This is a genomic window from Streptomyces sp. NPDC012794, from assembly GCF_042901085.1.
Lineage (GTDB): Bacteria > Actinomycetota > Actinomycetes > Streptomycetales > Streptomycetaceae > Streptomyces.
Genome location: NZ_JBIBCI010000022.1, coordinates 1 through 55,177 on the forward strand (window position 1 = coordinate 1; position 55,177 = coordinate 55,177).

The following is a 55,177-nucleotide window of genomic DNA, read 5'->3' on the forward strand; positions in this document are numbered from 1 at the left end:
CCCCGTTAGGACGATTTTCGGGCGACCTCGTCAGCCATCCAACGACGAGCAACAGTCACGCTGCGTACGCGGCCACAAGAAGTGGACCAGAGCCGAAACGGTTCTGGTCCACTTTCCGTGGAGGCTCACCGATCGTGATGTCAGCGGTGTGTGATGGGATGGCCGGACTCTGCCGTTGATCTACAGGGAGACCGTCGTGACGTCTTCGTACCCGTCCCTGACTCGTGCCTTGGCCGAGGCTTTGGTCGATGTCCTGTGGTTCATCGAGGGCAGCGAGGACGAGCAGATGGATCAGGACGATGCGGTCAAGGTCATGGAGGGCGTCGCCCACGTGGTCAGTACGCTGTCGGGTGATCAGCAGCAGGAGCTGATCGCCCTGCTCGGGGCGATGGCAGCTGCCGAGACCAACCCCGCTCGCCGCGAGTTCCTGGAGGAGTTCCCGGTGGGCTTCGGGCTTATCGACGATCTGTCCTGAAGGGTCTCGGCTTGCCGCGCAAGGCCGGCACAAACTCGTGCTGCGGCGGCTGATCCTCCACCCAGACTCGTCACCATGAACTCGACGATGTTGGATGGGCGGCATGGTGAGACGCAAGAAGGAGAAGAAGAAGCGGTCCGGCTGGGGCATTCCGAAGGGGATCTTCCTGTTTGCGACGCCGGAGGGGTGGCGCACCAGCGTCCTCACCGAAAGCGGAAATCTCTGCGGACGGCTGGACGTCCCGATCAACACCGGCCCGCAAGACGCGCGGGCTGCGGCGGCGGTGATGGTGACGGAACTCGCGCGCGACTTCCACGACACCGAGGTGGAGGTGAGCTGGGAGCCGCCCCAGGAGCCTTGGTCATGGACCGCCCAGGTCACCCTCGCCGCCGAAAATGACTCACCTTCGCCGAACGCCGAAGACTGAACAGCAAGCTCAGGAGTAGAGCAGAACGCGCTTGCGGAGGAGTTCGAAGCTTGCTCGGCCGAACACCTGGCGTTTCAGCATCTTGATCCGGTTGACGTGGCCTTCGACGACTCCGGAATTCCACGGCTGCGTGAGACCGGCAGTGACGGCGTCGAGGTCGCGCTCCCGATGCCGGGCGAATCGCTGGAGGCTGGGCAGGTCGGCGGTCGTCACGGCTTCGATCCAGGCCGGCAGGTGGTGGCCTTGCAGCTGGGTGAGCATGTGTGCGAAGGAGCGCACGTGCTCGGCGAGTGCGTCGAGTTCGGGACAGTTGGCCAGCACGGCCTTGAGCCGGAGCCGGCCGCTCTCGGCCAGGGGGTCGGGGCGGGTGAGGATCCAGCGGGTGACGGCGCGGGCGGATGGCGGCCGAGGGCCGACCGGTTGGGGCTTGCCGCGTAGGTTCCGGCTGACGTAGGCGCGGACGTTGCCGTAGCCGTCCGGATAGCCCTGTGCCTTGATCTCCTCCCACAGTTTCCAGGCGTTGGTGCAGCCCTCCTGCCATCGCTGGTCGAGGTAGGGCTTGAAGGCATCGAGCTTGGTGGGGCGGCTTTGCCACTGGCCGGTGAACAATTGCTCTGGCTCGGTGGCGCGGGAGAATCGGAGAACGGTGTTGAGGCCCATGCCGAGCTGCCGGGCGATGGACCGTTTGCTGTGACCGGCGGCCAGCAGGGCGTGGACGGTTGCGTGCTTGGCGCGGGTGCGTTCGGCGAACCGGTGGCCCGTCGGCCATGGCGAGGCCGTGGGCGACTCCGGCGCCTGGTCTGGCTCCTGCGGCGACTCAGGCGCGGGCCGGAGGCAGGCGCGGTGCCGGTAGACGCACTTCTCGGCGGCTTCGCCGAGGTTGTGCCAGAGGTGCCATCGGTCGGCGACCTGGAGGGCTTGAGGGGCGCCGCGGGTGGCGCCCTCGGCGTAGAAGAGGGCGCGGTCCCGGCAAATGATCTCGATCCCGGGTCGCTCGGACAGCCAGGCCGCGAGGGTGTCCGCCTCCCGGTCCGGCAGGAGGTCCACCGGTCGGCGTGTCTCGACGTCAACGAGGACGGTTCCGTAGATCCGGCCCTTGCGCTGAGCGTATTCGTCGACGCCGAGCACGCGGGGCGTGGCGGCAGGCGGATCCGGCAGCGAGGCGATCAGCCTCAGCAGCGTGTTTCGGCTGACTCGAACTCCGAAGGCGTCCGACATTCGGGCGCCGGCCCGTCCCGCGAGCGCGAGACCGACCGAGACGAGCGTCGATCGCAGCCGTTCCGTCCGGCGAGCGAATCGACGGGTGAGGCCGGGCACCTGCTCGGCAAACGTCTTACGCAGGCAGGAGCCCTCCGCGCAGACGAACCGGCGCACCCGCAACGACATGACGACGAGCTTGCCCGACGTGGGTAGATCTCGGGGAAAGCGCAGGTAAGAGCCGTGTAATCGGCTCGACCAGCACCCACAGCCTGGACAGGCCGCCCGCCTGGTCGTGGACCTGGCCTCCACTCTTACGACAGCGTCAGTCACGTCGACCGACTCCACCGACATGTTCTCCACCGCCCCGAACAGCAGCTCTTCCAGCTGCGGTCGCACGTTGTTCACGGCGCAGAACTGTCGACGCCATCACCCTCGGGCAGGTCGGTTTTCGGGCGATGTCACCCGCCGTCGAACGACGACCAATCGTCACGCTGCGTACGACCACAAGAAATGGGCCAGAACCCGTTCTCGTGGACAAAGCCATGCACCACCTCCTGAGGGGGCCAGCCGGTCACGTCGAGCAGCATGCCGTCCAAGGCGCCGCCCACCAGCACCACGTAGTCATGACCCAGCCTGGGGCCCGGCTCCGGATCATCCGGCTCCGACCCATACACACGCCGGTCCCACCACACACGAGCGTGACGCTCCCCGAGCGGGCGCCAGGAGTGTTGCGGGCCGGCTCGGTGCTGGGCAGCGGCAGGGCGGGCATCTGCGGTGTCGCAGGTGCTGCCCGCCGTCGTAGATGTGCAGGGTGAACGTCTCGGGCCCGGGGCGGCCCGCCTCGTCGTACGCGGACAGCACGGCCTCGACCCGTTCCCACAGCCGCACGGGGCCGCTCTCGCGCGCCTCCCACCGGTCCTCGACGGGGTGAGGGTGGCGGCGGAGCCGGTGACGACGTCGACCAGGTGCACCACTTCGCCGACGGTCGTCATCTGGGCGTCCGGGACGGCGCTCTGTGCGAGGAATCGCAGGTGGAACGCTTCCTCGGGCGCGGCCGTGATCCGCTGCGGGCGGTGCCGGGCCGCCCGGCCCTTCTCCGGGAGGTCTGCGGCCCAGTGGACGGGGTTGCCGAAGATCGGGGCCGCGTGCGTGCGGGCGGACATGAACGACACCGTGCCGGGAAGGAGCCGGCCCTCGGCCGTGCCGTCGCCGTTCACGGTCAGCAGGACGCGCGCGTACCCGTATAGCCAGCCCGACAGGGTGAGCAGGATCTTCCCGACCGGGCCTCCCAGGGCCGGGACAGCAGGCACCAAGGCTCGGGCAGCGCCGGGGCGGCGGCGGCCGCCTGTGGCGGCGGCCGCACCGCCGGGCTTATGGTCAGGCCGTGCGATACGAGTCGAGCGGCCCAGAGACTCACAGCGGGGCGGTCAGCTGGGATAACGGTACCGGGCTCATCGGGATAGACCGGCCAGAGGAAGTCGACGCCGCCTTCGGTCGCGGCGAACCCCACGTCGGTGCTGCCGTCATCGGCCTGGCCCTGAACCACCCCGACCCCGAAGTGATCCTGCCGCGCGTTGCCCGCGCGCTCGGCGCGGAATCCCAAGAACTGCGCCGACAGGGCACGGTGGCCCTCGCCCATGTGGCCCGGCTGCACCACACGGTCGATCAAGAGTGCCTGGCGTTGCTGCGCAGCCGGCCACGCGGCAACGAGGCCGACGACGACCTGTGGACGTTCGTCCCCCACCGGCACCTGCCCTGGTGGCTCTGGCGCCACCATCTCAAGGAGCAAACCAAGTGGCGTCTCTGGCGGCGCTGGCGGAACTGAGCAGACTGGAAATGTCGGGCCAGAGACGGATCCGCCGGAACCGGAGCGGATGGCGGAATACCGCATGGTCACGGCCCTGTCAGCACCGACCTCCGCCGCCACCTCCGCAGGGACCAGCACCACGTCCAGGACGTCCCTGCTCCCCCACGCCGAGATGAAGGACCCCGGCGGGGGCCGCCCTGGCCGACGGCGAACCGGGACGGCCCGTCAGCGCTGCCCGGCCCGTGCGTTCAGCGCGCTTTGTCAGCACCTGTCGTCATGACGCTGTTGCCGTGCGGGGGTTCGTAGGAGTGCCGGGCGGCGTCCAGTACGCCCTGCCCTGCCACCTGCTGGCCCGGGGCGTTGGTTGTCCGGACCACGGCCAGGGCGGGTACGCCGTCGGGGCCGGGGAGTTCGACGACCTGGTGGTCGAGGCTGCCTGTGATCATCACCGCGAGCAGGGCGAGGTACTCGCGCTGCAGGTCCGGGCTGAAACCTTCATCCCCCGGCATCACTACCAGAGCCTGATGGCCCTGGGCGAGAAGCCCGCAGGTCTCCTGCACGGCCCGGACAACAGCCTCAAACCGCGGAGGGGACAGCCGGGCGCGCGCCATCTCCAGGTATAAGTCCAGTACATCGGCTCCGCCGGCCTCTTCCCGGCCGCCCGCATCACGTTCGATCACTAGCACCAGCTCTCCCTACCCCTGACCATTCACAGCCCGCTCTCCCGCACAGCACAGAGGCCAGGGGTGCTGGCTGGACAGCGCACACCAAGCCGCCCGCCCGCCCCTCCCGGACCGCGCCGCCCACGAGCGGCGCGCGAGCGCGGGCCGGCAGGTGTAGGCGGCCCGGTGGTACTGCTCCCAGCATGCCGGGCACCGGGCCTCACCCGTACACGCCCTATCGGCACGGGCTACCCGCACCCTACGGGCGCGGGCCCGGGCCCGTAGGGCCAGCTGCGTCCTAGCGCAACCGTGCAGACAACCCTCCAGCTCCCTCCCGGTGCAACCCTCTCGGCCGCCGTGGCGGCGGCCCAGTCGGCGGCTGTGCCGTGACACGTTAGGTGTCACCTGGACACGACTTCTGTCACCGCGAGCGGCGGCGTACGGACCGCCGAAGTCGCGGGGCTGGTCGGTGCCGAAGATCCGGTGACAGAAGCCAGGCGGCGGCGACAACCACGCTGTCCCGTCAGTGACAACAAGCGTGACTCGCACGCTGTCGAGAACCAGGCCGTCGGGGACGCCCGGTGACAACTACCGCGTCCCGGCACAGCGGCTTCGGTGTCGGCCACGAGCAGGAACTGCGTCGGGTGGGCGGTGGCACCCCTGAACAATGTGGACGCGGCCGGGTTGGGTGCTGCTCTCGGGGCAGGGTGAGTCTGCGGGGCAAGGCCGCCCCCGCAGACCTCCCCGTGGCTACTGCGTGACGGTGCTGTCGTCGCAGTCGTCGACCCAGCCAGAAGACTCAGGGTGCCGAGCCGCTCAAAGGCGTCCTGGGCGGTCATCTCGTCGGTGCCGTGAGCGGAGGTGTTCCGGATGGTCATCTGCACTCCGGGCGCGAAGAACCTCAGGCCCGAGTTCATCGTCTTCACACTCTGGTTCGTCGGGTCACCGGGCCAGCGCAGGCGGGGCTCTCCCGTATTCGGTGGCGCTTCGGAGAATATCTGCTGCCAGAAGCTGGTGGCTGCCAGGTCGTGGCGGCCGGTGCGTTGCTGGACGTGGGCTATGAGGGCCTCCGCGGCAGGCGACGGCTTCCCTGTAGTGCTCGTTGCGCCACAGACGCGCAGCGGCGCCCCAGACCAAGGGGTGCATGTGTTCCACTCCGGAGACAGTGGGGGCCTCCGCCTCGGCTTTGAGGGCCATGGCCTCCAGACGTCCCAGGATCTGGTCGCACATCTCCAGGACGTTGTCTGCTTCGAGGAGGGGCTCGGGAGAGGTCATGGACGACCAGGCGGCGATCGGGTCGATCTTGCCGTGCCCTTCGACGTAAATATAGGCGCCCGTGAGGCTGGGGGCGTAGGCGGTCCGGCCGGCTGCAAGGGCCACCTTGGAGCGCAGGTCCTTGATCTCTATGGGGTCGGCGCCATCCCGGGGGATCTCAGCCGGTTGCCAGGCCGCGGGCGAAGTGGTGGTTGGTCACGTGGTGCTGGAAGCCCGGCTGGGGAACTGGCGGGCCGTACGGGCGTGGCTGAGCTGGCAGCAGAAGCTGGCGGAGCGGGCGATCAGCGAGCTGGAGGCGGAACTGGCTGCCGAGGCGGCCCGCCGGCCCCCGCCTCCGCCGCCGGACTGGAAACTCGAATCCATCCGGACCGGGAGCGGGCCGAAGGCACTGCGTGTCCACGTCGGGGATTGTGCGGTGAGCGGCGGCAAACCCCTCGGCCGTGAGGAGGCCCGCCGGCTCCGGCTCACCGGGCGCCGCAGGGCGCGGTCGAGGAGCGGGTCCCGGCCGTTCGCCTGCGGCGCGGCCGGCTTGCTCGAGGGCCTCCGCCACCGCGATCCGGTCGCGCACCGCAGCAGGGGCGTGCGCTGCCGCAGCCACCAGGAGGTCGCCGAGCGCGGCCACATCACCCGCACTCTCGGCACGGGCCGGAGCGGGACAAGGCGGCGGCGTCGCGCAGCCGGTTGAGGAAGTCGGTGTCGTCTCCGGCAAGCGCGGCCGCGGTGCGGACGGTGCGCTGGAGAGGCTGGCGGGCGGTCTCCAGCAGGCCGCGCTGGTCCGCTTTCGCCAACTCCTCCGTCGAGGGGCGGCGCACCGCGGTGCGGTCCTGCGGCGACATCGGCGTCAGGCCCCAGCGGGCCTCGAAAACGGGCGGTGGTGTGCATCGCGAGGATGTCCCCGCGCAGCCGGGGCCGGCGGCCGTCGACCCGGGCGAGGGTCGCAACGAGGTGGCCCGTCCTGAGTGTTCCTTCTTGTGGGGGTTCGCTTCGCTGGACGTGGTGCAGAACTTGAGGACAGGTCCGTCGGAGTTGAGGACGGTTGGGTGGTGAGCGTCTAGCCTGCGGACAGGGGCCGGGGAAGGGCTGCCGCGTAAACGGCGGCAGGAGGATTCAGGGGCTGGCGATGGCAGGACTTTCGGTGGGGGCTCGGTGGGCTGTGCGGGGGGCGGTGGTGGTCGCCGCTGCCGTCGTGGTGGGTCTGCTGGTGGTTCTGGTCGTAATCGATCTTGATGCGAGCGACAAGGTAGCCAGCCTCGTAGGTGCCGTTCTGGCGGGCGCGGGGCTGGTGGTCGCGGTGCTCTCTCTTCTGCGGGACAGCGCTCCACCGGTCGGGCGGGAGGTGCGTGCTGGGCAGGGTGGTGTGGCAGCCGGCGGAAACATCACCGGCAGCGCCCTGGGCACGAACTCCCGCGTGAGCATGCGGACTCCCGTGGCGGGGGCACCGGGCGGAGCCAGTCCGGTCACTCCTACGCCAGGGAATGGGAGTGCGGTCGCGGATCCTGGTGGGATCGCGGCAGGGGGCGATATCAGCGGCAGCGCTCTCGGCGACAGCAGTCAAGTCCAATGACGCCGATTTGGCCGTGGAAAGGGCGCAAGAGAGTGCCCGCTGCGGAGGGTCATACGGATCCTTTCGCAAGTTCCGCCAGAAAGGCTGGTGACCTGCCACCGCCAGAGCGGGTACCTCCGCTCGGGTCGGTTGTCGCAGGCCAGTACGGGGTTGCGGCCGGGGGCGGCATCAACGGCAGCGCCCTGGGAGCCGGCAGCTCCGTCGTCCATGTTCATCTTCCTCCTGTGGCAGCGGTGGTGTCGTGGCCGCTGCTGGTGGGGGCGCTACCCCTGCTCGCTTCCTCTTTTCAGCCACGTCCTGAGTTGCGAGCGGCCATCGATGAGGCGCGGCGTGCAGGGGAGGACGGTTTGCCAGCGCAGGTCTTGTCCGGGGGCGGGGGCGTCGGCAAGTCCCAGCTCGCCGCCTCCTATGCCCGCGAGGCGACCTGCGCTGGCACAGATCTTGTCCTGTGGGTGAGCGCCTCGGATGTCCAGCAGGTCATCGCTCTGTACGCCCACACAGCACAGCTCGTCCAGGCCCCCGGCGCCCTGGGCACAGACGTTGAGGCCGATGCGCAGGCATTCCTCGGGTGGCTTGCCACGACCTCGCGCACGTGGTTGGTCGTCCTGGACGATGACGGACCCGGGGAGACTCGCCCCGTGGTGGCCCGCGGTACATTCCGGGGCGGGGTGGGTCCTGGCCACCAGCCGACTGAAGGATGGCCGGCTGACGGGCCAGGGCCGCCGGAAGGTCGACATCGACGTCTACTCTCCTGCCGAGGCGATCGCCTACATAGAAGACCGGCTCGCCGCCGACGCTCTCACGCACCTCCTCGACGGCTCTCAAGAGCTGCTCGCAGAAGAGCTGGGCTTCCTTCCGCTCGCGCTCGGGCACGCAGTCGCCTACCTGATCAGCCAACAGATGACCTGCGCTGACTACCTTGCACTGCTCCAGGACCGGGAGCGGAACCTGGCCGAGATACTGCCCGACTGGGCGGATACCGAAAATTATGGCCGCCAGGTCACTGCTGCTCTGCTGCTCTCCCTTGCCGCGGCCGAAGCCGACTCCCCTCGCGGGCTTGCCCTACCCGTACTGCGCCTCACCGCACTCCTTGACCCCGCCGGACAGCCGGCCACCCTCTGGGAGAGCTACCCCGTACTGAGCCGTCTCGCCGAGCGCGACGAGAACGAGCATGGGCCATCGGAGCCGGTCTCCGCAGTTCACTTGCGTCAGAGCCTTCAGATTCTGAACCGCTACGCGCTCATCACCTACGACTCGAAGAGCACCGGCCAAGAGATCCGGATTCATGCTCTGACTGCCCGCGCAGTACAGGAGAACACCCCCCATACCTTGCAGTACCACCTCGCGCGGACCGCTGCTGACGCTCTCCTCGCCATCTGGTCCGACGGGCCTGGGCCCGGACACGAGAGCTCCGCAGTTTTGCGCGCCAACACCGTTACTCTCGTCCGTCACGCCGGCCAGCACCTTTGGGAGGGCGAGCCCCACAGGTTGCTGTTCCATGCCGGCAGAAGCATGGTCTCCAGCGGTCTGTTCCAGTCCGCCCTCGCTCACTGGAAGGAACTGCTCGCGGTCACCGAGGAGACGCGCGGGCCGGAGCACCCCGACACGCTCAATGCGCGCACCGCCCTTGCTTACACGTACGACCTTCTCGGCCACTACGACAAGGCCCAGCTGCTGGGAGAACAGAATCTCGCTGACTTCATCCGCCTGCACGGTGCCGATGACGCCGGCACCGATACGGCGCGCGCCTTCCTCGCTCTCACTTACTGCCACCTCGGCGAATACGGCACAGCTCTCCGGCTGGAGGAGCAGGTCCTGGCAGCGCGCATCCGCGTCTACGGCGACGACCACCTCGAGACCCACTGGGCGCGTGCCAACCTCGCCGTCACCTATAACCAACTCGGTCGGCACCACGATGCCCTTCCACAGTGCGAACACGTTCTCGCCGCACGCATCCGCACCCTTGGTGAGGACCACCCTGATACCCACTTGGCCCGCAGCAACCTTGCTGCCACCTACAGAAACCTCGGGTGCCACAACGAAGCGCTCCCGCTGTGCGAACAGGTCTTGACCGACTACATCCGAATTCATGGCGCAGACCATCTCGACACGCATCTGGCACGAGCCAACCTCGCTGGCACTTACCGCCAGCTTGGCCGCCACCATGAGGCTCTGCTGCTGGAAGAACGAGTCCTTGCAGCGCGCATCCGCCTGCTCGGCGACGACCACCCCGACACGCACCGGGCCCGCGCCAACCTCGCTGCCACTTACAACGACCTCGGCCGCCACCAGGACGCCCTGCCACTGGCCGATCGAGCCCTCGCCGGGCGATTGTGCCTCCTCGGAGAGGATCACCCGCACACCGTCCGCGCCCGGGCCCTCCTCGCGGCCACCCATCGCTTCCTCGGCCTTTCCGACCCGGAGGCGTAGGGTCACCCGTACCAGCAAGATGCTCCTGACCGGCAGGCCGATGACGGACTGGACGCCACCGAAGAGTGGTGCCCCGCGCGGGCCTCTTTCCGCCCCACGGTCAGCCGTGGTCGGTGAGAGCGCGGCGGCCGCCGTCCGGACGCCGCTGCGATCGCCGCGGTCCTGCGCACCCGGGTCTTCCGGCCGGCCCAAGTCCTTGGTGTGGTCGCAGAGCTGCCCTGCCCTGCTGCGGTGACGGGGGCGGGCCGCCGGCGCGGCCGCCACCAGATCCGCGAATCGGACCCCGACGAGCCTTGCCGACAACGACCCGGGACGGTGGCCGTCAGCGCGGTCCGGCCGGTGCGCAGCGCGCTTTGTCAGCACCTGTCACGACGGTGTTGCCGTTCGGGGGTTCGCGGTCCTGGCCGGACATCGCACACCCAGCCGCCCGCCCTCTCCCCGCCCGGACGCGCGGCCCACGCGCTGCGCCGCGCGCGAGCGCGCGGGCCGGCAGCAACGCCCGGCTCCGCACCCCTGGCCGGGGCCGCCGCCTGCTGCCGGTACGCGGCCAGGGCCCCGGCGCCGCGCCGATGGGGGATGGGCAGTCAGGAGCAGGGCCTCGGCGCCTCGCGGGTGGGCGGCGGCGCGCTGCTCGATGGCGCCGGCATTGTCCTGGGTGGGGGTGCGGGCGGCGGTGGCCGGGTCCAGGGGGCAGCTCCTCGCTCGCCGGTCACGCTGCGGGCCCGCGGCCCGCCTCGCGGACCGCGGACCGCGTGCTGCTCTCCTACCTACCGGGGCAGGCTCTGACCGCGGGCGGGCACCGCCTGCTGCCGGTGCGCGGCTACGGTCGGCCCGGGCCGGCGCCGCCTGCCCGGGCGCGGTCCCGGCCGGGCTGGTGGCGGAGCGGGAGATGGCAGCTGTCGGGAAGAGGCGGACCCGGGACGCGAGCGCAGCCGGGGTGGAGGGCGGTGTCATCAGGGAGTGCAGGGTCGCGTCCACGCGCCGCCCTGCCGTGGTGAACGGGTCGTCCTGCCTGGTGGTGTCGGTCTGGAAGTGGGCCAGGTGCGCACCGAGGATTGCGGGGCCCGCCCTGGTCACGGATCTGGTCCATGCGGTGGGCTGGCAGGGGCGACTGGCGGGAGCCAACCAGGAGATGCGCCTGGTCCTTAACGGCGCTGACGAGCGTGGCCTGCGCGAACTGGCTGACACCAAGCTGCTCCAGCGCCTTCACGCGGTCACCGAGTTCCAGGTCCCGGGGCACGCTCAGCCCCTCGATCAGCGGGCCCCAGGAACGCTTCGCATCCGTACTCGCAGGCGGCGTCTACGCGTCGACGGCCTCCCGCACGGGTGCAACAGCAGGGACGGGGGCGGGAGCGGGAGCAAGGCCCGGAGCTGGGGGGGGCGGGAGCCGGAGCCGGGGCAGGAGCAGCAGCGGGTGCGGGTACGCGTCCCGCCGCAGGCCCCACGCCACAGGTCGCCACCGGAACTGCCCATGCGCGGGGCCAGAACCTCCCCGCCAGGGGGCGCGGCAGCAACAGCGGCCGGGGCGCCGGGCACCAAGGCCAGGGCAGCGCCGGGTGCCGGAGCCGAGGCAGCGCCGGGAGCCTTGGCGGCGGCCGCAGTGGTGACAGCAGCGACGGTCTGGTCGCCGCCCGCTCCGGCGGCGTGCGCGATCCGGCCGCCGGTGCGGCGCTCTGCTGGGCCAGGCGGTGATGAATCCGCCTGAGCCACGCGGCTCCTGTGAACAGCACCTGGTTCTCAGAAGGCGTTGACGCTGAACCACGCCGTCGGAGGGCTTCCACAGCAGCAGATCGGCCGAGCGAGCGGTGCGCGGGAGCAGCCAACTCCCGCGTCGGCACGAGCCCGCCTCTGGCACCGGACGACCCCACCGCAGCGCGCAGATCGGGCCAATCTGGTTCGCTGCCTTGACCGCCACGGTGCGCTCGACCAGCGTCGTCCGCAAGCACCCGCAACTGCCTGGACAGGGGAGATCGTCATGACGCTACGGTTCGTCGGGATAGACCCCAACACCGGCGGTGGTGGGTCGCCAACCGTCTGGGTCGACGAGGAGCAGCAGGAAATCGTGATCCAGGGGTGGGACCTCGACCCCGCCCGTATGGCCGAGGTCGCGTCGACGGAGTGGGTCATGGGACACACCGTCGGCATCCCCAAGGGCGAGACCCCGGTTCGTGTCCCGTTCCGGTTCATTCCGATCTTGAGGGAGGCATGTGATGTCGCAGAACGCTCCGGACTTCGCCGCGCTGATGAGGCAGGCTGAGCACAGTGCCGTTCACCTGGAGATGCGCGACAGTTACGGAGTCGGCGATGAAGCCGAGGAGTTCGCGGAGTTCAAGCGCACGGGCCACGTTGACCTCGACCCCACCGCCCGGTGGTGGCCGGAGTGGCTCGGGATCGTCCGCGACACGGTGGGCCGCGGGGTGGTGATGAGGCGGGCCCGGATCGTCTCGGAGCCCGTCACCGACTACATCCGGTGGGAGCACGCCGTCACGCCCATGAACATCGAAGCCGGTGAACAGGTCCGCTGGCTGCCTCGCCACAGGGCGTCGGACATCGCGCTGCCGGGGAACGACCTGTGGCTGATCGACCGCCGCCTGGTGATGTTTCACTGGTGGACCGGTGACGGCGACTGGGCCGGTCATGAGTTCAGCGAGGAGCCCGCCGTGGTGAAGATGGTCTGCGACGCGTTCGAGACGGTGTGGGAGCGTGCCACCCCTCACGACCAGTACGCCGTCTGACCGCCGGCCCACCGCCTTATGCCCGCATCACCTTCCTCCAGTGCCCAGGCCGCCCGCGAAGCCCTCGCCGTGCGGCTGACGCACCTGCGCCGGGACGCCGGCCTCAGCGGCAAGGAACTTTCCTCCCGCTGCGGCTGGCATCCGGCCAAGACCACCCGCATCCAGAAGGGCGAGGCCGCGCCCTCGGACACGGACATCAGGGCCTGGCGCTCCGCCTGTGACGCCGAGGAACAGGCGGCAGACCTCATCGCCACCGCCCGCGCGGTCGACTCGATGTACGTCGAATGGCGACGACGGCACCGCGACGGCATGCGCCGCACGCAGGAGGACTTCAACGCCCGGCACGCGCGAACCCGGATGTGCCGCGTCTACGTGTCCAACGTGGTGCCCGGCTTCCTCCAGACACCCGCGTACGCCACCGCCCTGATGCAGTCCATCACCGACTTCCAGGGCACCCCAAATGATGTGAGCGAGGCCGTCGCCGCCCGCGTCGCCCGCTCCCGCTACCTCTACGAAGGCGGGCACCGGTTCGTGCTCGTCATCGAGGAATGCGTGCTGCGGTACCTGCAGGGCGACCATCAGACCATGGCAGCACAGCTTCGGCACCTGCTCACCGTGATGCCGCTCGCCTCCCTCTCGCTGGGCGTCATACCCTTCACCTCGCGGCGCACCATGTGGCCGCTGGAGGCGTTCTACGCCTACGACGAGCGTCTCGTGGTCGTCGAGACGCTCACCGCCGAGATCGACGTCAGCCAGCCCCGCGAGATCGCCGATTACCTCAAGGCGTTCAACGAACTGCGGGACCTGGCCGTCTACGGGCGCCAGGCCCGGGCCCTGATCGACTCCGCGCTGAGCGCGCTCGGGTGAGTTTCCGCAATTCGCCGCAACTTTGTTGAGCCGACTCCTGCGGCTTCCTATGGTGCTCCTGCACCCCGGAGCAAGCTACCCGCTCCGGCCCCCAAGGAGCGGGCCGCCGGACCATCCTCGCGCCGTCTTGTGGTCCGCTGCGCCCCCGCTGGAGAGAGGAGCAAGGCCATGCCACCCTGCCTGCCGCGCCGGAAGCCCGGCGCCAGCGGACGCACCCTCGCCATACAGGAGCCCGCCCCCGGGACGCCGATCCGGGTCCTTCGGCTCCGCGCGGCCGGCGGCTGGGAGAAGTCCGTGCGCCGTGCCGAGTTCGAGGGCGGTGACGGTGTCCCGCCCCGGCCGTGAGCGCCAGCGCCAGGCCGTGCCCGGCTGGGTCAGCGAGGGGACCGCGATCTACGACCCACTCGAGCGGAAAATGGGCTACGTGCAGTTCATCGGCGAGTTCGAAGACCCCGCCACCCGCGTCGTGATGTCCAACGCGGTCTTCGCCCGGCCTCCCCGCGGCGGCAAGGAGTGGGTGGTGAAGGACCCCTCCAGCCTCGAGCGGGGCTGACCCCAGAACCCCCGCTCTGTGCCTACGGCCCGGGGCGGGCAGCACCACCCCTGCACCACTCGAATCACGATCGAGAGGAGCACCACATGACCATCACGCTCGACACTCCGGTCAAGCAGGACGCCGGCGAGTACCGCAACCCCCGGGACTACGTGAGCCCCGAGGTGTGGGACCGCGAGGTGGCCCTGCTGATGCGGGACTACCCGTTCGACGAGGTCATGGCCACCCGCCTGTTCGACGCCGCGGTGTCGTACCTGGTCACCGCGATGGAGAAGTGGGACGAGCCGACGCCGCTGGAGATGTGCTGCGGCCGGATCGTGGACATCGCCGTGCACGTGTTCATCCTCGACACCAAGAACTACCGGGAGTTCTGCGCCGAGCACTTCGGCGGCCGGTTCCTGGAGCACATCCCCGAGATCGCGTTCAAGTACGACGGCTCGGTGGAGCGCACCGCGCAGATCATCCACGACAACGGGTTCGAGGTGGACTGGAAGCTGTGGGAGGCCGACTACGCCAAGTGCGGACCTTGCCACCCCGGCTCCAAGTGCCACTGACCCCGTAGGGCCGTAGGCCCGCTCCCGCCCGGAGATGCCCCGCGCACCTCCGGGCGCCTTTTATTCCTTTTATGTCAGTTTATATCTTCTGCTCTCATCGGTACCCGGACGCGAGTAGGTTGGCGGCCACTTCACACCCCCCGCTCCTTCCGGAGGACCCTTCATGTCCAGCGCCGCCCCCAGTACCGCAGCCGAGTACTGGGACAAGTACCGCCCCCACCTCGAGCGCCCCACTGGGGACCGCTTCGACTGGACCGGCCTGCCCGGCACCGGCCCCGGCGCCGAGATCCTCGGCTCCCCGAGAACCGCGCTGGACCTCGGCCCGGCAGAGGGCGAGAACGCCGCCTTCCTCGCCCGCTCCGGCATCGAGGTGACCGCCGTCGACTTCTCCCCGGTCCAGGTCGACCGGGCCCGCCAGTTCTGGAGCGACACCACCGGCCTGGAGTTCGTCCACGCCGAAGCCTCCGCCTTCCTCGACCAGGACCTGCGGCTGTGGGACGTCATCTACTCCACGTGGGGCGCGGTCTGGTTCACCGACCCCGACGAGCTGTTTCCCCGCGTCGCCCGCCGCCTCGTCCCCGGCGGCATCTTCGCCTTCTCCCACCGCGAGCCCATCGCCGGCCAGTACGGCGCGCAGCAGATGGGCGGCAGGTGGCTGGAGGGCCGCGAGAGCGAACTGACCGTGCTGCGCTGGCAGCACACCCCCGAGCAGTGGAGCGACCTCCTCAAGCGCCACGGCTTCACCGACATCCAGACCGACCTCATCCCCTCCCCCGACGCAGCCCTGGGGACCCTGCTGGTGACCGCCCGGACGGGCGGCTGAGCGAGTCCTCCTACGGCAGCGCCGCGCCCCAGCAGCACCAGGTTGCGGGGGGCGCGGCGGCTTCCGCCGCAGACGGCAGTATGCGGTGAAGGGGTCACCTTCGGCCTGTGGCACCGCGGTCTGTTACGGGGCGCGGAGGCTGTCGACGGCGATGCGTGCGGTGGTTCCGATCACCCGCACCCGGGCCCCACCGCCACCTCGGGCTACGTCAGCCCTGCTGGCCGCGAGCAAGGAGCCCGGTGCCGACCAGCAAGGCCACCTCTTCCGCTCGGAGCCGATGCAGTCCCTGGTGATGGTCACCAGGCGGCGAACCTGCGTCGTGCCCGGGGCGCGGTGGTGGAGGGCCAGGGCCCGACTGCGGAAGGAATGACCCCTCTGCAGGGATTCTCCCGGATCCCGGCGTCCGAGGCTTGGCCGCCTCCCGGCCGCCCCTGGGACGGGCCGGCCGAGTCAGGAGCCGGGCTCGGGCCGCTTCATGCGCGGCGTGCCGCTGTACCTCCGGGAAGAAGCAGAGCGCCGCAGCCCGGCGGCGAGCTGGTGCCGCCGATCCAGGCGGACGCCAGCTTCAGGCCGGAACCACGCCTCGACGAGGGGCAGGCGGTCCTTGTCTGCGAGGGCGCGGCGGGCGATCCCGGCGAGCGCGCGGTCCCAGCCGATGAGGACGGCAAACATGTCTTCTCCGAACTGAGGCGATAGCAACACGCGCCTGCCGGTACGCCCCTACCGCCAGGCAACCCACAGATACTCGCCGAGTGAGCAATGGAGAGCATTGGCTACTCAAATTGGCGGCGATCTTCGGAATTATCGGAGGTGTTATTACACTACTAGCCTTCCTTGGACTTAAGGGATGCAGTGCGGGGACCGGCGAGTCAGGCGGGGTAACCTCGACCCCAACCAGGCCCACGTCATCGCCAAATTCACCTCAACCCCCGGGCCAACAACGCGAGGTGCGATACTTGGTCGATCTCGATCCGTTGTCATCGAGCTACAACGTGGACAAGGGTTCGGCCGATCTGCGTGGTCGAACCTATCCTCAAAGTGTGTTTCTCCGGGTAGACAAGAACTCCATTCCAGCCAACGACGCCGAATACAATATCGCTGGTCACTGGAAATTCTTTGACGCCACCATCGGAGTACGGGATGACTCCCCCACCGGGGGGATGCTCACCTTTGAGCTTTTCTTGGACGGGAATCCACTACCCGCGCATGAACTGAGTATCGGCGAGTCACGCGAGCTCCACATCAAAGTGGCGGGGGCGCTGCGCCTCAAGCTCAAGGTGACCTTCACTGCAGGTGAGTACTACGACAACTATTCTTACGGCGTTTGGGGGAATGCCCGCCTCACGAACTAGCGCGCAGGCCCGTCATACGAAACGTCGCGGCCGGCCCGGCTCGGGCCAGGAAGGGGCGCTCACCAACAGGCGCTTCACCCCCGACTCGTACGCCAGGGGGCCGGACGCGGCCTTGCGGACCACGCACATGACCACGATGACGATGCCGTTCGGTCCGACCGTCGGCGTTCAGCGAAGCGACGGCGAAACGGTTCCCCGCCCTGACCTGGAGCCGATCTTCACTGAACTCGCCCGCCAGTGGGCGTCCGAGGGGCGCCCCGTGCCGGGCCGGCACGACGAGGAATGGACGACCCTCGTACGCCGCAGCCCCTGGCCTGACAGCCCGCTGACGTGGCTGCCTCTGGAGGAGCACGGGGCCGGCGGCCGTCGGTGTCGCTGGCGGGGAGCACTCGTGATCCCGCGGCCGGTGGTGACCGGCCGGGTAGCTGTCGGGTGCACATCGGCCCAGCCTCGTTCTACGGTGGAAGAGGCGGCAGGATCTGTGAGCTGACGGGCGTAGGCGACCACGAGATCGCCTCGGGGGCCGGTGGGCGCGCACCTGACCATGCCGACACTCGGAGCAGCGGGGAGCGAAGCCGCGTAGTGATACCGGGCCAGTGAGCGACATCACGGCCGAGTACGAGGCCAGCACTGAAGAGTTGAAGCGAAGGGTCTACCCCGCTCCACACCGGCGGGCTGGAATGCCGCCGCACCCGGCCGATCTCCTCACCGACGCCCAGGTCGCCGAACTCTCCGGCCTGACCGCCTCCAACATCCGCGCCAACGCCTTCCGAGGCCCCCTCGGCCTCGGCACCGAACGCCACGGCCGCCGCTGGTGGACCCGTCCCTCCGCCGAAGCCCGTACCACCCGACCCGTCCAGCACAAGGGCCACACCCCCTGCGCGAAGGACCCCACGCCGCACCAGACCCGGCCCGGCACCCGCCTCCCCGAGATCACGGCCGTCGCCGCCGCGCGGGACGGGGCAAGCGCCGCCGGTCACCGCGGACTCGATCGCCGCCCGCGACGGCGTCAGCACCCGCACAGACGAACCCAGAGCCCGCACCGGGCAGGCCGACTGAAGCCGCGGTCGGCGCACCGCGGTGCGGGGTCCTGCAGCGACAGCGTTGTCAGGACGGCCGGGGCCGACATGAGATGGCCGGCTGCGACTCCGGCCGGCCCGGCCCGCTGGCCACAGGTGTGCGGCCTCGGCTTCCGTGCGGCGGTGTCCGGCCGGACGGAAGCCGAAGGACATACCGGCTATCCCGCGACGCGGTTGAAGACGTAGAGGAAGAACTTCATCTGACCGTCGTTGCCGCGCTGGTACTGGCAGTTGTAGTCCTTCCACCAGTGCTTGCTCTTGCCGGCCCTGCCTTCCGCCTGGCAGGAGCTCTTGGTCCAGTAGGCACGGTAGAACGTCCAGCCTGCCTGGGCCGCGCTCGCCGTGCTGGCTGAGGTCCCTGAGGCCGACGCGGGTTCGGCCGCCTGAGCCGTCACAGCCGTGCCGCCCACAGCGAGGACGCTCCCCAAGGCTGCGGATGTCAGTGCACGTCGCATACGCACAGGAATTCCCCTTCGTCACATTCACGTTCACGCACCCACCGTGCGCGACAGGCGCCCCATAACGGTCAGCGCTGAACAAGACGATAGAAACGGATGCGAGGTGGCGTCACCCCCCACCGGTTTGATCATCATCTGAAACCCTGGATGTACGGGCGCTGGACCCTACAACCTGCGCGGTACACCAGGGGCCGTAACCCGGCCTCTCCTCAAGGGACGGGACCGGGCCTCACGATGGCCGGCTCGGTGATTGCCCCGGCAATCATCCGCCGGGAGAACGGCGGCCAGGCGGCGGATGCCGGGCCGGATGCTGTGTCGCCCGGGCCGGGCCGGCACTGGGTCCTTGTGCTGAACCCCGCGACCGCGGAAGCGCCTGGCCAAGCGCGTTCCCATATATGGGACACGTCGATCACCAGGGGCAGCACCGTTCCCGGATCCGGGAACCCTCCCGAGCTCGGGGGCGCCGCGACCAGCCCGACGGCGTCTGGCCTGCGGCGGGCGTGGAACGGGAACAGGAAACGGCAGGTCAGAGCTCGGAAGCCGGTCGGCGATCCGTTGCAGGCCCCGTGAGGCCACTTCCGCACGTGGAAGCGCTCTTACGGTCCGCCTGCACCAGACGCGTGGTCGGGGGCGAGGCGGAGCCGGTGATCGTGAAGCTGGGCGTGGGGGTCTCGAACACCAAGTCTCGGCGCGACAAGTTCACGCCGACCAGCTGGCCGCTCGCGTAGCTGGGGATGGACTGGGCGTGGCAGGTTGCCCAGCTCGTCGTTGAGCGCAGAGGTCAGCGAAGTGGAGGCCCCGGGACGTCGTGACCCGGGGCCTTTCGTCTTGCCTGCTGGCACTGGACGGCGGTGCAACACGGAGCTGCAACGCGGGCCCCAGACCCCGGCCTTTGGCACCATCAGGAGTCGCTGACCTGCCAGGCCGTCCTGCTGCGCTTCGCCCCATCCGCGCAAGCCACCGCCTGGGATTACTGCTCGCCCGCCGCGCCCCATCGGCCGACGCAGTCCTCCAGGGCGCGGCACTGCTGTTCCTCGCGGGCGATCTGCCGGGCGAGGACGTCGCGGTCGTAGTAGGGGTTGTCTGCATAGTCACAAGCAGGAACGGTTGTTGGCGTATCCGGGGGAGCGCCCCAGCTCGTGTGGCCCTGGAAATGTTGGCGAGTAATAGGAACATTGGGCTGTCGATCCTCGCGATCCGTCTGCTGCATGCCCCGGGCTGCTGAGGTTTGTCCATGAGGGATGATCCCCCTCATGGACAGAGTTGTTGATCTCGACGAAGCGGCCGTGTTGATGCTCGAGCGAGTCGCGCGCTGGAGGGCGGCCGGCCTTGAAGTCGGAGAGATGACCTGGAGGGATTGGGAGGCGAAGTGGCCCCAGCCTCTGGAGACCGACAGGGCTCGGGTGAACGATCCCGACTCACTCGGGGTGGTGATCTCGGGTTCGGCGGAGGCCGAGCTGCAGGTGGTCCTGTTTCGTGGTGGCTGGGCTGACGTGGACTTCTTTGACGGGGGGCACGATTTCGGCGCTCTGCCGGCTTCGGACATAGCCTCATCATGGGACTTCGCAGCCCGGATGGATCAGTGGGTGGCGCGAGTCTTCGGGTCTCTCGGAAGCGTTCAGTGAGTGCTGATCCGTCAGGGGTTCAGCTGACGGTCGTCCGTCCTGGCAGTTGCGGACGCCGACGACGACGTCGACTGGACCGTGTCAGTGGACTCCACGTAGCCTCCGCCAACCTGAAGACGCAGGTCAAAGGGCTGGTGTGATCGGCTCGTGGGGTACTCGTGCTGGTCGCGGGCGTAGGTCCACGGAGAAGATCATCCGTCAGCGGTTGACTTCGAGGTTCGTCAGGACGAGCAAGGCTCGCAGGAGGCGGGTGGCGCGGGCGGGATCGGTGCGGAGCTTGGTGAGGACCCGCCAGTTCTTGAGGTGGGCGAAGCCGTGCTCGACCGGAGCCCGTCCGACGGCGAGGACACGGTTGGCTTCCTTCTGGCCCGGGGTGAGCTTGTGGGTACGAGTGGCGATGTAGCCGGTGACGACCACGGGGTCGAGGATGTCGTTGTCCAGGCCGCGGAAGCCGAGGTCGGCCAACGCTCCGAGGCCGGCGGCGCGCAGGTGAGCCAGGATGTGATCGTGGCGGGCGGCTGTGTTGTCGTGGGTGCGGCCAGGCCGCGCGGCGGATATCCAGATCAGGCGCCCGTTCTCGTCGGTCAGGGCGAGGAAGTGCAGGCCATGAGTTCGGTGCTTGCCGGAATAGTTCCGCCGATCGGCCTTGCCGGTGCGGCGCTGGGTGCGGATGAGGGTGCCGTCGATCAGGACCACCTCCCCGCCCTGCTTGGCGACCTTCCTCAGGGCACGGTCCAGGCGCGGCGCCTGGGCGGCGAGCAGTCCAATCAGCTCGTCGCGCCCGCGGCGGACGGTGGACTCGGAGACGTTGTTTCCGCCGGCCATGTCGGCCAGGCGCTGGTCGTGACGCAGCACGCCAGGACGATCACCGCGATCTTCCCCGGCGGCAGGATCCGCCACCTGGACCGAATCACCTTCAGATGGCGCCTGAGCAGATCGGCGAGGTAGTTGACGGTGCGCGTGGACAGCGGCAGGCGGCACTGGTAGACCGGCGGGCAGGTGTCCTCGGCGCGCTTTTTGGTATTCGTCACACAATTCCAACGGACCCTGGGGGCACCCCGGTTACGCCCGTGCCACACCGCTCCGAGTGGCGGTACTCCCGGTCACAGGCGGGTGGTGAAGCGGCCGTCGGGCAGTTTGCGCAGCCAGCCGCGATCGACGAGTTTGATCAGCTTGCTGCGTAGCGGTTCGAGCTTGGCCTTCACGCTGACGTCCACCCCCACCACCTCGCCGACTTCACGGGCCATGACCGGTCCGGCGGCCTGCCGCACGGCGGCGATGATGCGCTGGTAGTCCGACGGGAGCATGCTTTCGTCCGCGCCCGGCTCGCGGTGCGGGATCAGCATCACCGCTCGGCCGCCCACCTGCCCGGGAATCGGCCGGGCTGAAGAGCGTTCCTCGGCGAGCTGCTCGCTCACTCTCTCAAAGACACGTTCGGCGACGGCGAGCTCGTCCCGCTCAGCCCGCACCGCATCCAGCTGTTTGGACAGCTGTTCTTCGAGTTCGTCCAGTTCCGCACGGCGCGTAGTGATCCGTTCCAGCAGTTCGGGATCCAGCATGCACAGAATCGTAGGAGGCGGCAGAGCCACAGCGTGCAGGAACCGGAGTCAACTCCCAGCTTCTGCTGGCGGCCTCTTGCTCAGGAACTGCTTCGCCGCCTCGACCGCCTCCCGGTTTAGCTCCTCGACGGACACTCCCCAGCTCTCCTCCCATCCGTCCAGGTTGAGAGCGCACGAGACGAGAGATTGCAGCTCTTCCGGGTAGCCGAGGTCGTAGGCGACGTCTGCCCAGATGAGGTGGGTTCCGGTGGCGGGATCCAGGGTTCCGTCGGCTATCTGACCGGCGATCCAGTAGGCCATCGCCCACTTGGCGGCCCGAGGGTCGGCGGGCGGATAGAAGGAAAGTCCCAGCTCCTCCAGTACCTGGTCGAAGAGCGCTGGCGCTTCGGGTTCCTCGCTCCGGAGGAGGCCAGCCAGCATGGCGAGGGAGGGACTCTCAACCTCGCCAATGAGGGCGTCAAGCCCTGCCTGAATGAGCCGGTCGGACCCGACATGCCTACCGAATGCCCGCTCGTGCCCGATGTGGCTGAGCTGTTTGAGGGCCTCATCGCGGGTCATCAGAGTCTTCTCGGTCGGCGTCTGGGGACAGAAGGCTCGCACATCCGTCGGCGCTGCTGCATCGCCTTTCTCTTCGGCCCAACCACGCTGACAGACGATCTTCTCCGCGGACTCCCGCCCACGACCAGCACGAGTACCCCACGAACCGATCACACCAGCCCTTTGACCTGCGCCTTCAAGTTGGCGGAGGCTCAGTGGAGTCACGGGTGGCGAGGGTGAGCATCGGCTCGCTGGTGGGCTGGGCGGCGCCCTTGCGGTAGGGGATGACCAGTCCGTGGTGGCGGCCCCGGGCGGCGGGCGTGGCGAGCGGGCGCTCGACAGAGTCGATGCGGCCGTTGCGGAGCATGGTGACGACGTAGGGCATGGTCAGCAGGGCTTCGGAGTCGCGGGTGGTGCGCGTCCGCATCGGCTCGGAGAGGTCGGTGGTGGTGTCGTTCCAGCTGCCTCCGGCCGGGACGAGCATCCCGTGGCGGCGGGGCACGAGCAGGCCTTCGCCGACCTTGCCGGTGCGGGAGGGCAGGGGCGCGTGTTCGGGGAGCATGGCGTGGCCGTCGTGGCCGCCGTGGTTGTGCGAGACCGTCGTGTCCTGCGTGGAGCTGGCGACGACCGTCTGCCGCTGGGGTTACGGCACCGTGCAGGACGCTGGGCACTGGCGGCGCGGTGGAACGGGGAGCTGCCCGATTGGTGGCGCAACGACATCAGCAGTCCGCAGAACGTCGACGATGTCGCGGCGGGGTGGCTTTTGTCTAGGCACGCTGCTGCCCGTGCGTTAGCGTGCTGCAGGGGTGCTGATGACAGATATACCGGGTGCACGCGAAGAGCTGGAGCGGCTCGGTCTGTTCATGCACGTGCAGGTGCGTGAACTGGTGTCCCGCCTGACGCCGGAAGCAAGGGTCTTTCCGCAGGAGTTGGGAGTGCCCTCCGTCTCTGACTGGCATGAGCCGCTTCAGTTTCACCACACGATGACCTTCCGTGGTGCCAGGCCTGAAACCGTGTCTCCCGCGGAGATGGGGCAGCGGGCGGCGAAAGCTCTGGCCGCCGCGGGCTGGGCTGTGGAGGAAAAGGTCACCGAGGCGCACTTCATCACCGGCAGGCACGACGGCGTCGTCGTCCAGGTGCGGATCTCCAAGATTTCCAACGTGGTGCTCTACCAGGCGAAAACCCCGTCATTGGCCTTTCACACGGCCGAAGTTATGGTCAAGCCCGACCCCGTGCGGACACCCGACACGCTCAGGCCGGGGTATGTGCTGTGTTACGAGTGCGATGGCCTGGGCTGGTGTTCGTCGTGCTGGGGACGTAGCTGGATACCGGACGTCGAGCGGGGGCGGCGAAGGTGTCCGGAGTGCCATCAGGACCGGGTGTGCCCGATCTGCCGTGGTGCCGGTGAAAAGCACGCGGCGACCCTGCAGTACTACGAACGCGGCTACTATCCCGGGCTTTCCGGGGAGTGACCTGTCTGCCAGGCCCCATACGAGTCTGGGGGCGGCAGGCCTGGTGACTGTCCGTTGCACCGGGGCGACGTCGTACGCGCCGCCCTGGAACGGGTGGTGGGGGTGGTGTAGGCGGCCCGGTGGTACTGCTCCCAGCATGCCGGGCACCGGGCCTCACCCGTACACGCCCTATCGGTCCGGGCTACCCGCACCCCACGGGCGCGGGCCCAGGCCCGAAGGGCCGGCCGCGTCAGGGGACGTCGCCCCGCCACACGAACCGGCCCACGTCACCGGGCCGGCCGGGGTCGACCGGGACGTAGGCAACTCTATGGCCGAGCCGGATTCGAGCTTCTCCGTAAGATGATCCTGCTTCAATAGCCCGCAGTCCCGGACCAGTGGCTGGCCCAGCCAACTCGATCGACGCAGGCCACTGGGGCTCGTAGTCTCCTGCTGCGACGGATATGACTGAGGCGCGAGATGCCCTCAAGAACCGATGCACCAACGCCGCACGCACACTCGCATCATGCGTCGGCTACACCATCAGTCGCATCTCGTTCGACGCCTTCGCCGAGGAGGACTGCCTGGAGATCACTCTAAGGGAAGGGCCGTGGAAGCCGGACGTAGTGCTCTCCCTCTCCAATCTCCACCACGTCTCGGTCGACAAGCCCCCGCAGATCGGCGGCAGCTCTATCGACGAGGTCTCCTTGACCCACCTCCCGGTGCTCCCGCATCCGTGGCCTGCGGGCGCCGCTGACCGTGTCCGGCGGCTCGACGGACTCTGCGAACTCGCGTGGCTGCGGATCTTCGGCCCGGCCGAAGTTGACGCCGTCACATCGATCGTGACCCTCTACACCGCAATGAGCGACGACCGGGCCTCAACAGTTCAGAATCAACTGTGCTGACAGCCGCAGCGTCGCTCGACCACTGATCGAACATCGAGGTGACGCTCCACGACGGCTCCCCAAGATCTGTGCCAGAACCGACCTGGTCGACCAGTGGGTCGCGTTCTTCGGTGTCTCCTCAAGCGTCTTGACGATGACGCGCTCCGGTCGGCATCGGTGATCTTCCGTGGGACGCCGGGCCGCGGGTCGTCGCACAAACCGTCCAGGCCCGCTCGATGAAGCGGCGCCGCCAGGTGCGGACCGTGTCCGGAGCGATCCGCAGCCGGCGGGACACCTCCATGATCGAGTGGCCTCCGGTGCACTCCAGCACGATCCGCGACCGCTGAGCCAAGGTTTGAACAGTCGTACGGCGGCGTAACAGCCCTCCAACACCGCCCGCTGGGCATCACTGACCGACAACGGCGGAATCTTCGGACCCGGACGACTCACGTCCGACTAACGATGAATCTCTGACTCAGGTCACTAGGGCCTGTCTGGCAAATGATCACCGAACTTAGACGTGGAGCTCAGCGCAATGATCTGCGGGTCGGGATGCGGACGCCAGTCGTCCTGTGCCTCGCAGCGACAACTGTCCCTGCGCACGGACTTCTGGCACCATCCGATCGCAGTCATCCCGGTTGAGCGTGGCCGCGGGTGAAGGCGGCAGGGGACTGTCGGTAGCTGGTGGCAAGATCACCGGCATGAGTCTCGTACGAACTACTCCCCCGCGGCCTGTCGAGGTGACAACGGTCTTCCCCGAGCTGGCTCCGCTGGCACGCCCCGCGCTACGGCTGCATCCGCGTCCGGGGTTGCCGTCGGTCAGAGACAGCTCGGTCGGCGGGCCGCTGCTGTGGCCGGCTGAAGAACCGTGGCCGCACTGCGAAGACGCGCACCTGCATGTGGACACCGGATTCCGTCGGTCGCCGACCGAAGTGCGGCTCCGCAGACGTTTGTCCCGCTGGTGCCCTGAGGGCCAGACTCCCACGCTCACCTCCGAAGAGGAGGCGCTCGAGGAGCGCAATGCCGCGTGGCTCGCCGAACGGCTCGAGGCCGGCCCTCCCGGCCCGGCGGAATGCCCGGTCCCGATGCTGCCTGTGGCTCAGTTGTACCTACGCGACGTACCTCTGTTGCAGCCGCCCGGGCAGGCCGATCTGCTTCAGATTCTCTGGTGCCCGTACGAACACGATCCGCATTACAAGCCTGCGACCGCGCTGTTCTGGCGGTCGGCTGCGGAGGTCGGCGATGTCCTCGCCACACCACCGGAACCGTACGAGGCGGACTATCCGGGATACGTACCAGAGCAGTGCGTGCTGGCACCGGAAGCGATCACCGACTACCCCAACCTCCTGGATCTGAGCCCGGAACTGCGGCTGGTGTTGGGGGACTGGAGCAGGTGGCAGGCAGCCGGAGCCGACGTAGACAGCTCCTACGCGGAGGATCCGCATGAGTTCTACATGACTCATCTGGGCCAAGCACCCGGCTGGAAGGTCGGCGGATGGCCCCCATGGGGCCGCACCGACCCCAACCCCCGGTACTGCGCAGTGTGTGAGGCCCAGATGATCCCGCTGCTGACGATCGCCTCCTTCGAGTCGAACGGCGACGAAAGCCTCAGCTGGGTGCCTCAGGAAGACCAGGCCGCCGCCAGCTCTGACTGCGCGCATCAGGACGTCTCACAGCCGACCAGGGTGGAAGTGGGCAGTACCGACAACATGCAGATTTACGTCTGCCCGACCTCCCCCCAGCATCCACACACCGACCTGATCCAATGAGCCGTCCAGCAATGACAACACGACTGCCGACGCGAGCCTGGTGACAACCAGCCCCCAGCACGTGGTGACAACCATCGCTGCGAACTCAACCGAGAGGCCCAGATCAGATTTCTCGCCCGGTGACAGGTATCGCTGCCATTCACAGCGGTGCGGGGGCGGCCGCCGGCCACCCGTTCCGGGGCTTGCCCAGGTGCGCTGAACGGGTGGAGGCCGGGCCTGTGGCGAGCCTGGGCTGCTAGGCAGAATCTGACAAATGAGGCCTTGTCGCAGGATTCGGGCCGGTGTCGTGCGCGGGCGGCCGGTGTCGGCCCGCGGAGCACAGATCCCGTCGATGACCTGGCCGAATACGGTGGCGTCGTTGACGTTGCCGGGCGTGAGCACGATGGACAGGGACAGGCCCCGGCCGTCGACCGCAAGGTGGACCTTGGTGGTCAGCCCGCCTCGGGACCGACCGATGGCCTGGTGCGTCTGCGAGCGGCCCAGATCCTCCAGTTTGTCCCCGTCTGCGGCCCCCTTTTGCGTGCGCCGACGGCATGCTGGTGGACACGGTTGATCGTGGAGTCGACGGCCACGGTCCACTCCACCCGGCCCACCGCGTCGTCGCGGACCTGCACAGGCTCCAACAGTCTTGCCCACGTGTCATCCGCCTCCCAGCGGGCAAACCGCTCGTAGACGGTCCCCCACGGCCCATACCTCACCGGCACAGCACGGGGGACGGGGGGGCTGCAGCGGGAGCAGAGCCCGGAGCCGGGACAGGAGCAGGAGAGCTTGTGTCGGGCCGCCGGTTGGGGAACCGGCGGTTCGCCGGCCGGGCAGGTGTGGGCCGAGGTGTGCACGAGTGACCGCCAGGCCCGACACCGGTCAGGTCAGAGCCACTCGGCCCAGCCGAAGGTCGCGATGTATGCGCGCTCGATCGCCTTCCAGCCCCGCCCGCCGCGTCCGTGGACGACGGCGAGAGCCAGCGCGAACCAGACCGCGAACACGCCGCCGATGATCAACGGCCATCTCACCGTGGTCGACGGCTCCCACATACGCGCGCTAAAAGGGGCTCAAAAACCGGGCGAAGCCCGGTTGGCCGGGGCAGGAACGGCAGCAAGCGCCACCTGATCACCGACGCCACCGGCATTCCGCTTGCCGTCACCCTGACCGGCGGCAACCGCAATGACGTCACCCGTTCTTCCCGCTGCTCCAGGGGTCCCACCGGTCCGCAGCAAGCGCGGCCGACGGCGTCGGCGGCCCGACACGGTGCTTGGGGATCGCGGCTACGACCACGACAAGTACCGACGCCTGGCCTGGGCCCTGGGCGTGAAACCCGTCATCGCCCGACGCGGCGTCCCGCACGGCTCCGGCCTCGGCTCCGAACGCTGGGGCGTAGAGCGGACCTTCGCCCATCTCCACTGGTTCCGCCGGCTGCGGATCCGCTGGGAAGTACGCGACGACATCCACGAAGCCTTCCTCAGCCTTGCCTGCTCACTCATCTGCTGGCGACGCCTGAAGTCATTCCGATAGCAGTTCTAAGTCGTGGGGGGATCAGCTCCATGAGAGAGGGCGCCATTCATCATCGGCCGCCGCCGGAGCCAAGGCCGGGGTGTGCTGGGTAGCCGCCACCGGAGCCGTAGCGTTCGGCGAGCAGCCGCTTGCGATGGCGTCTGCGGCGGATGGCGGTGACGAGGATGGTGACGGCGCCGATGCCGATTCCGAGCGTCGGGAGAAAGACGGCCAGCATCAGCCAGCCTGCAAGCGCGACAAGCCCTCCGGGGTCCCCGATGGCGTACCGGGAGATTGCCTGGGACGAGCAGGTGACCTTGTAGTCGCCTGCCCGCGGCACGTCGACGGTGTAGAGCGGCATCCAGGTCTCGTCTTGGGTGAGGAACACGTCGATTCCCGGATCGGTCGGGCCTGGGGCTTCAGGCCCGGTGATGTCGCACTTCGGACCGGGCGACGGGCCCGGGTACTTGACCCAGATGGTCTTCTCGCTCCCCGGCTCGAGCCGCAGGGTGACGGTGTCACCATTGCCGAACTGATGGTCGGTGTTCACCGCGTCGATCGCGTCTTTGAACCGGTATGCGCCGATGGCCGCGCCCAGCACGGTCAGCATGACGGCGATCGCAACCGCCGTGGCATACCAGTGACGGCCGGGCCGCAGTTCGCCTCTGCCTGTTGCCCTCGTGCTCACGGTCTTGACCCCCATGTCCACACACTGATTCCCCGAGACCGGACGGCGGTCTGCCGCCGGACACGCCTATTTGAACATGCTCAAAAACTGGGGTGCCCCCGGGGTCGGTGTCGACGGCCAGGAAGCCTCTGAGGAGCGCCGCCCGGACGCCGTCATCCGGATCCTGGTTTCCGTGGAGGACCCGTTCGAGCGCTTGTGGGTGAGGCCGTGGACGTGGGCTGGGTGCAGCGTGAGTTCGTGCCGGGTGCCCACCACGATTTCCAGCGTCTCCCCGGAGAGAGCACGCCTTGGCTGTGTAGGGCTGTCCCGCAAGTGCGGCCGTGCTCTGACCTGAGGCCGGCTCGATAGGGTCAGGAGCACAGCCGACGGAAGAGGATCGTTCGATGGCGACGTACGACCAGCTGACCGCGTGGGCCGGCCTGGGCCATGTCACACGAGCCGGACAGGACGTTGTGGCCGGCTGGCGGATCCCAGACTCCGCGAAGGCACAGCTCGTCGAGGTGGGCATCCCGGTAGCTCCGCGCCTCATAGAACGAGCCGTGCTGCAGAGCGAGGCTGAACCAGCCCTGCTCACGTCCCGGGGCCCGATCTACTGCCTCACCCAGCAGGTAGACCTCGATGACCAGGCCGAGCGGTCATCGTTCGGTGTTGAGCCGGAGACCGGGGCGGTCTACTTCGTCATGCCGGACGGGGAGGCGTGGTTCGCCAACTCGGGTGTCGGTGTGTGGCTCGACGTCCTTCACTGTTACGGCAGTCGCGTCACAGGCTCAGAGCTTCTCAGCGAGCCGGACGGCCTTGAGGAGTACCTCTCTGAAGAGGAGGAAGTGCGGGCCTTGACCGAGCTGAACCTGCTGGCCGAGGAGCTGAAGGAGATAGACCCGGCGGCTTTCAACGGCTCCGAGGGGTTTCTCTGGCCAGGGCTTCTGGACCGCTGGCTCTACTGACCTCGGCCGGTGGATCCAGGGCCCGTAGGTCTGGACCGCCCACGACTGGCTTGATCTTCATGTGGGGGCTGTGATCACGGCGTCGGAGCCGTCATGGATAGCGCCGTACTCCGGGCTGAGCCCGAAGCAGTTCGGGAAACTGATCGCCATGTTGCGGCGCGGTTGGCCCGCCCCGTGTTTGCAGGGGCCGTCCGTGGCGTCTTCCGTTGGAAGACCGGGTGCTACTGGTTGCCGCGTGCTGGCGGACGAACCTGACGTTGCGGCAGCTGGCTCGCTCCCTTGTTCGGGATCTCGAAGTCGGCCGCGGGTCGGATCGTGAGCCAGCTCGGGCCTTTGCTCGCGCTGCGGCCGCGGAGCCGCTTCCGCAGAGACACGGTGCTGATCGTGGACGGCACCCTGGTTCCGACACGGGACCACAGCGTGGCGGAGCAGTCCAAGAACTACCGCTACTCGACCAGCCACCAGGTCGTCATCGACGCCGACACCCGGCGTGTCGTTGTGGTCGGTCGGCCCGTGCCTGGCAACCGTAACGACTGCAAGGCATGGGAGCTGTCCGGCGCCAAGAGCTCGGTCGGCAAGACCACCGTGATTGCCGACGGTGGCTACCGCGGCACCGGCCTGATCATCCCGCACCGCCGAGAACCCCGCCAGACCGAGCTACCAGCCTGGAAGGAAGCCCACAACACCTCCCACCGCAAAGTCCGTGCCCGAGTGGAGCACACCTTCGCCCGTATGAAGACCTGGAAGATCCTCCGCGACTGTCGCCTGAAAGGCGACGGCGTCCACCACGCCATGCTCGGCATCGCCCGTCTTCACAACCTTGCCCTGACCGGATAGCGGATCCTTGCCTACAGGACCGCGTCTGAGACCGCGTTTGGGATCTCAGTGCGCAGTGCTGGCGTGGTGGGAAATCTGGTTGACCCGATGTGGATGATGAAGGCGTGATCTCCAAAGAGCGTGTCGTCGAACGGGTGGATTCGTTGCTGGTCGCGATGCGGCTGACACACGAGCTGGTAGTCCACGAGGTGAAGGAGCACGCGTTGGGCTGGCTCGTCTTCTGGAACTCGGCGGAGTACGCCCGCAGCCGCGATCTGCGCGATCTCCTCGTCGGCGGCGGCCCCTATCTGGTGGACCGGTACGACGGGAGCGTCCACCACATCCCTGTCACCACGTGGGTGGGCGGGGACTGGGAGGAGCTCTACCTCCGGCAGATCAAGGGGGTGCGGGCGCCCGACCCTCTGGCCGCTTCCGTGCTCGCGCTGATGAACTCCGCCGGTGCGGTGGCCGCGTCGTCGCCCGGGAGGTCTACAGGCACATCAAAGCTACTGGTGTTCCGGTCCTGGGACCGGCCACGTGAATGAGGCGATCAGATCATCACGGGTCGGTGCGCAGGTCAGACCAGGGATACCCGTCCGGCGACATAACAGACGGCTGGCCGACCCGGACGAAGTCGCGGTACTCGTCCTGCCCGACACCCTGGTTGACCCACCGCCCGCGAACAGCCCCTGTGCCCTCCTCAGCAAGAGCCAGTGCGCTCTGGGGGTCCTCAGCCCTGCCAAGCAGTTGGCCGAACTCCTCTTCCTCGGAGTTCTGATCGAACGGCGGGAAGGAGTCCAGGTCCAAGAAGGACTCATGCCCGACATCCTCGACGGCATGGACGTAGACCTCGTATGACGTCCTCGCCGCCCGGACCTCGACATACCGCACACCGCGGCGCTCGGGCGAGCCGACCGGCCCGAGGAACTGCTCGACCGAACGGCCTCGCCTCAAGGCCCCGAAGATGAAGGACTCCGCCAAGTAGCGCACCCAGGCACAGTACGGCTCAGCCACTACGAACGACCAGCTTGACGATCTATAGGAGCTTCAAGGGGGCGGGCACGGCCGGCCAGTGCCTGGGGTGTGCAGCAGGGTCGATTGTCAGTAACAACCCCTAGCCTATTTCCGGCATTCACGACATAGCAGAAGGAAGGTCCTATGCGAGGAGAATCTGCCGTGGACGGCGAGGAGGGCTGGGCTGCTCACGCCCTGCCCGCCGGGGACCCCGCCAGGCCGTTCGGCTACTTGTTGAGTTCCCGCCGCTGCGAGTACGTGCCGATCATGGAAGTGCTCGAGCGGTCCGTCGACCCTCTGACCCCACGGGAAGTCGCATGTCAGCTCGCCGCTCAGGGTGTGGACCTGCCCCTGAGCGTGGTCACCTTGCGTCTGCGGGCCTTGGATGACACGTATCTGGCGGCATCCGGCAGGCCTGATTCGGACATCGAGCACTACCAGGACCTCAGCGGAGCGCGCTGGCGCTACAGCTCCACACCGCGGGGACGCCAGGTGCAGCGGCTGTACGCGCAGATGGCGTCGGAGGGCACGATCCAAAGGGAGATCGCCCGGGACGGTCTGGCCCGCATCTGTGACGCCCTGGACAAGATCGACAACGCCTCTCTGGGTGGTGAAGGGGGCATGGCAGTTCTCCGTCACGATCGGAGACCCATGTGTAACCAACGTCCGGCAGTTTTATAGCTCCAGCCAGTACCGCTCGATGTCCTCGCCCGAGCAGTCGAAGTCGCCGACCACGGCAAGGTGGGTTTGGCATTGCTCGTGGGCGACGCGGGCGCGGACGACGTGGCGTGGGACTGGGAGCTGAAGCCGCGGACGATGAGCACGGGGATGCCCGCGAACTCGAGCCAGCCGGTCAGCTGCTGCCGGAGGGTGTCCTTCTCCGCGGCAACGTACAGGGCGTGCTCCTGGCCGGCGGTGCGGTCCAGGCGGAACCAGTCGGGCATCTCCCGCACGAAGGCGTCCGCGCTCGGCCAGGACGGCGGGACGTGGACTTCGCGGACGGTGTCGATCAGGTCGGGGAAGCGGCCCTCGCGGCGGGCCTGGGCCAGCCGGGCGGACAGGCGGCGGTACATCGGCGGCGTGTGCGGCAACACGCCCTCGGCGGCCACGCGGTACATCACCTGTCTCAAGGTCACCTTGAGCGGTGCGTACCCGTCCACGATCTCCCGCGCGCGGTCCACGACGAGGGGCCACCGGCTCCGTTCACGAGCCATACCGGTACATGTACCCCTGTGGCGCCGCCGGCCCCCGGACACAGGGCAGACCTCTTCCCACGGCTATCGCGTGGGTAAGAGGTGTCGTTTTCCGACGGGGGCTTGCCCACCGCATCTGACCTGCACGAATGGAAGATCGCCGGATTCGGGGGGTCCCACTCCCGGTCACACCTTCGGTCCCCCGCCTAGTGCAACCGTGCAGATAACCCTCCAGCCCCCTTCCGGTGCAACCCTCCAGCGGGCCCACGCAGCCTCCAGCCGGGCAGGGCTTGCCCAGGTGGGCCAGGCGGGTGACGGACGGTCCTGCGGCGTACCTGGGGTGCCGGGTGCCCGGTTGGGGGTGGAGCGGACCGACCGGCCCGTGCACGAGGTCACGTCTGCGAGGCAGAGCATGGGACGTCACAAGCAGCACAAGCCGCGCCGCGAGAACAGCGTCCGGCCGTCCACGGAGTGGTTCGGCAATGCGTTCCACTCTGTCCTGGGGATGGTGCACCTGGACGTCCGCCAGTCCGGCAACGGCATCCTGATCACCTCCTCCCCCGCCGAGATCGACGGCGCCCCGGCGTCGTGGCAGCTGCGCCTGCGCAACGACGATGAGGGCCAGGGCCTGACCGAGATGGGCACGGCCATGAAGGCCGGCCGCGGGCACATCTACAGCGTCATCGAGGAGCCCGGCGCCAAGACCGTCCTGGCGTTCCTCCCGAACCACCCCGAGCAAGGCGTCGGCACCCTGGCCCGCGTCCGCACCAGCGACGGCCCGGACGGCGACGACGTCGTCTTCGAGCGGTCCGCCGAGCGGCCGATGGCGCAGTGGGCCGAGGCCGGGGAGAACCTCCTGCGGATCGTGCCGCTGCTCGACCCGGACGCCCCGCCCGGGGACGAAGTAGATGACTGCCTGCCGTGCCCGGCTGCTACCGGCCCGTCTACGACAGCTCCTCCTCACACACCCTCATCGGCGCCACCCCGTTCCCTCTGGCCGGGTTGTGCAGGCTGTGCGCCGACGGGACCACGCTCCACTCGCTGCGCCAGGCCGACGGCGTCCCCGTCGACCCGGAGCAGCTCGTCGTCTTGGAGACCGTGCCCGCCGCGATGGCGTAACCGGCCCCTGGGCAAGCCTCTTCGCGAGGGGGCTTGCCCAGGGTCGCCTCAGGCTTGCCCGGCCGCCGGCTCCCACAGCGGGCGGGCGCGGCCGGTGCCGTCGCAGTGGAAGCACCGGCCGCCGCCAGGCGTGCTGCGGGCCCCGATGGTGCCGACGGCCTGGCGCAGGAGCTGGGTGAGGCCGTGAACGTGGGCCGGGTGCAGCGTGAGTTCGTCACGAGCGCCCACCACGATTTCCAGCGTCTCCCCGGAAAGAGCACGCCCGTCGTCCATCTCCCGGGCAGGGACCAGATCCGCTATCAGGTTGCGCAGGTCGGCCATGGTCTCTCCGCCGGCCAGCTCCACCCGCACCCTCCAGAGGATGTCCGGCCGTGTGAGAGACAGCAGCACGTGGAACTCAGGGTCGGCCGGGCGTTCCTGCTTGTCGTCGCTCATGGCTCTGGTCTACGGCCAGTGCGGTGGCGTCGGCCGGCCTCGGGCCACCGCCTCCCAGACGTGACCCCATGAGTTCGGGAACCGTCCCGTCCTGCGGCCCGGACGCTGGGCAAGCCCTCCGTGGCGAGGGCTTGCCCAGCGGAACCCGTGACCGATCGGCGGGCCGGGCGTGACCGATACGTCTCCCGCGATCGGTCAACCAGCACGTCAGCGCCGTGACCGATCCATGCAACTCCCGGTCTGCGCGGTGACCGGTCATCGGTCACGCGTCATCGGTCAGCGCGCCCTGGCCGTCAAGGCCAGCGGTGGCCGTGACCGATGCCGCCCGGCCGACGAGCCCGGCCGGGGTGGGCAAGCCGGTGTTCGGGGCGGCTTGCCCAGGCTCCCCTTGGGCTTGCCCAGCGCCGGTCAGCGGCCGACCGCTTCGGGGTAGCGGGCCCGGCGCCGATGTGGATCGTCGACGCCGATCTCGTACCAGAGCTCGCCGCGCTGGAGCCGGGGCAGGGTGTTGGCCCACACCGCGATGGTGATGCCCTGCACGGCGGCGGTGAGCGCCTGGAGGCGGTTGTCGAGCAGATGCTCGGCCTTCCCCGCCAGGATGACGTGCAGCCGCGGGAAGGTCTTCGAGCGGGTGTAGCGGTGGCGCTGCCAGAACGGGTACGTGCCGCCGATGGTGCCGCGGGCGCCTTCCCAGACGCGGTGCCCGGCGTATCGCTCGTAGTCCCAGACCTCCTTCGCGAGGTGGGCCCGGGACATGGTGCCGTTGTCGAGTTCGAAGAGGCGGACCTCGCTCGTCTTGGTCGGCACGGCCAGGACGGTGTCGGTGTTGAAGGACAGCAGCGCGGGGACTCGCCGCAGTTCGAACCCGTGCTGGAGAAGGTCCGCGTGCCCCGCATCGGGCCGGGTCGGCCACGTGTCCGCCCCAACCGAGTCCGCGCGGACAAGGCGTACGCCTCCCACAGAAACCGTGCCTACCTGCGGCGCCGGGGAATCCGCTGCACCATCCCCGACAAGGCCGACCAGGCCCGCAACCGCCAGAAGCTCGGCTCTCGCGGCGGCCGGCCACCGCGCTTCGACCCGGCCGACTACCGCGAGCGCCACGCGGTTGAGTGCGGGATCAACCGGCTCAAGAGGCACCGGGCCGTGGCCACCCGCTACGACAACCTCGCGGTCCGCCATGAGGCCACTGTCCTCGTAGCGGCCATCAACCAGTGGCTGTGATCAGCACGTGTCCCTAGAGCTCGTAGTCCTGGGCCAGCTCTTCCCAGCGAATGCTACGAAGAGCAAGATCAGCATTCTCGCCCGACGGGACATCCGGGGTGGCCTGGAACCAGGCCACGATGAGAGCGGAGCGGTGCAGCACTGCATCGAGTTCAGGATCGACCGCTGCCGAGCCAAAAACACCGATGCAAGCCACGGAAGGCAGCACCTCAACGGGTCCGAAGGCGCCGGCGGTCTCGTGCGGGTACTCGCGGGAGGGCGGAACGAGATGAACCGGCGCGAAGGAGAACGCATGCTCGGCCTGTCGCAGGAGGCCGCTGACCCTCATGTCGTTGATGCGCTGGCACGGATAGCCCTCCAGCATCCCCCCATAGGTCGTAGACATCCGCAGCTCGGTGAGTTCGATCGAACGACCGGATGAGAGGGCTATGTGGCTCAGCGACATGCCGACACCCTATGCGCGTGATCCGCTTCCGATACACGCCCTAGAAGGCCACGGCGTGCCTGTGGACAGAAGCCAAGCCCGGGCGGCGACCGGCCCGTTCGCGGCCGCTGCTGTCGATCTTCGGGGTCCGAGCAAGACGAGCCGAGCATCATCGCGCAGAATGATCATGTATGTGCTTTGGGTGCCGATGTGTCGTTGACTTCGGTATCAGGCGCATCCACTTCGAGGGAATGGAAGGCCCGATATGGATCTGACAGGCACTCTGGCGAAGATCAAGAACAACGGCACGGTGCACTTGGGACATCGCGACAACCTGCTGCCGTTCTCCTACCTGAGCGGGGACCCCAAGCCGATGGGCTTCTCGACCGACCTGGGCCGCTGGTCGTCGAGGCGCTGAAGTCCCGGCTCGACCTGCCCGGGCTGAAGGTGAAGTGGACCTTGGTTACCGGGCAGACCCAGATTCCGATGGTGCAGAACGGAACGGTCGACCTGGTGTGCGGCGCTATCGCCCACACCGCGGAGCGTGCCCGGCAGGCCGACTTCTCGAACACGGTGCTGCTGGACGAGGTGCGCATCGTGGCCAAGGCGGGCTCGGCCCACCTGGGCGGCTCTCTGGCCGGCCTGGCCGGCCAGAGGGTGACGGTGGCCGCCGGCTCACTCGCGGAAGGTTTGGTGAAGGCTGCCAACGCCGACCAGCAGTTGGGAATGAACATCATGCAGCAAAAGGACACGGGTGAGGCATTCGCCCTGCTGGAGGCGGGCCGGGCGGTCGCCATGGTGGATCACCATACGGTTCTGGAAGGCCAGTGCGTCGGGAAGGGCCGCACGCCCGCGGACTGGGCCGTCTCCGAAACGCCGCTGCAGCGGTCCGCGCTAGCGTTCATCATGCGCAAGGGGGACGAGCCGTTCCGGGCGGTCGTCAACGAGGCGATCGCGGCCGCACAGACGGGTGGCGAGGCCGCCAAGCTCTACTCGAAGTGGTTCCAGAGCCCCATCCCCCCGAGGTCCCGCAACCTCGGGATGGAGCTGAGCGCCGACAACGAGGCCCTCTTCAGCTCCCCGAAGAACGAAGCGATCGGCTGAGCCACCCGCAGGGACTTGGTCTCGCCGCGTACGGCTGGATACGCCCGCGAGCCCCGGACTGTGTCGGCCCGGGGCTCGCGGGCTGTTCGGGGCGCGCTTGCTACAGATCGAACTCGAGGTGCTGTGACTGAGCGGTTGAGTTGACGAGTTAGTACCCATCTGGCGCGTCATGCCGACGGCTGCCGGCATGAACACCAGGCGCCGGCCGCTGGCCACCGTTCGGGCAACCACGACCGTCCGTACCCGAATACCTGTCGCTGTATGTGGTGGGTCGATAACAGTCTGTAGTATCGCCCTTCGGTGTGCTTACACCAACCAGAGCAGGCGAACACGGAGGAGCAGACGTGCATACGTGGAGAACGGCGGCCGCCGCAGCGTCGATGGCGGTCCTGGCGCTCATCGGGGGTACCTCACCCGTCGCGGCGAGAGGGGCGGCGGTCGACCCGTCCGCTCCGGCCACCGCGCCGGCTGGGGGGGCCAGCGATGGCAGCGTGGAAGCCGTGAGGGCCGGCTCGGACGGGGACGCCTCGGCGGTGATCCGGTGTGAGGGTCAGGTGCAGCGACCGCACAACTCCACCCACGTGCCCGGCACCGTCAACGTCGTCGTCACGGTCACGTGCTCGGGAGCGGTGCCGGAGATCACCACCCGAGCGGCCCTCTATAAGAACGGACAGCTCGGCAATCAGTCCCAGCTGAGGACGCAGAGGAACACCCGCAGCGGCCAGAACAATGCGGCCGTGAGGTGCAGCCCCGGCAACTACCGCGGCTGGATGTACTTCAAGGTCGTCTTCCCGCCCGGCTACCAGCCGCCGACCGGCTCCGCCAACGGCCTCGGCCAGGAAGTGCCCATCAGCTGCTGATCCGTAGCTGGCCGGAAGAGCGGCACTTGTTGCACGGGCGCCGCCGGGAAAGGAGTTCCAGCGTGCGCCCCACCCCCGCCCGGATCCTGCGCCGGCGAGTGACACAGCTCGACGCGGCAGGTGATCTGACCGCTGACGTGGATGCAGCGCTGCGCCATTTCACCTCCGTCATGACGCGGTGGACCGAGCCCGAAATGACGGCCCTGGCGGGCGGTCCGGCCGTCCTCGCCCCGCCTGAGCTGGAGGAGGCGGACGAGATGGCCGACGGCTGCCTGCTGCTGGGCCGGCTCACCCGAGACGAGGAGAGTCTCGTCCGGGGGCCCCTCGACCGGACGCGCCAGCACTGGATCGGCACCAGCCCGCACGAGCTGGTGCCACACCGGCAGCCCACCCTGGTCCCGGAGCGGTTCACCGCGCCCGGCGGGCACCCCGGTCCGCCCAGTACCAAGCCGTTCCACCTGGGGCTGTACACGTCCACGGCACGGCGTGACGGGTCAGGCATGTGGCGGATCTACCTCGACCTGGGGTCGAGTCTTCACCCCCGGCCCTGGCAGACCTGGCACCTGCCAGTCACCGCTCCAGCCGCCGACATCCTCGAAATCAACGGCGCGGGCGACTGGGCGGCTTTCGTCGGGCGCTATCCACTGGCCAGGGGGGACGACGTCTACCCCGACTGGGCCAAGGCAGCCCGGGACTACGCCGGCGTACATATGACGCTGCGCGCGATCGTCACGGTCCAAGGGTTTGCAATCCCGGTGGCGGACGGCCTTGCCGCGGCGCCCTTCTGGGACATCGAATCGACGCTGTGGCTGCGCTGGTGCTTCGCCACCCCGAGTCTCATGGAGGTCACACCGCCCCACGTCGGGCCGTGACGTGGCCTACAGACAGATCAGATCGCCGCTCGTCACATAATGCGATCAGATCGGCCGCACCCGTGACCCCGAAGACTCAACTCGCCAGATCAAGCGCTAACTCGCCAACCAAGCGCTCAGTCACAGGTGCTCGATGTCCGTGAACCGGACCTCCTCCGTTGTCGACGTCGGTGACGATGCCGTCCTTGGTGTACCGGGCCACCGCCGCTCCCACAGGCTGAGTCCTGCCGCCCTCCTGTGATCAGTGCATGACGTGCTGGCCAGCTCTCGGCGGCCGGGGAAATGGACAGCCCACCGGAACACGGCATGTGACACGACCGCGGGATCCGACCATGAATCGCAGATCAGACCGAGGCGTGAGGACACTGCGTTCGGGAACCTACAGCCCGCTCCGCACGGGTGAGGGCGGCCAGAATCTTGGCGCGGGTCTTAGCCGCGCGCGTCACGTCGTCAGCAGTCATGTGATCATCAGGCCCGACCGGGCCTGTGCACAGGGGCCGGCGCCCGGCGGACCGCCGGTCGCGGCCGGGTCTGCTGTGACTGTGCACCGGACCTGGCCAGGGTTTGCAGCTACTTGGCCAACGGGTTGCCAACTCGTTGGACAGGATGAATCGGCTGGGCCGCGCCACGGGCTGCGGGCCGTGAAGGGGTGACCACCCGTTCGCTGTCTCCCGGCCGACGTCCGGGCACGTTTGGGTGAAGATCATTCGCTAGGCGCGAACACGGACCCTTCGCCAGGTGGGGACGCGATGGGATGACTCCTCCGGAGACCGTCCCAGGAGCTGATCTCCTTCGGGAGTTCAGTCGGGCGCCTTCGGCATGCGTCATGCCCTCCCGGTTTCCCCGGGACGGCCCCCTTCCCAGAGAGGCTGACCAGTGAGTTCTCCCGTAGGCAAGTACGATCTGCTGTCCGACCCCACAGACCGGGCCTGGGATGCGTTCCTCAGCGCGGTGGGGGTTGGCGATGCCGACCGCGAAGCGGGCACCATGATGAAGCCCACCGTCGAGATCGCCGTCACGGACGGCAAGTGGTCTCTGAAGAGCCGCTCCGAGATGGGCAGTCAGGAGACCGTCTTCACCCTCGGAGAGAAGGTCCCCACCCGGCTCGACGCCGGCCCGACGGAGGGCATCGGCGGGACCTCGGTCTTCACCCGGCCCGCCGACGACAAGCTGGTGGAGAGCATCACCGTCGGCGGCCAAGACGGCCAGATCACCCGGGAGTTCTCCGCTGACGGGCTGACCGCCACCTTCTCCTTCCAGGGCAAGACCGCCGTGCGCAAGTACAAGCGCATCGCCTGACGCTAGCACCGCGCCCGGCCCCTCCCCTGTCGATACGGAGCGGTCGGGCGCGGCCGCTCTCTCCATGCCTCATATGGCGGCCCGGGTGGCGCTCAAACTGGCCAGGTAGCGCGAAACCGGTGGCCATCAACGCTGCACGGCGAAACGGCCCACGCCCGCACAGGTGGTCGCGTACACGTCCACCGACCTGGCCGCGGAATGGCTGCTCAGCCTGGCCTTGGCTCAACTCGGTCGTAGGGCGGCAGAGTTGCTGGTCTTCGTTCCGCAGGTGCGGGACCCGCGCCCTGCCCCCAGCCACACCGGTGACAACGTCCCGGGAGCCAGGCTCCCGGCACAGACCCTCAGGAAGCCTCGTTGACGCACCCAGCCGACTCCCCGCAAGTGATCGCCGTCAGCAGCAGCACCTCGCACGACACCATCGACAAGACCAACCGGGACTCGATCACCCTCCTCGCCGGGATCGGAGTCGAGGCAGACGCACACGCCGGGGCCACCGTGCAAAATCCGTGGAAAGTCCGGCTGGATCCCACCGCGCCGAACCTGTCCCAGGTCCACCTCCTGGCCGCCGAACTCCTCGACACCCTCGCCCAGGCCGGATACCCCGTCACCCCCGGCCAACTCGGCGAAAACATCACCACCCGCGGCATCACCCTGGAAACACTCCCCCACGGCACCCTGCTGCACATCGGCGACGACGCCGTTCTGCGCCTCACCGGCTTGCGCGACCCCTGCCGCAGGATCAACAGCCTCCACCCCCGCCTCCTCAAGCAGGTCCTCCACCGCCACCAGGACGGCACTCTCGTCCGCCGGGCCGGCGTCATGGCCGTCGTCGTCGCCACAGGCCGCATCACCCCGGGCATGACCGTCCACGCAGAACTACCGCCCCTGCCTCACACACCCCTCCCGCCCGTGTGACCCTCCGGCCAGGGCCGGCGGGACAGGGCGGACCAGGGTCACGCCAGGCCGCGATCCCCACGACACGGCGAAGCGGACACCCTCCCAAGGGTCCGGGCGCGGCCGGGGTAAGCAGTCAGGCACCCACTGACGCCCCGAGCACCCCCGCCCAAGGCCGGCCACAGCGCACTCAGCCCGCCGCCTCCCCCGGCCGAACCACCAAACAGTGAACGCCCCTCGTTCTTGCCCTACGGGCGAGAACGAGGTTCGAGGTTGCGAAGTTTCGCCTGTGCAGGAGCGCGGGTAGGGAGCCGCCGCTATAGAGCTCGGACTTTGTTCAGAGGAGGCAGGGGTTCCATGATCGTGGCAACGGACCGTGCGGGGCTGTTACGGGCGCGTGCCGAGCTGGTGGGGTCGGTTGGCCTGGTGATCACCATGGGCGCGCTGCACGCCGGGCACGCGGCGCTGGTCCGGGCGGCGCGGGAGCGGACGGATCACGTGGTGGTGACGGTGTACGTCAACCCGCTGCAGTACGAAGATCCGGCGGTGTATCCGAGTACGCCGGAGGCGGACTGCGCGCTGTGCGAGGCGGAAGGCGCGCGGGTGGTGTACCTGCCCCAGACGGGCGAGGTGTACCGCGAGGGGGACCCGCTGGTGCGGGTGGCGCCGGGGCCTGGGGGTGAGGGGTTGGAAGCCGAGGGACGGCCGGGCTACTTCGACGGTGTGCTCACCGTGATGCTGAAGATGACCAACCTCGTCCGGCCGGATGCGGTCTTCCTCGGAGAGAAGGACTTCCAGCAGCTGGCACTGTTTCGGCGGATGGTCTTCGACTTGGACGTGCCCGCCGAGGTCGTCGCCGTGCCCACCGTGCGCGAGCGCGACGGCCTGGCCCTCTCCAGCCGCAACACCCGCCTCTCCCCCGCCGAGCGCACCACAGCACTCGCGCTGCCGCGTGCCCTGGCGGCCGGGGTGCAGGCGGCGTCGAACGGCAGCCGGGGAGAAGATGTACTAGCGGCCGCCCGCAAAGTCCTGGCCGAGGCCGCGCACGGCGAGATCCCGGTACAGCCGCTGTATGTCGAGCTGACCGGTCCCGGTCTGGAACCCAGCCCGCAGACAGGCCAGGCGTGGCTGCTGGCTGCCGTGCAAGTCGGGGCCACCCGGCTGATCGACGGCATGCCCCTCACCCTCACCCCGCCCCTACGCGCTGGCCGCGGCTGAGCAACAAACCGGGGCGGCGGCACGCCGCGGAGTACGTCACAGCCGGGCATCTCGGAGGGAGAACACGGTTGAGGGTTGTCATCACGGGCGCGTCCGGGTTTCTCGGACAGCGGCTCGCAAGGGCGCTCCTGCAAAAGCGGGCACTCGCCGGGAGGCCGGTACGGCGGCTGGTCCTGGCCGACGCCGTCCCCCAGCCCGATCCCGCGACCGGCTCCGATCCACTCACCGAGACCGTGCACGGCGACGTCCACGACAGCCTCGACGACATCTTCGCTCGGCCGGTCGATGTGGTGTTCCATCTGGCCGCCGCGGTCTCCGCCGCCTGCGAGGCTGACTTCGACCTCGGCATGCGCGTCAACGTCGACACCACCCGAGCCCTTTTGGAAGCCGCCCGCCAGCAGGCAGCCGCAGGCGGGCCGCTGGTGCGGCTGGTATTCTCCAGCAGCCTCGCCGTCTACAGCCGCCCCACAGACCACAGCGCACCCGTCAGCGAGACCACCGCTCCCTGGCCGCACTCCAGCTACGGCATACAGAAATTGATCTGCGAGCACCTGATCAGCGACTACACCCGCCGCGGGTACCTCGACGGACGCGTCGCCCGCCTGATGACCGTCGCCGTCCGCCCAGGGCAACCGAACGCGGCCGCCTCCGGGTTCCTATCCTCGATCATCCGTGAACCCCTCAGCGGACTCCCCGCGACCTGCCCGGTACAGCCCGACCTGACGGTGGCCCTGGCCTCACCCGCCACCACCATCAACGGACTCCTACGCATCGCCGAAGCCGAACCCGGCCCGGAACCAGGACGCCTCGACACAAGGCTGCCGGTCAACCTTCCCGCGCTCACCGTCACGGTCGCCAACATGATCACCACCCTGCGGCAGCTCGCCGGCGACGCCGTCGCCGGTCTCGTCACCATCGCACCCGACCCGGCCGTCGAATCGATCGTCGGCTCCTGGCCGGCCGTCTTCGACAACCAACGCGCCGCCGCCCTCGGCCTCCGGCCGGACCGCGACCTCCGCACCCTGATGCACACCTACGTCACTGACCACCCCGACACGGTGACGGACTGATCGAGAAGGCGTTCCCGTCGTACCGGCAAGCCACCGCTAATGGCTGCCTTGTGCCCTGCGTGCAAGGAAGCACGGGCGACGCAGTACGGGAAGCAGCGATGTCCGAACCCCCAGCGGTCAGCAGCCCGCGGTTGGACCTCCTGCGCTTCCTCTAACGCGTCCAGCTCCAGGACCTCCAGCGCACCCGCGAATGGATCGCCGCCGAGAAGCAGCACGTGGCGGTGGAGGCTGCGCGCAGGCCTGCGGCGCCGCCTGCTGAGCGGCTGATCAATTACGGGATCGGCGTCGGTCGGCCGGCTGCGCGGGTGCACATCGGGAGCTGCTGGGACACCCGCAGCCGCTGCAAGCCCGCCACCACCGACTGCGCCCGGCGCGCCCTCGCCGAAGGCGTACACGGCTGCCCCGCCTGCCGCCCCGACACCGCACTGGGCGTGCTGGAATGACCGGCCGCCCGCCCCGTGGAGGAATGAACCCCAACCGAACCAAGAAGAAGCTGCCCCGCAGCGCGCCGAGATCACCGAACAGCACCGAGCGCGACCAGGGGCGGCCGCTTGATACGGGCGCGCCTGAGACGATCCGCGGCACGGCACGCCATCGGGGCAGGACCGTGCGTCAGCGCGTTCTATTCAAGTGTCATGGGTGATGTACGAAGTCGCGCAGGGTTTCGCCGAGCCGCCGGGTCAGTTCCGCATTGCTTCGTTCAGCTTCGGGGGTCTCGCTGTGAATGCTGTTCAGGTGCAGCCCGGTGTCGTTTCGGAACATCCATAGGAGGATTCCGCCGATGCCGGACATCCCCAGGTGGACTTTAGCTTTCCGAGGCGCGTGGTGTTCGGCGCCCGGTGCTTTTCGGAAGTCCAGGTAGGAGAACATGTTCACGGGGTGTGGCCAGTAGCGGGTGCTGTTGTTCTCTCTCGGAGCCAGCAACTCCCATGCCCGCACGTAATGCACGCCGGCGCATTCGCGGGCCGCCCCGTATGCCTTGCGTGTCTGGGCCAGGCGGTCGGCGAAGTGGGTCCGCTGCGGGACCGGGATCTCGATGGGCAGGGTGTTGACGAACCACCCGACGGAATCAGCGTACTCGCCGTCGCCGCGCTCGTTGCGGACCACAAGGGCTCGGCAGACGTCTGGCTCCTCTTCGGTGCTGGTGGTGATCGCCAGGGCCGCGAGAGCGGCGGTGAACAGCCCCGCTCCGGCGGTGCGGCACCTGGCTTCCAGTTCGTCGGTCTGCCGGGCGTCCAGCAGTGGGTTGGTCACGTTGATCGGCGGGTACCAGCGGCCGGGCTCAACGCCGAGGTCGAGGGGGAAGCGCGGGAAGAAGCTGCCGTTGCGGGTGCGGAAGCCCGCCCATCCTTCCAGGCGTGTGTCGGTGGCGTCCACGGCGGCGTTCCGGTCGCGCTGATCGTGGTTGAAACGCAGGTAGCTCCCGGCTGGTGGCGAGTCCGGGTGCCGTCCGTGTGCGAATTGACGGTAGGCGGCGGTGATGTCGGACACGGCGATGGTGGCCGACATGATGTCGGCGACAAGGTGGTCGAAGGCGAAGTACACCGTGGCCGAATCCTCGCGGACCACCGCGCCCAGCACCGTCTGGGGTCCGGACAACGTGTCCACGCGCTGGAAGGTGTGGCGCAGGTAGGTGCGGGTGTCGTCGGCCGAGGCGAGTCGGCCCGCGTCGACTCGTGCGAGGGCGACGTCGTCCGGCGCGGCGGTGGTGCAGGTGAGGTCGCCGGAGGCGGACTTGTGGAAGCGGGTTCGGAGTACTTCGTGACGTCGAACGAAGTACAGGAGGGCCGCCTCCAGCGCGTCCAGGTCTAGCGGGCCGGGCACTTCGAAGGTCCCGGCGATGTAGAACATGAGCCGGGCCCGCGCGGCTCTGATCCGCTCGGCCGCCGCGTAGTGCCTTTCCTGGTTGTAGCCGGCGGCGCGGTCTGCGGCCCCCGTGACGCGTGGTCCTGCCGCTTCGACTGTGGTGAGGCGCCATTGCCAGGCGTGCCCCGGTTCCACCCCGGCGTTGTCGACGGATGTCTGGTACATGCTTGCCTTTCATTGCGCTTCCAGGTGCACCAGAACGCTCTCGCAGCAGCGTTCCACGAGCACGCCGTGCCGGGTGAGGTCAGGCTCCGGGACGGCGAGCCGGGTGTGGGGAAACCGGTCGAAGAGCGCGGTGATTGCGGGCGTCGTCGGAAGGCGGGCCAATCGCGCGCCCGGCAGAAGTGCGGCCGCAGGCCGAAGGCGAAATGAGCGGCGACCTCGTCCCGGTCTGGAGTGATCACGTCGGGATACGGGAATTCTTCCGGATCGTGGTTTGCGGCGGCCAGGCTGATCATGACCACTGCGCCCCTCGGGGATCTGAGTGTCGGCGACCGTCACCGGATCGCGGGCGAAACGCCATGTGGCGACGGCGAATGGACTCATATGGCGCAGGAGTTCCTCGATGAGGCCCGCTGCAGCGTGGTCCGCGCATAAGTTCGATCGGCCCGCCGGTGATGAGCATGGTGGCCGGTGAGATGCCGCCGGAGTACAGCCCCCAGGCCATGGAGGTCAGTTCCTGTGGGGAGAGGTCTTGGCGCTGCTGGGCCCCGATGAGGTGGGTAAGGGCGTCGTCTGCGGGGTTTCGGCACGACCGGGTCGGTCGGCGATGGCATGGTCGGCGGGTAGCTGCTTCATGTGCTTGTTCCGGTGGCCTGAGCGCTCCTGGTACGCACGGGAACGCATTGGTAGCCGTGTTCGATGAGGACCCCTTGTCGGCGCAGCGCGGATTCGGGGACGGTGAGGTGCAGGTCGGGGAATGTGGTGAACAGTGCGGTGAGCGCTGCTGTCGCCAGCAGCCGGGCCGGCAGGGCGCCGGGGCAGTAGTGGGCGCCGAGTCCGAACGCCAGGTGGCCCTTGTTTCGGTCGGGGTTGACGGTATCGGGTTGGGGAAAGAGGGCCGGGTCGCGGTTGGCGCCCGTTAGCGCGATCAGCACCACGGAGCCCTCGGGGATGAGCGTGCCGCCGAGCGGGATGTCGTCGAGCGCGAAACGCCAGACTGAGACCGGGAAGGGGCTGATGAGTCGCAGGAGTTCGTCGGTGAGGCGCGAGGCGGTGGCCTCCTGGCGCAGATGCCGGCGCAGATGGGGATGGCGAAGGAGTTCTACCGCTGCGGAGGTGATCAGCGTCGTGGTGGGTGAGATGCCCCCGGAGAAAAGCCCCCAGGCGACGGAGAGGAGTTCCTCCGCTGTGACGTGCCCCTTTTTGTGCGCCAGCGCCAGCTGGGTGAGGACGTCGTCCTTGGGATCGCGTGGCTTCTCACGCAGGATGCGGGCCCACAGGCCGAACAGTTCCGTCTTGCGTTTACGCACGCCGGGCGCCTCTGGGTCGCGGGCTCCGATCACCGCGAGGGTCAGTTCGGTCAGTCGGGGCAGCGGGCCGGGCGGGATGCCAAGGATGGCGGCCGTGACCCGTACGGCGAGCGGCCGCGCGTAGTCGGCGACGATGTCGGCGTGTTCGGCTTGGGCCATGGCGTCCAGGAGTTCGCTGCAGGTGGTGTCCATGTACGGGCGCCACTGCCGTGTCGCGGCACCGGACAGCAGGGGGGCCAGGAGGGTCCGCAGCCGGCGGTGGTCGGTTCCGTCGCTGTTCAGCAGGTGTCGGCCTTCGGCGGAGAAGAGGTCGTCGGGGTAGCGACGGCCGCCGAATCCCTGGCAGGGATCGGGTAGGCGGCGCATGTCGTAGGCCAGTCGGGGGTCGGCCAGTGCCGCACGCGCCTCCGCTGCGCCGGTGACCACCCAGGCGACGAGTTCCCCGGGCAGGACGGTCTGCTGGACAGGTGCCCGCTCGCGCAGTGTGGCGAAGGCCGCGGAGGCGTCCCAGAGTGCCGGGTCGCCGGTCACAAGCCGCGGGTGCGGGCAGTTCGGTGCAGCCGGAAGGGTCTGCCGGGCAGCAAACGTCATGGGTGTGGGAGGTGCCGTTCTGCGTTCGGTCGTGGTGGTCAGGTCGCGGTGGTCAGGTCGCTGTGAGACGCACGGGAAGTTCCCTGACGCCGCGGATGGTTGCGGTGGAGTCCTTGTGGCGGACCGGGCCGGCCAGCTCGATGTCACGGGTACGGGCGAGGAGCCGGCCGAGGGCCAGGGATGCCTCAAGGCGGGCGAGTGGCGCGCCGAGGCAGTAGTGGATGCCGGCTCCGAAGCTCAGGTGCGGGTTGGGCGTACGGTCCACATGCAGCCGGTCGGGTCGGGAGAAGGCTCTTGGGTCGTGGTTGGCCGATCCGATCAGCAGGGCGACCGGGGTATCCGGGGCCATGGGCGTGCCGGCGATCACGGTGGGACGCTGGACCGTTCGGAAGGTGATCTGGACGGAGGAGTCGTAGCGCAGCAGTTCGTCCAGGGCTGCGCTGTCCAGCCGGCCGTCGGCGACCCGGCTGCGGGCAAGGGTGCTCTGCTCGGGATGCCGCATGAGGGCCAGGGCGCCGTTGGCGATGATGTTGGCGGTGGTCTCGTAGCCGGCGGTCAGGAGCAGTGCGCACATCGGGAGCAGGTCGCGCCGGGCAGGTCCGGCCCCCGAGTCGCAGCCGCCGACCAACGCACTGAACGGGTCGGGGCCGGGGGCGGCCCGCCGTTCGTTGATCTTCCGGTGCAGGTAGGTGACGAAGCCGGCGGCCGCGATGTGAGCCTGTGCGCGGCTCTGGTCGTCGAGGGCATAAGGAGGGTCCAGGAGGCGTGCGATCGGCGGGGTCTGCTCCCGGATCCACTTCTGGTCCTCCTCGGGCAGCCCGAAGAGACCGCAGATCACGCGAAGTGAGAGGGGGTAGGCGAAGTCCGCCAGCAGGTCGATCTGCTGTTCGGCCAGTACCCGGTCGAGCAGTTCGTCCACGGCCGCCGCGATACCGGGTGCCAGCGCGGCGATCGCGAGCGGGCTGAAGAACCGCGAAGCGATCCTGCGCAAGGGGCCATGGTGGGGCGGGTCCATACCGAGGAACGAAAAGATCCGGTTGGGTGCGGTCAGCGGTCCGTGTCCCAGCGCGCTGTCGCGCAGCGCCCGTGATACCTCCGCATGACGGGTCACCACCACCAGCCCGTGCGGCCCCCGGCACAAGGCGGCGCTCTCACGTGCCGCGGCGTATCGGGCGTACGGGTCGGTGTGCTGGGCGGGGTCGAAGGGGTCGAAGTACGGGCGTACCGCGAGAGCGCGGGAGGGCGCCGGGTTCATACGCAGGTCTTCCCCGTTGTCGTCGTCGGGCGTCGGGCGTCGGGCCGTCCGGGTGCGGCGCTGGTGCAGGGTCCGCCGCACCCGGCAGGCGGTCACGGGGTGTAGGTGACCGTGCCTGTGACCTTGTTGTGGATCTCGCCGCTCGGATCGACGCTGACGCGGGCGGACTGCGCCGCGATCGCGACGGACCAGGAGGCGAAGCGGGTGCTGGAGGCGTCGTTGACGCCGTTGATCGTCACTTCCACCACGCCGTCCGCGCCCACTTGCTGACGGACGTCGGTGAATGTTCCGGTGGAGACCGTGCCGTCCTTCCAGTCCACCCGGGCGCGGTAGACGGGCGTAACGCCGTCACCGGCGTCCGGGGCGGGGGTGGTACCGCTGAACGTGGTGGCGCCCTCCAGGAGGGTTTCGCCCTGGGCGTTCTTGCAGGTGATGGTGCCGGTTCCCTCGAATGTGGTGTCGCCGAGGGCGGGAACCTTCACCGTGTTTTGGGCGGTGCTCTCGCAGACGACGGCCTCCGCGGCTACGGGCGCCGCCGGCTCGGCCGAGGACGCCGGCGCGTAGAGCGCCGTGCCCGCGCACAGGGCCGCGGCCAGAGCGGTGGCCATTGGAAGGCGTCGTGACGTGCGGGCCTTCGGGGAAGAGGGGTGCATACGTGCTGTCCTTTCCATGTGACGGTCCCCGGCACGAGGTGGAGGGTGCCGGGACGGGTGGGGGCCTGCCGGGGCCCGGGCGGGGAGGGAGCACCGTTCAGTGGCCCAGTACGACGGGCAGCTCCGTCCAGCCGCGCATGTTGGCTCGGTCGTTGCTGCGGGGCGGGCCGGCCTGCGTCATGCGGGGAAAGCGTCGTAGCACGGCGGGCAGTACCAGGGAGGCTTCCAGGCGGGCCAGTTGGGCGCCCAGGCAGTAGTGGGGACCGCCGCCGAAGGCGAGGAGCCTGCCGTGGGCCCGGTTGGGTCGGAAGGCGTCCGGTTCTGGGAAGCGCTCGGGGTCGTGGTGCGCGTCGGCGATCAGAGCCGTCACTTCCTGTCCCTCGGCGACCCGTACGCCACCGACGGTCATCTCCTGCCGGGCGACGCGGGTGATCTGCCGGATCGGCGGAGCGGCCCGCAGGGCCTCATTGATCGCGGCCTCCACCGCGGCCGGCTGCGCGGAGGCCACCGCGGCGCGTTCCGGTGCGGTGAGCAGGGCGGCGACGGCGTTGTCGAGCAGCGTCGTCGTGGTGTCGATGCCGGCGGCCAGGGCGAGGGTGAGGGCGGAGGCAGCCTCGTCGTCGTCGAGTTCCGCGGCGACCAGGGAGGCCAGGTCGTCCGCCGGACGGTTTCGCCGCCGGACGATCAGCCGATCCAGACAGGGCCGCAGGAGGCGTGCCGCGCGGTTGGCCCGGGCCAGGATCGCCGGCCCGACCTCCGGATCGAGGAGGGAGAGCAGCGGCTGCACCTGTTCGTGGACGAAAGGGCCGTCCTCCTCGGGCAACCCGACGAGGGCGCAACCGGTGCTGAGTGTGACCGGCAGGGTGAACCGCCTGTGCAGGTCGACGACTTCGCCGGACGGCGATGCGTCGAGCAGGTCCAGCAGGCGCTCGGTCGCGGTGCGTACGGTCCCGGTCAGCTCCCGCAGCCGCGCCGGGCTGAAGGCGGGCGCCATGACCTTGCGCAGGCGCTGGTGGTCCGCCCCGTTGTGGAACACCAGGCTGGTGCCGAACAGCCGCATTCCGGCGCTCTGGCGCCAGCCCGGAAGGCGGGCGTCGAACCAGTCGGCGTCCTTGACCTCGAAGGCGGGGTGCTGGGCGACGAGGGCCACGTCCGCGTACGCGGTGAATACCGGGTCCTGCTCGTCCCGGTGTCGCTCGCGCCCCGCGGGGACGGTGGCCGGAAGGCTCGTGACGGCCGGTTCCGTGGTGTGCTGCACCTGGTCCCTTCCTCGCGGTGCCGTGGCTCGGCAGTCCGGTCCCGGACCGGGTCCGAGTGGTCCTTGCCGGCCTGATCCGAACCGGGCCGACACTGTCCGACGTGGTCCTGCCCGGCGCGCTCCGTCCGACCCGGTCGGCCCGGGCGGCCTTCTGCGACCAGGTCCGGTCCGGTCACCGGGAGCAACGAAGACAGGGTCGAGCGGGACACGGGAGGCGCGGGTGATCACACCGTTTGCCCCACCGCGCCCCGAGAGCCCCGCCCGCGGAGGGCATGCGGCCGGCTCAGCAGGCGCTGAACACCAGGGCCGCGTTCTGCCCGCCGAAGGCGAAGGACGTCGACAGCGCGGTGTCGAAGCCCACCCGGCGTGGGGCGCCCGTGACGAGGTCCAGCTCGTGGCCCGGGTCCTGCCGGGTGAGGTTGGCGGTCGGCGGCACCTGCTGGTGCTGCAGCGAGAGCACCGTGACCACTGCCTCGACGGCGCCCGCGGCGCCCAGTGCGTGTCCCAGGACGCTCTTGGTCGCGGTCACGGGCGGCACGCCGCCCCTGTCGAAGACCCGTAGCAGCATGCGGGCCTCTGCCGCGTCGCCCAGCCGCGTCGAGGTGCCGTGGGTGTTGACATGACCGACGTCGTCCGGTGCGCAGCCGGCGTCGGCCAGTGCCTGCCGTACGGCCTGTTCGGCGCCGTCCCCCTCGGGGTGGGGGGATGTGGGGTGGCAGGCGTCGGCGGAGGACCCGTACCCGCTCAGCAGCGCCCGGCTGCGCGCGCCGCGGGCCCGGGCGCGGGTGAGTCGTTCGAGGACGAGGACGGCGGCGCCTTCCCCCAGGACGAATCCGTCACGGTCGGCGTCGAAGGGGCGAGAGGCGAGGGCGGGATGTTCCGTCCGCCGGGACAGCGCTCGCATCTGGGCGAAGCAGACAGCGGTCATCCGCGACCACGACTCGGCGCCGCCCGCCAGGACCACGTCGCACAGGCCGCCGAGGAGCAGTCCTCGGGCGACTCCGAGCGCGTTGGCGCCCGAGGCGCAGGCGCTGGAGACGGTGAAGTTCGGGCCCCGGGCCCCGGTGTCCAGGGCGATCTCGCCGGCGACCATGTTCGGGACGCTGCGGGGCAGCGCCAGGGGGGACACCGCTTCGGGCCGACCCTCACCCAACCGTGTGAACTCCTCGACATACGTTCGCAGGCTGTTCGATCCGACCCCGAGGACGACACCGACCCGCTCCGGCGGACCGTTCGGGACGCTCAGGTCCGCGTCCGCGACGGCGCGGCGCGCGGCGGCAATTCCGAGCTGGGCGAACCGGTCGAGACGGCGCGCGAGCCGCGGGCCGAGTTCCTGCTGCGCGTCAAAGTCCCGTACGTCGCAGGAGATGTCGACCGGCAGGCCCGCGAACGCCGGGTTCCGGGCGGCCAGGGAGCGCCCCGCGCACAGGGCCGCCCAGTTCGTCGCCGTATCGCAGCCGCCGGGCGTGACCAGCCCGACTCCGGTCACGGCCACCGCGTCAGCCACGGGCGCTCCCGCGTGGATGGACCGGAGCGCGCCCACCCTGGTTCCGCCGGCGGTCCCAGTGGCCCGCCTCCCTGGCCCGGCCGGCGCAACAGGCTGTCGTGATCATCGTGCCAGGATCCCCGCGATGGTCCGGGCGGCCTGTTCCAGGGACGCGTGCGGTGGGACTTCCCCCAGCCGGCTGCCGATCTCCACGCCTGTGCGCTCCGCCAGATAGGCGCCCATCTCCAGCAGGGCGAGCGAGTCCAGGCCCAGCTCCTCCAGGGTCGTCACCGGCGTCAGCATGTCGGCGGGGAAGCTGAACAGCTCACCAAGGAGCTCCATGAGGCTCTCGGTGCCGAACTCCTCGACCTCGGCCTCGACCACCCGGTCCGTCATCGTCGCGTTCTCCTCGTCCATGGGCGTGTCCACTTCACCAAAGGGGAACGACGGCGCAGGCGGCCGGTTACCGCCTCGGGTCGGGGATCACCATCCTGTCGCGCACGCGCCGAACGACGGCCAAGGACGCCTTCGGTACGTCGTGATCCGCCGCCGCACCGGGCTGTACGGGCGCGGCGGCGTGCGCATCGACCTCCATGACCGCCTCGGTGTCGCTGCCGGTGGCGTCCTCGACCACCCGGTGGTGGTGACGACGCCCGTGGTGGCGACGGTTCTCGCGGAACGAGTCAGGCGCTGGTGAAGATCAATGCGGCGTTCTGCCCGCCGAACCCGAAGGATGTGCTCAGGGCGGCACTCATGCGATGTGGGCGTGCGGCCTTGGTGACGACGTCCAGGTCGATGCGGTCGTCGAGGCGGTCCAGGTTCGCCGTCGGCGGGATCTGCTGGTGCTGAAGTGTCAGGACTGTCAGAGCGGCCTCGATAGCGCCTGCTCCGGCGATGGCGTGGCCCAGAACGCTCTTGTTCGCCGTCACCGGCGGCGGGGACCCGAACACGGTACGCAGCGCCCGTGCTTCCGACAGGTCGTTGAGCTCGGTCGAGCTGCCGTGGGTGTTGACATGGTCGATGTCACCGGCCCGCATCCCGGCCGAGGCGAGAGCGGCGCGGATGGTGCGGGCGGATCCGCTGCCGTCCGGGGTGGGCGCGGTGGGGTGGTGGGCGTCGCATCCCAGAGCGCTTCCCGCCAGGTAGGCGTGTACGGCGGCGCGGCGTGCACGGGCGTGTTCACCGCGTTCCAGCACCAGGACCGCTGCGCCTTCGGCGAGGACAAAGCCGTCGCGGTCGGCGTCGAAGGGGCGGCTGGCTTCCTGCGGCGCATGGTTGCGGCGGGACAGAGCCCGCATCTTGTCGAGGCTGGCGGTCGCCAGCGGGGAGCAGATCGAATCGCTACCGCCAGCCACCACGACGTCGCAGGTACCGGAGCGCAGCAGGTCGCGGGCGAGGCTCATGGCGGAGGCCCCGGAGGCACACGCGGTGCTGACGCAGAAGCTGGGGCCCTGGGCACCGAGGTCGATGCTGACCTCGCCTGCCGCCATGTTGGCCGAGCCGCTGGGGACCGTGGCGGGTGAGATGCCTTGCGGGCGGTTGTCGTTGAGCTTCTTCAACGCGGCTCCGCTGGCGGAGCCGCCGCCGTTGGCGCCGATGATCACCCCCAGGCGCGTCGGGTCGACCGTTCCCTTTTCCAGCCCGGCGTGGGCGGCCGCCTCCCGGGCGGCGGCCAGCGCGAGTTGGATGAAACGGTCCGTGCGCCAGGTGTAACCGCGGCCCAGGACCTGCTCCGGCCGGAAGGTCTCGGCCCTGCAGGAGAAGGTGACCGGCAGGCCCTCCAGCCGCGGGTCGTAAGACGCGGTGGGCAGGCCGTCGCGGATCCGGTCCCAGGTAGTGGGCGTGTCGTGCCCTGCGGCGGTGACCATCCCCATACCGGTCACCGCTACGGCTTCTGTGCTCATACGTCGGCCCCCATGGCCGGTGCGGGAGCCGGGCCCGCTGTCGGCTGCACACTCTGAAGGTGGATGGTGACCTCACCGAGGGTGGGATTGCCGCGCAGTGCCGTGATGCCATCGGGCACGCGCAGGCCGTGTTGGTCGTGCAGGACGGTCAGCAACTCCAGCAGGACGATGGAGTCGACCTCCAGCTCATCCAGCCGGGTGCCGGGGCCGAGGTCTGCGGCGGTCCTTCCGAAGTGGTCGGTGAAGGTATGAACTAGCAGGTCCAGCATGGGGGACAAAGCAACGGTCCTCTCAGGGGCTAGGAGCAGGGGATGTCCGGCGGGAGGTGGGCATGGCGAGCCGGTGTTCCGGACGGCCCCTCGACCGCCCGTCATGCCGGTGCCGAGACGGGAGCTGGGAAAAGTGTGGGCATACACCTGCCGTAGCTCGGGTGGCGAGGACAGCGCGGCCCGCCCGCGCATGGGAATCGTCTGGTTCGACACGGACCGGGTCTCTCGTCCAAGGGCCGTTACGCAAACGCGTACCGATGGGTAAGGCGTATTCACGCGAGTAGTCGGCCCGCGAGGCCGTTCGTCGTTCAAACGAGTGCCGAAGACGTAGGTTGCGCCCGTTCGGCCGGCCCGCCGGCTTGCGGACAGTCAAGGAACGCACAAGTCCCACTCGGATCTACGGGGTGGCTCATACCCGGATGCGACAGCCAGACCTCCACCCGGGGGCCGCAGTATCGAGTGCAGCATCCACTCCGAACCGGCGTTGTGGTCCAGGGGGTACCCATACACCCGCGCCACGACCGACATCCCCCGCCTCGCCACGGCGGGCCCGCCGTAACGGCCTGTCTGCCGACCTGACCTGCTGCACGAGACTTTTCCACATCGAGTGCGGCACCACTGGCACGGGCCACTTCCGCGACCGCGATGCCTGCTGCCCGCGGAGACGAGCACGGCAGACAGAGGGCGGCAGAGGGCGGGCAACCGTTCGCCCAGGAACGCGAGCCCGGCAAAGCGCTGCGGCAGCAGCCCGACACCACCAGCGCAGCCCTGCCCGCACCTTCCGGCACCAGCCCGGCCGTCCACCACACGGAGATCAATTCACCATCAGTGTGTCCCAACTCCGAACAGCAGTGCCCCACGAAAACGCCGCAGCACCCACAGCCGCGCCGAGGTTCATCAGGACACGGGGTGGTACACCGCGCTCTAAGAGCGCACATGCCCGCACGACAACGCGCCGGTGCGCGCGGGCCGAACGCGCCTGAGACCAGCCCACAGCTACGAGCGAGCAGCTGCACCCCAGCCGCCTGACCCAAGCCGACTTCAAGGCGTGTCCCCCGCAGCACCGCAGCCGCCCTCGGTGGATCACCGAAACCGAACGGTGCGCGGCCGCCTCACCGGTCACCGGCGACGAGGGCACCGCCGGACTGGGGTGCGGTCCGCGTGGCAGCGGAAGGCCCGTCGAAAAGGGCGTCCTTCGAGTCGGGCCCCGTTGAACGCCGGGCCCTCGGGGCCCGTAGTACGTCCGCTGCGCTCGCCTCCTCGGTCTCTTCAACGGCTATGGCCCAGCCCCAGCTAGGGAGGTTCTGGCCGGTGAGGTTGCGACGGCGGCGCGCAGCAGGTCCCGCGGAGGCGGCGGGCAACACGGCCCTCGTTAAGGCACGCTCCACCCCGACCTGCACGAGCGGTCGGCGGCCGGTTGCGGGTGGTGTCCGGTACAGGCATCGCGCGCAGGACTCACCGCGACGGCCCGTACCTTCTGCTCGCGTCCCGCCGGCGCGGCCCGGTCCCACTCCACGCAGCAACCGCGCAGGGGCAGCGCATCGGGTGCCGTCTGCGGCCGCTCCTGGAGGGCCTCCGCGATCAGCACCTCCATCCTCGTGTTGCAGCCATCCGACGGGTTCACGCCCCCGTTCCAGTGCCGGAAGCTCGTGCGCTGGTAGCCGGTGCGGTCCTCGACAGC

The 55,177-nt window shown here is 69.1% G+C and carries 59 protein-coding genes and 3 pseudogenes; 34 read left to right on the forward strand and 28 right to left on the reverse strand.

Features of this window, described 5'->3' with window-relative positions; translation table 11 throughout:
* Positions 1-196 precede the first annotated feature (196 nt).
* Both ACFY7H_RS29345 and ACFY7H_RS29350 read left to right on the forward strand, forming a co-directional pair.
* Positions 197-475 (forward strand): hypothetical protein, encoded by a 279-nt coding sequence (locus ACFY7H_RS29345; RefSeq protein ID WP_388944085.1) that lies wholly within the window; start codon positions 197-199, stop codon positions 473-475.
* Between the two features lie 103 nt (positions 476-578).
* Positions 579-902, forward strand: coding sequence for a hypothetical protein (locus ACFY7H_RS29350; RefSeq protein WP_388944087.1), 324 nt, complete (start codon positions 579-581; stop codon positions 900-902).
* 9 nt (positions 903-911) lie between these two features.
* Here ACFY7H_RS29350 and ACFY7H_RS29355 read toward each other — a convergent pair whose 3' ends face one another.
* Positions 912-2,507 (reverse strand): ISL3 family transposase, encoded by a 1,596-nt coding sequence (locus ACFY7H_RS29355; protein ID WP_388944089.1) that lies wholly within the window; start codon positions 2,505-2,507, stop codon positions 912-914.
* A 53-nt stretch (positions 2,508-2,560) separates the two neighbouring features.
* Positions 2,561-2,719 carry a hypothetical protein gene (locus tag ACFY7H_RS29360; RefSeq protein ID WP_388944356.1) on the reverse strand — a complete coding sequence of 53 codons (159 nt, stop codon included), beginning with the start codon at positions 2,717-2,719 and terminating at the stop codon, positions 2,561-2,563.
* A gap of 767 nt (positions 2,720-3,486) precedes the next feature.
* Between ACFY7H_RS29360 and ACFY7H_RS29365 the strand changes: the two genes are divergently transcribed.
* On the forward strand, positions 3,487-3,927 hold the full coding sequence (locus ACFY7H_RS29365) for a hypothetical protein (protein WP_388944092.1): 441 nt from the start codon (positions 3,487-3,489) through the stop codon (positions 3,925-3,927).
* 230 nt (positions 3,928-4,157) lie between these two features.
* On the opposite strand, the gene ACFY7H_RS29370 is transcribed toward ACFY7H_RS29365, so the two are convergent.
* Entirely contained in the window at positions 4,158-4,589 is a 432-nt protein-coding gene (locus tag ACFY7H_RS29370) for a hypothetical protein (protein WP_388944095.1), read from the reverse strand.
* A 383-nt stretch (positions 4,590-4,972) separates the two neighbouring features.
* Positions 4,973-5,737, reverse strand: coding sequence for a TIGR02391 family protein (locus tag ACFY7H_RS29375; protein WP_388944333.1), 765 nt, complete (start codon positions 5,735-5,737; stop codon positions 4,973-4,975).
* A 239-nt stretch (positions 5,738-5,976) separates the two neighbouring features.
* Between ACFY7H_RS29375 and ACFY7H_RS29380 the strand changes: the two genes are divergently transcribed.
* Positions 5,977-6,531, forward strand: coding sequence for a DUF6233 domain-containing protein (locus ACFY7H_RS29380; RefSeq protein ID WP_388944097.1), 555 nt, complete (start codon positions 5,977-5,979; stop codon positions 6,529-6,531).
* Here the strand turns inward: ACFY7H_RS29380 and ACFY7H_RS29385 are convergent.
* Positions 6,470-6,682, reverse strand: a complete 213-nt coding sequence (locus ACFY7H_RS29385; RefSeq protein WP_388944359.1) for a hypothetical protein — start codon at positions 6,680-6,682, stop codon at positions 6,470-6,472. The genes ACFY7H_RS29380 and ACFY7H_RS29385 overlap by 62 nt on opposite strands.
* A 1,340-nt stretch (positions 6,683-8,022) precedes the next feature.
* On the opposite strand from ACFY7H_RS29385, the gene ACFY7H_RS29390 reads away from it, so the two are divergent.
* From ACFY7H_RS29390 to ACFY7H_RS29420, 7 genes are all read left to right on the forward strand, one after another.
* The gene (locus ACFY7H_RS29390; protein ID WP_388944098.1) at positions 8,023-9,840 is read left to right on the forward strand and encodes a tetratricopeptide repeat protein; all 1,818 of its coding nucleotides are present in this window, start codon (positions 8,023-8,025) and stop codon (positions 9,838-9,840) included.
* A 1,975-nt stretch (positions 9,841-11,815) separates the two neighbouring features.
* A complete protein-coding gene (locus tag ACFY7H_RS29395) occupies positions 11,816-12,097 on the forward strand; it encodes a hypothetical protein (RefSeq protein ID WP_388944100.1) in 282 nt (93 codons plus the stop codon).
* Positions 12,051-12,575 carry a DUF6879 family protein gene (locus tag ACFY7H_RS29400; RefSeq protein ID WP_388944103.1) on the forward strand — a complete coding sequence of 175 codons (525 nt, stop codon included), beginning with the start codon at positions 12,051-12,053 and terminating at the stop codon, positions 12,573-12,575. Before ACFY7H_RS29395 ends, ACFY7H_RS29400 begins: the two co-directional genes overlap by 47 nt.
* Positions 12,576-12,593: 18 nt before the next feature.
* Positions 12,594-13,442 (forward strand): helix-turn-helix domain-containing protein, encoded by an 849-nt coding sequence (locus tag ACFY7H_RS29405; RefSeq protein ID WP_388944106.1) that lies wholly within the window; start codon positions 12,594-12,596, stop codon positions 13,440-13,442.
* 301 nt (positions 13,443-13,743) lie between these two features.
* On the forward strand, positions 13,744-13,995 hold the full coding sequence (locus tag ACFY7H_RS29410; RefSeq protein WP_388944108.1) for a hypothetical protein: 252 nt from the start codon (positions 13,744-13,746) through the stop codon (positions 13,993-13,995).
* An 86-nt stretch (positions 13,996-14,081) separates the two neighbouring features.
* Complete coding sequence (locus ACFY7H_RS29415; protein ID WP_388944110.1) at positions 14,082-14,549, forward strand: glycine-rich domain-containing protein; 468 nt, start codon at positions 14,082-14,084, stop codon at positions 14,547-14,549.
* 163 nt (positions 14,550-14,712) lie between these two features.
* A complete protein-coding gene (locus ACFY7H_RS29420) occupies positions 14,713-15,372 on the forward strand; it encodes a class I SAM-dependent methyltransferase (RefSeq protein WP_388944113.1) in 660 nt (219 codons plus the stop codon).
* 450 nt (positions 15,373-15,822) lie between these two features.
* Here ACFY7H_RS29420 and ACFY7H_RS29425 read toward each other — a convergent pair whose 3' ends face one another.
* Positions 15,823-16,044, reverse strand: a complete 222-nt coding sequence (locus ACFY7H_RS29425) for a hypothetical protein (protein WP_388944116.1) — start codon at positions 16,042-16,044, stop codon at positions 15,823-15,825.
* Between the two features lie 284 nt (positions 16,045-16,328).
* Here ACFY7H_RS29425 and ACFY7H_RS29430 point away from each other — a divergent pair, with 284 nt between their 5' ends.
* Complete coding sequence (locus ACFY7H_RS29430; RefSeq protein ID WP_388944118.1) at positions 16,329-16,724, forward strand: NPCBM/NEW2 domain-containing protein; 396 nt, start codon at positions 16,329-16,331, stop codon at positions 16,722-16,724.
* A gap of 1,237 nt (positions 16,725-17,961) precedes the next feature.
* Here the strand turns inward: ACFY7H_RS29430 and ACFY7H_RS29435 are convergent.
* Complete coding sequence (locus tag ACFY7H_RS29435) at positions 17,962-18,198, reverse strand: hypothetical protein (RefSeq protein WP_388944121.1); 237 nt, start codon at positions 18,196-18,198, stop codon at positions 17,962-17,964.
* A gap of 647 nt (positions 18,199-18,845) precedes the next feature.
* Here ACFY7H_RS29435 and ACFY7H_RS29440 point away from each other — a divergent pair.
* The gene (locus tag ACFY7H_RS29440; protein ID WP_388944124.1) at positions 18,846-18,989 is read left to right on the forward strand and encodes a hypothetical protein; all 144 of its coding nucleotides are present in this window, start codon (positions 18,846-18,848) and stop codon (positions 18,987-18,989) included.
* A gap of 525 nt (positions 18,990-19,514) precedes the next feature.
* Positions 19,515-19,886, forward strand: coding sequence for a hypothetical protein (locus tag ACFY7H_RS29445; protein WP_388944127.1), 372 nt, complete (start codon positions 19,515-19,517; stop codon positions 19,884-19,886).
* A 198-nt stretch (positions 19,887-20,084) separates the two neighbouring features.
* Here the strand turns inward: ACFY7H_RS29445 and ACFY7H_RS29450 are convergent, their stop codons facing one another.
* From ACFY7H_RS29450 to ACFY7H_RS29465, 4 genes are all read right to left on the reverse strand, one after another.
* On the reverse strand, positions 20,085-20,741 hold the full coding sequence (locus tag ACFY7H_RS29450; RefSeq protein WP_388944130.1) for a transposase family protein: 657 nt from the start codon (positions 20,739-20,741) through the stop codon (positions 20,085-20,087).
* A gap of 248 nt (positions 20,742-20,989) precedes the next feature.
* A complete protein-coding gene (locus tag ACFY7H_RS29455; protein ID WP_388944133.1) occupies positions 20,990-21,445 on the reverse strand; it encodes a hypothetical protein in 456 nt (151 codons plus the stop codon).
* 48 nt (positions 21,446-21,493) lie between these two features.
* Complete coding sequence (locus tag ACFY7H_RS29460; protein WP_388944136.1) at positions 21,494-22,003, reverse strand: hypothetical protein; 510 nt, start codon at positions 22,001-22,003, stop codon at positions 21,494-21,496.
* Positions 22,004-22,178: 175 nt separating this feature from the next.
* Positions 22,179-22,544 (reverse strand): hypothetical protein, encoded by a 366-nt coding sequence (locus tag ACFY7H_RS29465; RefSeq protein WP_388944139.1) that lies wholly within the window; start codon positions 22,542-22,544, stop codon positions 22,179-22,181.
* 244 nt (positions 22,545-22,788) lie between these two features.
* On the opposite strand from ACFY7H_RS29465, the gene ACFY7H_RS29470 reads away from it, so the two are divergent.
* Positions 22,789-23,454, forward strand: coding sequence for a hypothetical protein (locus tag ACFY7H_RS29470; RefSeq protein ID WP_388944142.1), 666 nt, complete (start codon positions 22,789-22,791; stop codon positions 23,452-23,454).
* 440 nt (positions 23,455-23,894) lie between these two features.
* Positions 23,895-24,335, forward strand: coding sequence for a hypothetical protein (locus ACFY7H_RS29475; protein ID WP_388944144.1), 441 nt, complete (start codon positions 23,895-23,897; stop codon positions 24,333-24,335).
* 118 nt (positions 24,336-24,453) lie between these two features.
* Here ACFY7H_RS29475 and ACFY7H_RS29480 read toward each other — a convergent pair whose 3' ends face one another.
* On the reverse strand, positions 24,454-24,615 hold the full coding sequence (locus ACFY7H_RS29480) for a hypothetical protein (RefSeq protein WP_388944336.1): 162 nt from the start codon (positions 24,613-24,615) through the stop codon (positions 24,454-24,456).
* A 400-nt stretch (positions 24,616-25,015) separates the two neighbouring features.
* On the opposite strand from ACFY7H_RS29480, the gene ACFY7H_RS29485 reads away from it, so the two are divergent.
* Positions 25,016-26,083, forward strand: a complete 1,068-nt coding sequence (locus tag ACFY7H_RS29485) for a hypothetical protein (RefSeq protein WP_388944147.1) — start codon at positions 25,016-25,018, stop codon at positions 26,081-26,083.
* A gap of 267 nt (positions 26,084-26,350) precedes the next feature.
* On the opposite strand, the pseudogene ACFY7H_RS29490 reads toward ACFY7H_RS29485, so the two are convergent.
* A pseudogene (locus ACFY7H_RS29490) lies at positions 26,351-26,793 on the reverse strand (IS5 family transposase); the annotation flags it as partial.
* Positions 26,794-27,097: 304 nt separating this feature from the next.
* Between ACFY7H_RS29490 and ACFY7H_RS29495 the strand changes: the two are divergent.
* Positions 27,098-27,592, forward strand: a pseudogene (locus ACFY7H_RS29495) (IS5 family transposase); the annotation flags it as partial.
* Between the two features lie 49 nt (positions 27,593-27,641).
* On the opposite strand, the gene ACFY7H_RS29500 reads toward ACFY7H_RS29495, so the two are convergent.
* A complete protein-coding gene (locus ACFY7H_RS29500; protein WP_388944149.1) occupies positions 27,642-28,181 on the reverse strand; it encodes a hypothetical protein in 540 nt (179 codons plus the stop codon).
* Positions 28,182-28,642: 461 nt separating this feature from the next.
* Here ACFY7H_RS29500 and ACFY7H_RS29505 point away from each other — a divergent pair, with 461 nt between their 5' ends.
* The 3 genes and pseudogenes from ACFY7H_RS29505 (at position 28,643) to ACFY7H_RS29515 (ending at position 30,564) form a co-directional block, all read left to right on the forward strand.
* Positions 28,643-29,203: an SUKH-4 family immunity protein gene (locus ACFY7H_RS29505; protein WP_388944152.1), complete on the forward strand. Its 561-nt coding sequence runs from the start codon at positions 28,643-28,645 to the stop codon at positions 29,201-29,203.
* 61 nt (positions 29,204-29,264) lie between these two features.
* Positions 29,265-30,040: pseudogene (locus ACFY7H_RS29510) on the forward strand (transposase).
* A gap of 104 nt (positions 30,041-30,144) precedes the next feature.
* Positions 30,145-30,564 carry a YrhB domain-containing protein gene (locus ACFY7H_RS29515; RefSeq protein ID WP_388944155.1) on the forward strand — a complete coding sequence of 140 codons (420 nt, stop codon included), beginning with the start codon at positions 30,145-30,147 and terminating at the stop codon, positions 30,562-30,564.
* Positions 30,565-30,577: 13 nt separating this feature from the next.
* Here ACFY7H_RS29515 and ACFY7H_RS29520 read toward each other — a convergent pair whose 3' ends face one another.
* On the reverse strand, positions 30,578-31,009 hold the full coding sequence (locus ACFY7H_RS29520) for a hypothetical protein (RefSeq protein WP_388944158.1): 432 nt from the start codon (positions 31,007-31,009) through the stop codon (positions 30,578-30,580).
* Between the two features lie 186 nt (positions 31,010-31,195).
* Here ACFY7H_RS29520 and ACFY7H_RS29525 point away from each other — a divergent pair, with 186 nt between their 5' ends.
* Positions 31,196-31,714 (forward strand): DUF2397 family protein, encoded by a 519-nt coding sequence (locus tag ACFY7H_RS29525; protein WP_388944162.1) that lies wholly within the window; start codon positions 31,196-31,198, stop codon positions 31,712-31,714.
* Here ACFY7H_RS29525 and ACFY7H_RS29530 read toward each other — a convergent pair.
* Positions 31,669-32,247 carry a hypothetical protein gene (locus ACFY7H_RS29530; RefSeq protein WP_388944165.1) on the reverse strand — a complete coding sequence of 193 codons (579 nt, stop codon included), beginning with the start codon at positions 32,245-32,247 and terminating at the stop codon, positions 31,669-31,671. The two genes, ACFY7H_RS29525 and ACFY7H_RS29530, sit on opposite strands and share 46 nt — an antisense overlap.
* A 900-nt stretch (positions 32,248-33,147) precedes the next feature.
* Between ACFY7H_RS29530 and ACFY7H_RS29535 the strand changes: the two genes are divergently transcribed.
* Entirely contained in the window at positions 33,148-33,345 is a 198-nt protein-coding gene (locus ACFY7H_RS29535) for a hypothetical protein (RefSeq protein WP_388944168.1), read from the forward strand.
* Between the two features lie 48 nt (positions 33,346-33,393).
* Here the strand turns inward: ACFY7H_RS29535 and ACFY7H_RS29540 are convergent, their stop codons facing one another.
* Together ACFY7H_RS29540 and ACFY7H_RS29545 are read right to left on the reverse strand one after the other, a co-directional pair.
* Positions 33,394-33,780 carry a hypothetical protein gene (locus ACFY7H_RS29540; protein WP_388944171.1) on the reverse strand — a complete coding sequence of 129 codons (387 nt, stop codon included), beginning with the start codon at positions 33,778-33,780 and terminating at the stop codon, positions 33,394-33,396.
* A gap of 408 nt (positions 33,781-34,188) precedes the next feature.
* On the reverse strand, positions 34,189-34,587 hold the full coding sequence (locus ACFY7H_RS29545; RefSeq protein ID WP_388944174.1) for a replication-relaxation family protein: 399 nt from the start codon (positions 34,585-34,587) through the stop codon (positions 34,189-34,191).
* A gap of 78 nt (positions 34,588-34,665) precedes the next feature.
* Here ACFY7H_RS29545 and ACFY7H_RS29550 point away from each other — a divergent pair, with 78 nt between their 5' ends.
* Entirely contained in the window at positions 34,666-35,001 is a 336-nt protein-coding gene (locus ACFY7H_RS29550) for a transposase (protein ID WP_388944177.1), read from the forward strand.
* A 13-nt stretch (positions 35,002-35,014) separates the two neighbouring features.
* On the opposite strand, the gene ACFY7H_RS29555 is transcribed toward ACFY7H_RS29550, so the two are convergent.
* Positions 35,015-35,446, reverse strand: coding sequence for a hypothetical protein (locus ACFY7H_RS29555; protein ID WP_388944180.1), 432 nt, complete (start codon positions 35,444-35,446; stop codon positions 35,015-35,017).
* A 244-nt stretch (positions 35,447-35,690) separates the two neighbouring features.
* Between ACFY7H_RS29555 and ACFY7H_RS29560 the strand changes: the two genes are divergently transcribed.
* The 9 genes from ACFY7H_RS29560 (at position 35,691) to ACFY7H_RS29600 (ending at position 43,185) form a co-directional block, all read left to right on the forward strand.
* A complete protein-coding gene (locus tag ACFY7H_RS29560; protein ID WP_388944182.1) occupies positions 35,691-35,843 on the forward strand; it encodes a hypothetical protein in 153 nt (50 codons plus the stop codon).
* 41 nt (positions 35,844-35,884) lie between these two features.
* Positions 35,885-36,529 (forward strand): transporter substrate-binding domain-containing protein, encoded by a 645-nt coding sequence (locus ACFY7H_RS29565; protein WP_388944185.1) that lies wholly within the window; start codon positions 35,885-35,887, stop codon positions 36,527-36,529.
* Between the two features lie 554 nt (positions 36,530-37,083).
* Positions 37,084-37,389, forward strand: a complete 306-nt coding sequence (locus ACFY7H_RS29570) for a hypothetical protein (RefSeq protein WP_388944188.1) — start codon at positions 37,084-37,086, stop codon at positions 37,387-37,389.
* Positions 37,390-37,451: 62 nt separating this feature from the next.
* Positions 37,452-38,261 carry a hypothetical protein gene (locus ACFY7H_RS29575; RefSeq protein WP_388944191.1) on the forward strand — a complete coding sequence of 270 codons (810 nt, stop codon included), beginning with the start codon at positions 37,452-37,454 and terminating at the stop codon, positions 38,259-38,261.
* Positions 38,262-39,137: 876 nt separating this feature from the next.
* Positions 39,138-39,560 (forward strand): lipocalin/fatty-acid binding family protein, encoded by a 423-nt coding sequence (locus ACFY7H_RS29580; protein ID WP_388944193.1) that lies wholly within the window; start codon positions 39,138-39,140, stop codon positions 39,558-39,560.
* A gap of 354 nt (positions 39,561-39,914) precedes the next feature.
* Positions 39,915-40,475: an MOSC domain-containing protein gene (locus ACFY7H_RS29585; RefSeq protein ID WP_388944196.1), complete on the forward strand. Its 561-nt coding sequence runs from the start codon at positions 39,915-39,917 to the stop codon at positions 40,473-40,475.
* A gap of 336 nt (positions 40,476-40,811) precedes the next feature.
* Positions 40,812-41,672 carry a 4-phosphopantoate--beta-alanine ligase gene (locus ACFY7H_RS29590; RefSeq protein ID WP_388944199.1) on the forward strand — a complete coding sequence of 287 codons (861 nt, stop codon included), beginning with the start codon at positions 40,812-40,814 and terminating at the stop codon, positions 41,670-41,672.
* Between the two features lie 68 nt (positions 41,673-41,740).
* Positions 41,741-42,742, forward strand: a complete 1,002-nt coding sequence (gene denD / locus ACFY7H_RS29595; protein WP_388944202.1) for a D-erythronate dehydrogenase — start codon at positions 41,741-41,743, stop codon at positions 42,740-42,742.
* Positions 42,743-42,963: 221 nt separating this feature from the next.
* Positions 42,964-43,185, forward strand: coding sequence for a DUF6233 domain-containing protein (locus ACFY7H_RS29600; RefSeq protein WP_388944339.1), 222 nt, complete (start codon positions 42,964-42,966; stop codon positions 43,183-43,185).
* A gap of 190 nt (positions 43,186-43,375) precedes the next feature.
* On the opposite strand, the gene ACFY7H_RS29605 is transcribed toward ACFY7H_RS29600, so the two are convergent.
* The 7 genes from ACFY7H_RS29605 to ACFY7H_RS29635 all read right to left on the reverse strand — a co-directional run bounded on the left by ACFY7H_RS29605 (position 43,376) and on the right by ACFY7H_RS29635 (position 51,740).
* Positions 43,376-44,743 (reverse strand): condensation domain-containing protein, encoded by a 1,368-nt coding sequence (locus ACFY7H_RS29605; RefSeq protein WP_388944205.1) that lies wholly within the window; start codon positions 44,741-44,743, stop codon positions 43,376-43,378.
* Between the two features lie 659 nt (positions 44,744-45,402).
* Positions 45,403-46,611, reverse strand: a complete 1,209-nt coding sequence (locus ACFY7H_RS29610; RefSeq protein WP_388944208.1) for a cytochrome P450 — start codon at positions 46,609-46,611, stop codon at positions 45,403-45,405.
* 112 nt (positions 46,612-46,723) lie between these two features.
* Entirely contained in the window at positions 46,724-48,022 is a 1,299-nt protein-coding gene (locus tag ACFY7H_RS29615) for a cytochrome P450 (RefSeq protein ID WP_388944211.1), read from the reverse strand.
* Positions 48,019-48,534: a hypothetical protein gene (locus ACFY7H_RS29620; protein WP_388944214.1), complete on the reverse strand. Its 516-nt coding sequence runs from the start codon at positions 48,532-48,534 to the stop codon at positions 48,019-48,021. Before ACFY7H_RS29620 ends, ACFY7H_RS29615 begins: the two co-directional genes overlap by 4 nt.
* 142 nt (positions 48,535-48,676) lie before the next feature.
* Positions 48,677-49,837, reverse strand: a complete 1,161-nt coding sequence (locus ACFY7H_RS29625; RefSeq protein ID WP_388944216.1) for a cytochrome P450 — start codon at positions 49,835-49,837, stop codon at positions 48,677-48,679.
* A 283-nt stretch (positions 49,838-50,120) separates the two neighbouring features.
* The gene (locus ACFY7H_RS29630; protein ID WP_388944219.1) at positions 50,121-51,344 is read right to left on the reverse strand and encodes a beta-ketoacyl-[acyl-carrier-protein] synthase family protein; all 1,224 of its coding nucleotides are present in this window, start codon (positions 51,342-51,344) and stop codon (positions 50,121-50,123) included.
* Between the two features lie 102 nt (positions 51,345-51,446).
* Positions 51,447-51,740, reverse strand: a complete 294-nt coding sequence (locus tag ACFY7H_RS29635) for an acyl carrier protein (protein WP_388944222.1) — start codon at positions 51,738-51,740, stop codon at positions 51,447-51,449.
* Positions 51,741-51,861: 121 nt separating this feature from the next.
* Between ACFY7H_RS29635 and ACFY7H_RS29640 the strand changes: the two genes are divergently transcribed.
* A complete protein-coding gene (locus ACFY7H_RS29640; protein ID WP_388944224.1) occupies positions 51,862-52,020 on the forward strand; it encodes a hypothetical protein in 159 nt (52 codons plus the stop codon).
* Here ACFY7H_RS29640 and ACFY7H_RS29645 read toward each other — a convergent pair.
* Together ACFY7H_RS29645 and ACFY7H_RS29650 are read right to left on the reverse strand one after the other, a co-directional pair.
* Positions 52,007-53,227, reverse strand: coding sequence for a beta-ketoacyl-[acyl-carrier-protein] synthase family protein (locus tag ACFY7H_RS29645; protein WP_388944227.1), 1,221 nt, complete (start codon positions 53,225-53,227; stop codon positions 52,007-52,009). The genes ACFY7H_RS29640 and ACFY7H_RS29645 overlap by 14 nt on opposite strands.
* Complete coding sequence (locus ACFY7H_RS29650; protein ID WP_388944343.1) at positions 53,224-53,496, reverse strand: acyl carrier protein; 273 nt, start codon at positions 53,494-53,496, stop codon at positions 53,224-53,226. The genes ACFY7H_RS29645 and ACFY7H_RS29650 overlap by 4 nt, the downstream gene beginning before the upstream one ends.
* Positions 53,497-55,177 lie beyond the last annotated feature (1,681 nt).

Excerpts from the sequence above, each read along its gene's own strand:
- ACFY7H_RS29425 (WP_388944116.1), bottom strand. The coding sequence starts at position 16,044 with ATGTTTGCCGTCCTCATCGGCTGGGACCGCGCGCTCGCCGGGATCGCC.
- ACFY7H_RS29590 (WP_388944199.1), top strand. The coding sequence starts at position 40,812 with ATGATCGTGGCAACGGACCGTGCGGGGCTGTTACGGGCGCGTGCCGAG.
- ACFY7H_RS29390 (WP_388944098.1), top strand. The coding sequence starts at position 8,023 with ATGACGGACCCGGGGAGACTCGCCCCGTGGTGGCCCGCGGTACATTCC.
- ACFY7H_RS29555 (WP_388944180.1), bottom strand. The coding sequence starts at position 35,446 with ATGTCGCTGAGCCACATAGCCCTCTCATCCGGTCGTTCGATCGAACTC.
- ACFY7H_RS29445 (WP_388944127.1), top strand. The coding sequence starts at position 19,515 with ATGGACAGAGTTGTTGATCTCGACGAAGCGGCCGTGTTGATGCTCGAG.
- ACFY7H_RS29540 (WP_388944171.1), bottom strand. The coding sequence starts at position 33,780 with ATGAGCGACGACAAGCAGGAACGCCCGGCCGACCCTGAGTTCCACGTG.
- ACFY7H_RS29460 (WP_388944136.1), bottom strand. The coding sequence starts at position 22,003 with ATGACCCGCGATGAGGCCCTCAAACAGCTCAGCCACATCGGGCACGAG.
- ACFY7H_RS29500 (WP_388944149.1), bottom strand. The coding sequence starts at position 28,181 with ATGCTGACCGTGCTGGGCGCGGCCATCGGCGCATACCGGTTCAAAGAC.
- ACFY7H_RS29560 (WP_388944182.1), top strand. The coding sequence starts at position 35,691 with ATGGATCTGACAGGCACTCTGGCGAAGATCAAGAACAACGGCACGGTG.
- ACFY7H_RS29385 (WP_388944359.1), bottom strand. The coding sequence starts at position 6,682 with ATGTCGCCGCAGGACCGCACCGCGGTGCGCCGCCCCTCGACGGAGGAG.
- ACFY7H_RS29380 (WP_388944097.1), top strand. The coding sequence starts at position 5,977 with ATGGGGTCGGCGCCATCCCGGGGGATCTCAGCCGGTTGCCAGGCCGCG.
- ACFY7H_RS29480 (WP_388944336.1), bottom strand. The coding sequence starts at position 24,615 with ATGGAGGTGTCCCGCCGGCTGCGGATCGCTCCGGACACGGTCCGCACC.
- ACFY7H_RS29455 (WP_388944133.1), bottom strand. The coding sequence starts at position 21,445 with ATGCTGGATCCCGAACTGCTGGAACGGATCACTACGCGCCGTGCGGAA.
- ACFY7H_RS29400 (WP_388944103.1), top strand. The coding sequence starts at position 12,051 with ATGTCGCAGAACGCTCCGGACTTCGCCGCGCTGATGAGGCAGGCTGAG.
- ACFY7H_RS29485 (WP_388944147.1), top strand. The coding sequence starts at position 25,016 with ATGAGTCTCGTACGAACTACTCCCCCGCGGCCTGTCGAGGTGACAACG.
- ACFY7H_RS29465 (WP_388944139.1), bottom strand. The coding sequence starts at position 22,544 with ATGCTCCCCGAACACGCGCCCCTGCCCTCCCGCACCGGCAAGGTCGGC.
- ACFY7H_RS29415 (WP_388944110.1), top strand. The coding sequence starts at position 14,082 with ATGACCATCACGCTCGACACTCCGGTCAAGCAGGACGCCGGCGAGTAC.
- ACFY7H_RS29530 (WP_388944165.1), bottom strand. The coding sequence starts at position 32,247 with ATGGCTCGTGAACGGAGCCGGTGGCCCCTCGTCGTGGACCGCGCGCGG.
- ACFY7H_RS29475 (WP_388944144.1), top strand. The coding sequence starts at position 23,895 with ATGACTGAGGCGCGAGATGCCCTCAAGAACCGATGCACCAACGCCGCA.
- ACFY7H_RS29505 (WP_388944152.1), top strand. The coding sequence starts at position 28,643 with ATGGCGACGTACGACCAGCTGACCGCGTGGGCCGGCCTGGGCCATGTC.
- ACFY7H_RS29635 (WP_388944222.1), bottom strand. The coding sequence starts at position 51,740 with ATGGACGAGGAGAACGCGACGATGACGGACCGGGTGGTCGAGGCCGAG.
- ACFY7H_RS29405 (WP_388944106.1), top strand. The coding sequence starts at position 12,594 with ATGCCCGCATCACCTTCCTCCAGTGCCCAGGCCGCCCGCGAAGCCCTC.
- ACFY7H_RS29645 (WP_388944227.1), bottom strand. The coding sequence starts at position 53,227 with ATGAGCACAGAAGCCGTAGCGGTGACCGGTATGGGGATGGTCACCGCC.
- ACFY7H_RS29650 (WP_388944343.1), bottom strand. The coding sequence starts at position 53,496 with ATGCTGGACCTGCTAGTTCATACCTTCACCGACCACTTCGGAAGGACC.
- ACFY7H_RS29350 (WP_388944087.1), top strand. The coding sequence starts at position 579 with ATGGTGAGACGCAAGAAGGAGAAGAAGAAGCGGTCCGGCTGGGGCATT.
- ACFY7H_RS29620 (WP_388944214.1), bottom strand. The coding sequence starts at position 48,534 with ATGGCCACCGCTCTGGCCGCGGCCCTGTGCGCGGGCACGGCGCTCTAC.
- ACFY7H_RS29395 (WP_388944100.1), top strand. The coding sequence starts at position 11,816 with ATGACGCTACGGTTCGTCGGGATAGACCCCAACACCGGCGGTGGTGGG.
- ACFY7H_RS29420 (WP_388944113.1), top strand. The coding sequence starts at position 14,713 with ATGTCCAGCGCCGCCCCCAGTACCGCAGCCGAGTACTGGGACAAGTAC.